Origin of the sequence: Rhodococcus pseudokoreensis (genome assembly GCF_017068395.1) — a bacterium.
Taxonomy (GTDB): Bacteria; Actinomycetota; Actinomycetes; order Mycobacteriales; family Mycobacteriaceae; genus Rhodococcus_F; species Rhodococcus_F pseudokoreensis.
The window spans coordinates 2,464,847-2,522,517 of sequence record NZ_CP070619.1 but is presented as its reverse complement, the minus strand read 5'-3'; the positions used below and the strand labels follow the sequence as shown (position 1 = coordinate 2,522,517).

Genomic DNA, 57,671 nt, shown 5'->3' with positions numbered 1-57,671 from the left:
GGGAATGCCGCGCAGGGCCGACGCGGCGAGCAGCAGCATGCCGATGTTCACGGCACCCGCCACGATCAGCGCACCGACCACGTCCCACTTCGTGACCCGCAGCAGCCGCGCGAGGCGGGGGCCTTCGAGGTCGTTCCCGTGCCGGTCGCGGGCGAGGGCGGAGTGGAGGTAGATCGCGTGCGGCATCACGGTGGCGCCGAGCATGCTCGCGGCGAGCAGCACCGTCTCGGTGCCCTCGAACCGCGGCACGAGGCCGGCGAGTGCGTCCGGGCCCGACACGTCGGTGAAAGCGAGTCCGGTGAGGAACCCGACGGTGATGATCGTGAGGAGGCCGATCACGACGAACTCGAACGTCCGCTGACCGCGGCGGCTCTGGATCGACAGGATGCCCATCGACACGACACCCGTGATGAGGCCGCCGACGAACAGGGGGACGCCGAACAGGAGATTGAGCGCGATCGCGCCGCCGATCACCTCGGCGAGGTCGGTGGCGATCGCCATCGCCTCCGCCTGCAACCAGAACGCGCGACGGTTGCCGGTCCGCAGGCGCGTGCCCAGCATCTCCGGCAGCGATTTTCCGGTGACGAGGCCGAGCTTGGCGGACAGGTATTGCACCAGCACGGCCATGGCATTGGCGAGCACGAGCACCCAGACGAGCAGGTACCCGTACTTCGCGCCCGCGGTGAGGTTGGCGGCCACGTTGCCGGGGTCGACGTACGCGATGGCCGCCACGAAGGCCGGTCCGAGGAGCGCGACCGTTCGGAGACTGCCCTTGCGGGACCGCCTGCGGCGCGGGAGGAGAGGGCTGGGGGCCTCGATGCTCACGGAGCTCCTGATCATGGTCGCGGGATCTACCTGCTGATTCGTATCTCCGCACTATAGATTTAGGTGCTACGAACTTTCAAGTGCGGAGTGTGGATCGGTTCCGAATCGGCACGCCGGGGCTATATTGACTAGAACGTGTTCTACTCACGATGTGTTCGAGTCACGGCGGAAGGGGAGTCTCGATGGGTCAGGTTCTCGACAGAATCGAAGCCGTCGCCGAGGAGATTCGCGGGCAAGCCGTCCGGTCGGAGACGGAGTGCCGGCTCACCGACACCGCCGCCGGCCTCCTGCGCGACTCCGGGGCGATCCGGCTGCTGCAGCCCAAGCTGTACGGCGGCCTCGAGGTGCACCCCCGCGAGTTCGCCGAGACCGTGATGGGGATCGCCGCACTCGACGGCGCGAGCGGGTGGGTCGCCGGGATCGTCGGCGTGCACCCGTGGGAACTGGCGTTCGCCGCCCCGCGGGTGCAGGAGGAGATCTGGGGCGAGGACAACGACACGTGGATGGCGTCGCCGTACGCGCCCATGGGTGTCGCGACACCGGTCGACGGCGGATACGTCCTGAACGGCCGGTGGTCGTTCTCGTCGGGCACCGACCACTGTCAGTGGGCGTTCCTCGGTGCGATGGTCGGCGACGGTGAGGGCGGCATCGCGCTGCCGCCGTCGTCGCTGCACGTGATCCTGCCGCGCAGCGACTACCAGATCGTCGAGGACACGTGGGACGTCATCGGACTGCGCGGAACGGGCAGCAAGGACGTGATCGTCGAAGGGGCGTTCGTCCCCGGTTACCGGACGCTGAGCGCGTCGAAGGTGATGGACGGGCGGGCGCAGAAGGAAGCGGGCAGACCGGAACCGCTGTTCAACATGCCTTACTCGTGCATGTTCCCGCTCGGCATCACCGCCGCCGTCATCGGCATCACCGAGGGCGCGCTGGCCTGCCACATCGCCGTGCAGAAGGACCGTGTCGCGATCACGGGCCAGAAGATCAGGGAGGACCCGTACGTCCTCAGTGCGATCGGGGAATCCGCCGCGGAGATCAAGGCGTCCCGGGTCTCGCTCATCGAGACCGCCGACCGGTTCTACGACAAGGTCGACGCGGGCAAGGAGGTCACGTTCGAGGAGCGTGCGATCGGACGCCGCACCCAGATCGCCGCGGCCTGGCGTGCGGTGCGTGCCGTGGACGAGATCTTCGCGCGCGCCGGCGGTGGCGCGCTGCACTACAAGACTCCGATGCAACGGTTCTGGCGGGACGCGCACGCCGGTCTCGCGCACGCGGTCCACGTGCCAGGGCCTACCAACCACGCGAGCGCACTCACCCAGCTCGGCGGCGAACCGCAGGGAATGATGCGCGCGATGATCTGAACACCGGGAGGCCGAGTCTCGGCCTCCCGGCACCGGATCAGACTGCGGCCGCGGCGAATCCGGTCTCGAGGTCGGCGAGGATGTCGTCGATCCCCTCGATGCCGACGGCGAGGCGGACCAGTCCGGGCGTCACACCGGCAGCGAGTTGCTCCTCCGGGGTGAGCTGCGAGTGCGTCGTCGACGCCGGGTGGATCACCAGCGAGCGCACGTCACCGATGTTCGCGACGTGGCTGTGCAGGGTGAGCGCGTTGACGAACTTCTTGCCGGCGTCGACGCCGCCCGCCAGTTCGAACGTCACGATCGCACCCGGACCCTTCGGGGTGAGCTGCCGTGCGCGCTCGTGCCACTGCGAGGACGCCAGACCCGCGTACGACACGGACGTCACGTCCGCGCGCGCCTCGAGGAACTCGGCGACCTTCTGTGCGTTGGCGACGTGCCGCTCCACCCGCAGGCTGAGGGTCTCGATGCCCTGGGCGATGAGGAACGCGTTGAACGGGGCGACCGCCGAGCCGAGGTCGCGTAGCAACTGCACGCGTGCCTTCAGTGCGTAGGCCGGGGCGCCGAGGTCCGCGAACACGACGCCGTGGTAGCTCGGGTCCGGGGTGGTGAAGTTGCCGTGCCTGCCCTGGGTCCAGTCGAACGTGCCGCCGTCGACGATGACGCCTGCGATGGCCGTGCCGTGGCCGCCGAGGTACTTGGTGGCCGAGTGCACCACGATGTCCGCCCCGTGCTTCAGCGGCTGCAGCAGATACGGTGTGGCCACCGTGTTGTCGACGATCAGCGGGATCCCGTTGTCGTGGCCCACCTTCGAGATTCCCGGGATGTCCAGGATGTGGTTCTTCGGGTTGGCGATCGTCTCACCGTAGAACGCCTTGGTGTTCGGGCGGACGGCGCTGCGCCACTGCTCGAGGTCGTCCGGATCCTCGACGAACGAGACCTCGATGCCGAGCTTGGGCAGCGTGTAGTGGAAGAGGTTGTACGTGCCGCCGTACAGGTACGGGCTGGAGACGATGTGGTCGCCGGCCTCCGCGAGGTTCAGTACCGCAAAGGTTTCCGCGGCCTGCCCGGACGACAGCAGCAGGGCGGCGACGCCGCCTTCGAGAGCGGCGATGCGCTGCTCGACCGCGTCCTGGGTGGGGTTCATGATGCGGGTGTAGATGTTGCCCGGTTCGGCCAGACCGAACAGCGCGGCAGCGTGATCGGTGCTGTCGAACGTGTACGAGGTGGTCTGGTATATCGGCAGCGCCCGCGCCTTGGTGGTCGCGTCGGACGTCTGCCCGGCGTGGATCTGCTTGGTCTCGAACGACCAGTTGGCGGTGGGATCGATGCTCTCGGTCACGAGTGGAGTCCTCCGGATTCGGTGCAGTGGATGTGATGAATCAGTTGTCGCCGGTGAGTGTTTCGACCACGGTGTGGACCGGGGTCGGATTGCGGGTGAGGTCGAGGACGGGGCAGTGCGCGTCGACCGCTTCCTGCAGTTCGAGGTAGCGCTCCCGCGGTTCCGGGCCGGTCAGCGTCACGACGACGCGCACCTCGCCGAATCCGGGGCGGACGGCGTCGTCGAAGCCGAAGAATCCGCGCACGTCGAGGTCGCCCTCCGCGCGCGCCGAGATGTCGTCGACACGGACACCGAGTTTCTCGGCCCAGAAGCGGTACGTCACCACCTGGCAGGAGAGCAGTGAAGCCAGGTAGTACTCCACGGGATTGGCGGCGGAGTGCTCGCCGCCGAGCGCGGGCGGCTCGTCCACCTCGACGCTGTACTTGCCGAGCGAGACGGTGCTCGCGACGGCGTCGTGGGCCTGCGCGGAGGCGGTGAAGACGACGTGGGCGTTCGCGGAATCCTGCGACACGGCGTCGCGGGTGGCACTGATGACGGACGTGAGATGTGAAACGGATGCAGTGGTCACGAGTTACGAATCCTTCGAAAACGTGGGTGTGCAGAGACAACCCGGCGTGGGAGAACATCACGCCGGGACGGGTCCGATCAGGAGATCGGACACCCCGAGGTACACACCAGTGCGAAATCGACGTGGCGGCGCCGCGTCAGCAGCTCGCCTGAGTCGATCACTCCGGATTCGGTCACGGATCAGACTGTAACCGCACGACGCGCATTCCGACCAGTCCCATAGGAAATTCTGCTCACGGAGTGGGCAGCGCGCGGCACAGGGCGTCGAGCGTGGCGGCGAAACGGGCGGACGACGGCGTGCTGTAGCCGACGACGAGCCCGTCCGGCCGGTCCGCGGGACCGTCCGGGTGACGGAACGTGCGCAGGCCCTCCACCGCGAGACCGAGGGCCGCGGCCCGGCCGAGAGTGGGCGCCTCGGTCCCGGCCGGAAGTTCGAGGACGGCGTGCAGACCGGCCGCGATGCCGGTGACGTGCACGTGCGGTGCACGCGCGGCGAGCGTCTCGACGAGGGTGTCGCGCCGGCGGCGGTACAGGGTGCGCATCCTGCGGACGTGCCGGTCGAATGCGCCCCGCTCGATGAAGTCCGCCAGGGTCAGCTGGTCCGTCGCGCTGACCCACCTCTCGTATATACCCTTGACGGCCAGGACGTCGTCGATCAGGCGTTCCGGCAACACCATCCACCCCACCCGGATGGCGGGAGAGAGGGTCTTGCTCACGGTGCCCAGGTACGCCACCTGTTCGGGGGCCAGACCCTGCAGGGCGCCGACGGGCTGGCGGTCGTACCGGAACTCCCCGTCGTAGTCGTCCTCGATCACGATCCCCCCGGTCGTGCGCGCCCATTCCACGAAAGCCGTTCTCCTGCTCGGGTGGAGCGGACCTCCGGTGGGGAACTGGTGGGCCGGGGTGAGCAGTGCCGCGGACAGGCGCGTACCCGTCGCGTCCGGGGGCTGCGCGCCGTGGGCGTCGAGGTGCAGGGGCACGGTGACGGCGCCGGCGTCGCCGAGCAGTTCGCGATGAAAGTGCAGCCCGTACCCTTCGACGGCGACCGGTCCCTGCACGGCGCGGGCGAGCAACCACAGTCCGTGCCCCGAACTCGCACAGACCACGATGCGGTCGGGATCGGTGCGGACCCCTCGAGCGCGGGAGAGGTATTCGGCGACCGCGCGGCGCAATTCGGGGCGGCCCCGCGGATCGCCCGGACCGAACGCGTCGTGGGGTGCCGCGGTGAGTGCCCGGCGCGCGGACGCCATCCAGGCGGCACGTGGAAACTCCGCGACGTCGGGCGAACCGGGCAGCAGACTCCACTCGGGCCGGGGTGCGGCCGCCGAGCGGGTGTGCGAGCGGTTGGCGGGCTCGCCTGCCCGATCGGCGACCCGAGTGCCCGATCCCTGCCGCGCCGTGAGCCACCCCTCCGCGACGAGTTCGGAGTACGCGTCGGCGACGGTGTTGCGGGCGACGCCGAGGTCGAGGGCCAGCGCGCGGGACGGCGGGAGGGTGGTACCCGCGACGAGCCGTCCCGAGCGAATCGACTCACGCAGCGCGGACACCAGCGTGGCGCGCACACCGGAAGACCGTCCACCGGCGGGCAGGTCGAGGTGAAGGTCGCGGCCCAGACCCAAATTGGCCCAAGATTCCATGCCCGAATTGAACCATGGCGATGGGCTATTTCGCGCCTACTGTTCTCCTATGACCACAACAGAGCGCAAGACCCGAGTCGACCTCGCCCGCAAGGCCCCCGCCGTCTACAAGGCGATGATCGCCCTCGACGCCGCCGCCCGGCAGGGCCTCGACCCGGAACTCGTCGAACTGGTGCTCACCCGGTGCTCCCAGATCAACCACTGCGCGTGGTGCATCGACATGCACACCGCCGATGCCCGCAAGATCGGCATCAGCGAACAGAAGCTGTTCCTGCTCGGCGCGTGGGAGGAAATGCACGGCCTGTACACCGACAAGGAGCGCGCCGCGCTCGCCCTCGCCGAGTCGATCACCGTGCTGACCGACGGCTTCGTCCCGGACTCGGTGTACGAGGAGGCGGAGGAGCATTTCGACGAGACCGAACTGGCCCAGCTCATCTCGCTGGTGCTCACGATCAATGCGTGGAATCGCATCGCCGTCAGCACCCGCAAGATCCCGCGAGTGCGCTGAACGCTCAGAAGTTTCCGCGGGCGGCTTGTTCGCGTTCGATGGCTTCGAAGAGGGCTTTGAAGTTGCCGATGCCGAAGCCGAGGGAGCCGTGGCGTTCGATGAGTTCGAAGAACACGGTGGGCCGGTCGACGAGGGGTTTGGTGAAGATCTGCAGCAGGTACCCGTCTTCGTCGCGGTCGACGAGGATGCCGCGTTTCTGCAGTTCCTCGATCGGGGCGCGGACGTTGCCGATCCGGGCCCGCAGTTCGGGGTCCTCGTAGTAGGAGTCGGGGGTGGCCAGGAATTCGACACCCTCGGCGGTGAGCCGGTCCACGGCGGTGAGGATGTCGTTGGTGGCCAGGGCCAGGTGCTGGGCGCCGGGGCCGCCGTAGAAGTCGAGGTATTCGTCGATCTGGGAGCGTTTCTTCGCGACCGCGGGCTCGTTGAGGGGGAACTTGACGCGGTGGTTGCCGTTGGAGACGACCTTCGACATCAGTGCGGAGTAGTCGGTGGCGATGTCCTCGCCGACGAATTCGGCCATGTTGGTGAAGCCCATGACCCGGTTGTAGAAGTCGACCCAGTGGTCCATCCGGCCGAGTTCGACGTTGCCGACGACGTGGTCGAGGGCCTGGAACAGCCGTTTGGGGGCGCCGTCGCGTTTGGTGTGGGTGGAGGTCCGCTCCTGGTAGCCGGGCAGGTAGGGGCCGGTGTAGCGGCTGCGGTCGACGAGGGTGTGGCGGGTGTCGCCGTAGGTGGCGATCGCGGCGAGGCGGACGGTGCCGTGCTCGTCGGTGATCTCGTGGGGTTCGTCGAGGATGGTGGCGCCCTGGGCGCGGGCGTGGGCGATGCACTTGTCGACGTCGGGGACGGCGAGGGCGATGTCGACGACGCCGTCGCCGTGGGTGCGGTGGTGTTCGATCAGCGGGCTCTGCGGGTCGACGGCGCCGTTGATGACGAACCGGACGGCGCCGGATTCGAGGACGAAGCTGTGGTGGTCGCGGTTGCCGGTGGTCGGTCCGGAGTAGGCGACGAGGGTCATCCCGAAGGCGGATTGGAAGTAGTGGGCGGTCTGGGTGGCGTTGCCGACCACCCAGACGACGGCGTCCCAGCCGCTGACCGGGAACGGGTCGCGGGTGCCGTCGTATTCGACGAGCCCGACCAGCTGTTCGAGCTGGCCGAGGTCGAGACCTGCCAGGCGTTCCTTGTCGGTGAGAGTCTGCTCGATCGTCATGATGGTGCCTTTCCTTGCAACGGTTTTCGGATACGGAGAAGGGGAGTGCGACTGCGTACCGGGGAAGCGGCGAATGCCTGACACAGAGGTAACCGGCCGCCGGCCCGGTCGTCAACCGGGACCCGGCCATCTAGCCGTATCGACGGATGAGAGCGGCCCCGCCCCCGCTTTCCTATACAATCTGAATACTTCAATGGGGCAATAGAAATGGACTGCGATGGTTGCGCGGAGTGAGATCGGCGTCGGAGTGCTCGCTCGCGCTGTGGCGATCCTCGATGTCGTGGAGTCGAGCCCGATGGGCGCGAGCGATCTCGCCCGCGAACTGGACCTGTCCCTGTCGACCACGTACCGGCTGGCAACGGACATGGTCAAGCACGGCCTCCTCCGGAAGGATCCGGAAGGCCGTTTCTACCTCGGTCAGCGTTTCGTCACGACGGCGCTGAGTGATCTCGCGGTCCCGGCTCTACGCGAATTAGCGGAGAAGACAGGGGAATCCGCTCAGCTGTGGGTGCGGCGGGGCGAGTCGCGGCTGTGCGCGGCCAGCGTCGACTCGCAGCACGAACTGCGGGTCGCGCTGCCGGTCGGGACGCTCGTGCCGCTACCGCAGGGGTCCAGCGGGCACGTGCTGTCCGGCGACTGGGAGGCCGACCCCGAAGCCGTGAAATCGGGTTGGTGGGTGTCGATTTCGGAACGCACACCGGGATCCGCCTCCATCAGCGCACCGGTTCGCAGGCACGGCGAGATCGTGGCCGCCGTGTGTGTGTCGGGTCCCGACGGGCGCATGGGGGAGAACCTGGGTTCCCGGATGGGCCGCGCAGTCGTCGCTGCTGCGCGGCAGATCGAGAAGTCCGTTCCCGGCGACTGACCCGCTCAGGGCGTGTCGAACGAGGTGACGTCCGCCGATCGATGTTGCTGCGCCAGTTGGCGATAGACGGCCGCGTTGGCGGCATTGTGGGCCACCTCGTCGTCGGTCAGTTCCCGGCGGACCTTCGCCGGCACACCGGCGACGAGTGAGCGCGGCGGAACCCGGGTTCCTTCGAGGACCAGCGCGCCGGCCGCGATCAGCGACTGCGTGCCGATCACCGCGCCGTTGAGAACGGTGGCGCCCATGCCCACCAGGGCGCCGTCCTCCACGGTGCAGCCGTGCAGGACGGCGTTGTGCCCCACGCTGACGTCCCGGCCGACGACCACGGGGAAGCCCGGGTCGACGTGAACGGCCACACCGTCCTGGATGTTGCTGCCCTCGCCGAGGGTGATGGAATCGCAATCGGCCCGCAGCACCGCGCCGTACCAGATGCTGGTCTCCGCGCCGAGCGTCGCCGCGCCGATCACCGCCGCGGTAGGCGCGACCCAGGCGGTCTTCTCCGCGCGCGGCGAACGTCCGTTGATCGCAACGACGTGTGGTTCTCTCACCGTTTCTCCTCCTGTCGAGCAGCGGATTCGTGCTGCATTTCGCAGCGTTCCGTCGTCCATTGTCGGGTGGCGCCGACTCCGGGCATTGCCAATTGTGACTGCTACCACTACCGTAATTCTTATCAGACGGGAAGTCAACTGCCAAATAATGAGAATACGCAGGTAGGGCTCCCGTCGACATCCGGTACAGATCGACGAGGGAGAACTCTCACATGCAGGTCCCAGAGAACGGCCCACTGCACGGCATCCGTGTACTGGAACTCGGCAACTTCATCGCAGCCCCCATGGCGAGCCGCATCTTCGCCGACTTCGGCGCCGAGGTCGTCAAGATCGAGCGGCCGGGCGTCGGCGACGAACTGCGGGGCTGGCGCCGCCGTCGTGGCGCGACGTCGATGATGTTCCGCACCATCGCCCGCAACAAGCGTTCCGTCACCCTCGACCTCCGGACGGACGAGGGCCGCGCGATCATTCTCGACCTCGCCGCCAAGTCGGACGTCGTCATCGAGAACTTCCGGCCGGGTACGCTCGAGCGGTGGGGAATCGGTCCCGACCAGCTCACGGCCGCGAACCCGGACATCGTCCTCGTGCGGATCTCCGGCTACGGGCAGACCGGCCCGTACCGGGAGCGCACGGGATTCGGCGGTGTCGCCGAGGCCTTCGGCGGGTTGCGGCACGTCACCGGCTACCCGGACCGTCAATCCGTCCGGGCGGCAGCCCCCATCGCCGACACCCTCGCCGGGCTGCACGGCGCGATCGGCGCCCTGATCATGTTGCTGGCCAAGGCGAGACAGGGCGATCATTCGGCGCCGCGGGTGGCGGACGTGGCGCTGTACGAATCGGTGTTCATGGCGATGGAATCGCTCGTTCCCGACTACGACGCGTACGGCATGGTCCGCGAGCGGACCGCAGGCAACCTGCCCGGTGTGGTACCGAGCGGGGTCTATCCGTGCGATGGCGGCTCCGTGATGATCGCCGGCAACTCGAGCGGCGTGTTCGGGCGGCTGATGCAGGCCGTGGGACGGGGCGATCTCGCCGACGATCCCGAACTGGCCGACGGGGATCAGCGATTCCGGCGTGAGGCCGAACTCGACGACGCGATCTCCTCGTGGACTTCGCAGCGGCGCCCCCGCGACGTGGTCGCCGAACTCGGCGCCGCCGGCGTGCCCGTCGGCGAGGTGTACGACGCGGTGCAGATCGCGGAGGACGAGCACTACAACGCCCGCGGCATGCTGCAGAGCCTGAAGGTGACCGTCGACGGCGAGCCCGAGGAGGTCCGGTTCCCCGGGGTCGTCCCGCAGCTCGACGGCGAACCCACGCAGATCCGCTGGGCCGGACCGGAGCTGGGTCAGCACACCGACGAGATCCTCGGCGGACTGCTCCAGCTGCCGGGCGACCAGCTCGACGACTACCGCGCCCGCAGCATCATCTGAATCGGAGGAATGAAATGACAGTCACCATAACGGATGTCGTGCTGCGGGACGGACTGCAGGACGAGGACGTGGTCGTCTCCACCGACCGCAAGATCGCCGTCGCGGACGCCCTGGTCGCCGCGGGCGTGAAGCACATCGAGGCGGCATCGTTCGTCTCGCCCACGCGGGTCCCGCAGATGGCGGATGCCGACGACGTCATCGCCCGGCTGCCCCGCACCGATCCGTCGGTCACCTACAGCGCCCTCGCACTCAACCCGCGCGGGGTGCACCGCGCCGTCGCGACCGGCATCGACGAGATCCAGGTCGTGACGTCCGCCAGCGCCGGGCACAGCACGGCGAACACGGGCCGGAATCCGGACGAGGCGCTGACCGGACTCGCCGAGGCATTGCAGAAGTACCCGGACCGGAGTTTCCTCGGAGGTGTGTCGACCGCGTTCGTCTGTCCGTTCGAGGGCATCATCGCCCCCGCCGCGCTGGTGCGGGTGGCGCGCGCGATGGCCGCGATGGGTGTGCGCCGGCTCGGGCTGGCCGACACCCTGGGAACGGCCACCACCGAGCAGGTGCTCGCATCGGCCGGGGCGGTACGCGACGCCCTCCCCGACGTCGAACTGAGCCTGCACCTCCACAACGCGCACGGTCAGGCCCTCGGCTCCGTGATCGCCGCGCACCGGCACCTCGGCATCACACACTTCGACAGCGCCATCGGAGGGTACGGCGGCTGCCCGTTCGCGCCGGGCGCCCACGGCAACCTCGCCACCGAGGAACTGGTCGCGCACCTCCACGCGCACGACATCGACACGGGAATCGATCAGCAGGCCCTCGGCCTCGCCGTCGACACCGTGAAACTTGCTCTGGCCCAAGCTCGGCCCCTCTCCGCAGTGTGACCTGCGCACTCACCCCGAAAGGCCGATCATGGTCTACGCAATCTCCATCGTCGCTCTGATCGCGATCTTCACCGTGGCGACACTCACCCCGATCAACATGGGCATCCTCGCGTTCGCCGGAGCATTCGTCATCGGCGGCTGGGTGTCCGGGATTCCGGTCGAGGACATCATCGACGCCTTCCCCGGCAGCACGTTCATCATCGTCGGCGGCATCACGCTGCTGTTCGCCATCGCGAAGACGAACGGGACCATCGACCTCGTCATCGAGGCCTCACTGCGCCTCGTGCGCGGCAGGCGCTGGGCGATCCTGTGGATGATGTTCCTGCTGTCCGGGCTGCTGATGGCACTCGGGTCCGTGCTCGCGGTCGGGATGCTCGCCCCCATCGCGATGCCCCTCGCGGCCAAGAACAGGATCAACCCGTTCCTGATGGGCATGGTCATCAGCCACGGCGCCCTGGCCTGTGCGTTCTCGCCCATCAACCTCTACGGCGCGTTCATCAACGGACTGATGGACTCCACCGGGGTGGGGGCGAACCCGCTGGTCCTGTTCGCACTGCCGTTCGTCCTCAACCTGGCCATCGCGATCGTGCTGTTCCTGATCTACGGCCGCGACCTGATCGGGCGCCGCACGCCGCGCCCCGCCGGGGTGGCAGACACCGGGGACGCGTCCGACGGGGGAGGGTTCGGTGGGTCCTCGCGCCGGTCGTCCGGTGGCGTCGCCCCGGGCAGTGGTCCGGGCGGGAACACCGCGATGCTCACCGATCGCGAGGTGATCGAGGAAGCGCTGAGTCACGAGGGCATGAAGCCGGTGAAGATGGACAGGTACCGGTTCGCGACACTCGCGGGCATCGGGTTCCTCGTCGTGGGGTCGGTTCTGTTCGGAATCGACGTCGGTGTCAGCTCGATCTGCATCAGCGCGGTACTGCTGTTGATGGCGCCCAAGTCGCACCCCAAGGTCGTCGACAACGTGGCATGGCCTGCCGTGGTGCTCGTGTGCGGAATGCTCACCTACATGGCGGTCATGACGCAGAACGGCACGCTCGACTTCCTCGGCGACGCGGCGTCGGCTCTCGGATCGCCGTTGCTGACCGCATTGATCCTCTGCTACGCGGTCGCGATCATCTCCGCGTTCGGATCGTCGATCGGCACGCTCGGCATCGCGCTGCCCCTCGCCGCGCCGATGCTCGCGATGGGGGAGGTGGGCGCCGTGGGATTCGTCGCCGCCCTGGCGTTCTCCGCGACGGTGGTCGACGTCAGCCCGTTCTCGACGAACGGCGTGATGGTGCTCGCCAACGCGCAGGTCGAGGACAAGGCGCGGTTCCAGCGCAAGATGCTCGCCTACTGCGGCCTGATCGTACTGTCGGCTCCGATGTTCGTCTGGGCGCTGGTCGTCGTGCCGACGTCCGTGTAGGTCTTCCGGGCAGTGCCGGTCACCGTCTTTCCGGGCGGTGACCGGCACTTCTCACAATTTGAGGACACCGACTGTGAACTTTACGTACTTTAATCTTCATGTAATGGACTGTTGTCCAATAGTTTTCGATTCAACTGGGCGAAAAGTACTGCCACAGTGACACATGCCACAGGATCACGTCCGTTTCGGGCGTTTCGTCGGTCTCCGCCCGTAAGGTGTCGACATGTCGTCGATCCTCGAGAACGAGAAAGCACCCCCATCCGGTGCCCCCGCCCCCGGACCGACCCGCGGCGAAAGGTGGCGAGATAACGCGCGATACGACCTACCCGCATCACTCGTCGTCTTCCTCGTCGCCCTGCCGCTGTCGCTCGGCATCGCCATCGCGTCCGACGCCCCGATCATGGCGGGCCTCATCGCCGCGATCGTCGGCGGTGTGGTCGCGGGTTCCGTCGGTGGCTCACCACTCCAGGTCAGCGGCCCCGCCGCTGGATTGACCGTGGTGGTAGCGGAATTGGTCGCCACCTTCGGCTGGAAGGCCACGTGCGCGATCACCGTCGCCGCCGGATTCCTTCAAATCATCCTCGGGCTCAGTAGAATTGCCCGCGCAGCCCTGGCCATCGCACCGGTCGTCGTCCACGCCATGCTGGCCGGCATCGGAATCACGATCGCGCTCCAGCAGATTCACGTCCTCCTCGGCGGCAGCTCGCACAGCTCGACCGTCGAGAACATCACCCAGCTGCCCGGACAGCTGACGTCCGCCCGCTACGCCGACGTCCTCGTGGGAGCGGTGGTCATCGCCGTCCTGCTGTTCTGGAAGAAGATCCCAGGCAAGCTGAAGGTGCTCCCGGGGCCGCTGGTCGCCGTCGTCGCCGCCACCGTTCTGTCCCTCGTCCTCCCGTTCGACCTCGATCGAATCACGTTGGACGGCTCCCTGTTCGACGCCGTGGCGCTGCCCTCGATGCCGGACGGCCCGTGGCTCGCCGTGGCCACCGGCGTGCTCACGGTCGCGCTGATCGCCAGCGTCGAAAGCCTGCTGTCCGCGGTCGCCGTCGACAAGATGCACGGCGGGACCCGGTCGGAGTTCAACCGGGAACTCGTCGGTCAGGGCTCGGCCAACATGATCTCGGGTCTCATCGGCGGCCTGCCGGTCACCGGTGTCATCGTGCGCAGCTCCACCAACGTCGCCGCCGGGGCGAAGACCCGGGCGTCCGCCGTGCTCCACGGCGTGTGGATTCTCGTCTTCGCCGCGCTGCTCACCGCGCTGGTCGAGCAGATTCCGATGGCCGCCCTCGCCGGACTGCTCATCGTGATCGGTATCCAGCTCGTCAAAATGGCGCACTTGCGCACGGCCCGCCGCACCGGCGACCTGTGGGTGTACGGCGTGACCGTGGCCGGTGTGGTGTTCCTGAACCTGCTCGAGGGCGTGATCATCGGTCTCGCACTCGCGGTGGTCCTGCTGCTGTGGCGGGTCATCCACCCCAAGATGCGCGCCGAACCCATCGGCTCCGAGGACTCCGGGCGGTGGCGCGTAACCGTCGAGGGGTCGTGCAGCTTCCTGTCCATGCCCGCACTGACCGGACTGCTCGCGAAGGTGCCCGCAGGAGCACACGTCACCGTGGAACTGGCGGTCGACTTCCTCGACCACGCCATGTTCGAGGCGATCGACGACTGGAAGCGGCACTACGAGAACAACGGCGGAACCGTCGTGATCGACGCGCTCGGTCCCGTCGACATGGCCGCCGTGGGTGCGTCGCCGCCGCGGCGCGGCGTCGGGGTGGCGAGCCCCCGGGGGTTCGCCCCGTGGAAGAGCTGGCAGCCGCGGCACCACGACACGGGGGAGAACGCCACACCGGCGGCGCTGCGACCCGTCCTCGCGGGAGTGTCGGAGTACCACCGGCGCAACGCGGCGCAACTGCAGCCGCACCTCGACGACCTGCACGACGGGCAGCGCCCCGACTCGCTGTTCCTCACCTGCTCCGATTCACGCATCGTGCCGAACGTGATCACCAGCAGCGGTCCCGGCGACCTGTTCACGGTGCGGAACGTGGGCAACCTGGTCCCGACCGGGAAGCAGGACGTGTCCGTCGAAGCGGGCCTGGCCTTCGCCCTCGACGAACTCGAGGTCAGCTCGGTGATCGTGTGCGGCCACTCCGGCTGCGGCGCGATGAAGGCCGTCCTGGCAAGTGCACCGGCTGATTCCGCCGGATCCGAGGGCGCCGTCGAACAGTGGCTGACGTTCGCGCAGCCGAGTCGCAAGGCGTTCCTCAGCGGTCACCCGGTCGCGCGTGCAGCAGCAGAACTGGGATTCGACGAGGTCGACCAGCTGGGCATGGTCAACGTGGCGGTCCAGGTGCAAACCCTCGGGCGTCATCCCCTCGTCGGCGCGGCGGCGGCAGAGGGCCGAGTACGCGTCGCGGGAATGTTCTTCGACATTCCGTCCGCGCGCGTACTCGAGATCACCTCGACCGGTGTGTCCTACCTGGACCACGTCCCCGCATGATTCAGAGGAGATGGACCCTCTTGTAGAGGCGCTTCGACGGGCCGCCGACGAGGCCGACGCCATCGAGGAACTGCATCAACTTGGAACCGGACGTCCGGACGGTGTCCTTGTAGTGCTGGTTGCTCTTGGCCTCGGCGGCGGCCCGCTTCGGGTCGAGGCCGGCGTTCTCGTAGACGTCCTTGCGGATCATGCTCTTCATCACGAAGTACACGACCGCGGCGGTGTTGAGGCGCTCGATCTGGAGGCGGGCCCAGCTGGCGCCCTGGATGCGTCGCCCGACCTCTTCGCGGGCGAAGCGGATGTGGCGGGCCTCTTCGAGGACGTGGATCTTGCTCACCGTGCGGGTGACGGGCTGCACGCGCTCGTCCTTCATGAAGTCGCGCTGCATCATGTCGAGGATCTCCTCGGCGGCCATCACGCTGGCGTACGCGTTGGCTCCCCGGAAGAAGCCGCCCCAGATGCGCCCGAGCTTGTGGATCACCGGGTGGGGGCCGTAGCTCGGCATGTTCAGGCGTTCGCCTGCACGGGCGAACATCACCGAGTGGCGGCACTCGTCCGCGACCTCGGTGAGGGCGAACTGCACGTGGCGTGAGTGCTTGTCGCGGCCGTACACGTCGCGCAGCAGCATCTGCATGAGAAGGATCTCGAACCACAGTCCCACGCTGGAGACGCTGGCGGCCTCGTGCTTGGTGAGTTCGATCTTCTGCTCGTCGGTCATCTCGTCCCAGAGGGCCGTGCCGTACAGCGTGCTCCACTCGGGGGTGAGACCGAACTTGTCGTCGGGGATCGGTGCTTCCCAGTCGACCTCGACCATCGGGTCGTAGGACTTGCGTGCCGACGACGCCAGCAAGCGCTGGGCGGTCTCTTCGCGGTCGGAGACGACGATCGATGCGGTCATCACTACCCCTTGATCTGTGACTAGTCGGTCAACTAACTGTGACATTCAGTTACTGATACTGAACGATACAATGACGGCGGTCACAAGGGCAACGTCCGCTCAGTCGATCTCGGCCAGTTCCTGCGGCGATTCGGCCTTCGGTACGGACCCCTTCCGCCCGGGCGCCCACACCGCGAGCAGCAGCGATGCGCCGAACAGCACACAGGCCAGCACGATGGACGCCTCGTCGAAACCCTTCAGGAACGAATCCCGGGCGAACGTCGCAAGTTGCTCACCCTGCGGCCCCGCGACATCGGCGACCTGCAGTGCCGCAGCCAGCGAACTCGACACCGGCTCCTTCGCGGCCTCCGGAACGGCGTCGACCGCGGGCTGCACATGCCTGCCGTAACCCGCGGCCAGGACGCTGCCCGCGAGCGCGACCCCGATGGCCGAGCCGATCTCGCGCGCCGTGTCGTTGACGGCCGACGCGACACCCTGCTTCTCGTCGGGAGTGTTCTGCACGATGGCCGACGTCGCGGGCGCCGTGCACAGTCCGATACCGAACGCGGCCACGATGAGCGGGGCGCACACCGCCGCGTAACTCGAATGCGCGTCGAGCCGCACCAGCAGGAGAATGCCCAGGCCGAGCAGTGCAGAGCCGGACGCGAGCAGCGGTCGCAGCCCGACGTGCGGGACGAGCATCGGCATGACCGCGGACATCGCCACCACCGGCACGGCGAGGGGAGCGAGCGCGAGCGCCGACTGCAACGGGGAGTAGTCCAGCACCAGTTGCAGGTACTGGACGAGCAGGAAGAACAGGCCCAGTGAGGCGAGGAACTGCAGGAGGAGCGACATCGACCCCGAGCCGAACGCGCGGTTGGCGAACAGCCGGACGTCGAGCAGGGGGTGCTTTCTGCGAAGTTCCACGAGGGCGAACGCGGCGGCGCAGGCGAGTCCGCCGACGAGCAGTCCGAGCACGACGGGATCCAGCCAGCCGCGTTGCGGCGCCTCGATGGTTCCCAGGACGAACAGGCCGACCGCGGCGGCGATCAGCCCGGTGCCGGGAAGGTCCAGCGGTGGGCGCTCCGTCTCGCGGGACGACGAGATGGTGAATCCCGTGACGAAGATCAGCGCGGACACCACGGTGAGGCCGATGAAGATGGCGTGCCACGACCACTTCTCGAGCAGGAATCCGGAGACCAGCAGGCCGGCGATCGCACCGGAACCGGCGACACCCGACCAGATGCCCACGGCCCGGCCCCGGTGTGCCGGGGGGAAACCCGCGGTGAGCAGCGACAGCGTGGCGGGCATGACGAGGGCGGCGCCGACACCGGCCATCGCCCGCGAACCGATGATCCACTCGGGTGCGTCGTTGACGAGGGGGATCGCGGTGGAGGCGCCGAAGATCAGCAGTCCGATCATGAGCAGCCCGCGCCTGCCGTACCGGTCGCCGAGCGCGCCCGCCGGAAGCAGCAGGGCGGCCAGCGTCAGGGTGTAGCCGTCGACGATCCATGTCAGCTGACTCTGCGTCGCACCCGTGTCGCGGGCGAGGTCGGGGAGCGCGGTGTTGAGGGCCGCCATCGCCGCGACGACGAGGGCGACCGCGCAGCACGAGACCGTGAGCATCCATATCTGCCGCAGGCTCCAGCCCGCGTGGTCCGGTTGTTCCTGCTGTGCCTGTGGTGCCTCGTTCCGAGCGTGCACGACACTCCTCCCGATAGAAATAAGACTGTCAGTATCGTTGGTAGACTGACAGTTCACAAGAGGTCGGGCAGTGGCAGGAACGGGCGGTGCAGATGACCGAGCAGGATCCCCGCAGGCAGCGCTCGCGCGCGCGACTTCTCGACGCCGCGACAACTCTCCTCGCGAAGGGCGGCACGGACGCCGTCACCATCGACGCCGTCACCAAACTGGCGAAGGTCGCTCGCGCCACGCTCTACCGGCATTTCGACAACGGCACCGAACTGGTGGCCGCGGCGTTCGGGCGGCTGATTCCGCCCGCCCCGACGGTGCCCGCCGAAGGCGACCTCCGGGACCGGCTGGTCGAGTTGATGGTCAGTCAGGCGAAACTCATCGAGAGTGCCCCCATGAACGTGACGGCGATGTGCTGGCTGGGCATGGGCCCCGCGCTGGACGACTACTCGAGCGCGGACGCCGCCCAATCGGACAAACCGGAACTGCGGACGCTCCGGCAGACGATCGTCGCGCAGTACCGGGCGGCGTTCGACCAGGTCTTCGGCACACCCGAGGCGGCGGAACGCCTCGGGAAATTCGACTACGACCTCGCCCTCGCCCAGCTCCTCGGACCGCTCGTCTTCACCCGGCTCGCCACCCTCACCCCGCTCGGACGCGCCGCGTGTGAGCAGATCGTCGACGACTTCCTCGCGGCACGCGCCGCCCAGGTCGAAGCCGGTGCCCGCCCGCCTGCGCTGCGCGAGATTCCCCCTGCTCAGGCATTATGACGTCGACAGCTCAGGCCGTCGTCATTACCGTGGCAGTGCGCGCGGCACCAGACGCCGCGCCTGTCTGATGAATGGTGTGGGAAGGTTTTTCGATGATCACTGATGCACTCAACTGGCTCCTCGGTGCGTGGGGCGGCGTCGCCGCCGGCAGCAGCGGATACTCCATCCCGCCCGGAACCCTTCCCTTCGGAAGCTGACGCTCGTCAGGCGTCCCGGTTCCGGCGCAGCACGAACTGCTCGAGCCTGCGTATTCCTCGAACGCGTCGTGGGCGTAGCTGTTTGAGGTAGTAATCGGGAGCGCCGTCGAGTTCGTGGGCGAGTTCCTCGTCGATCAGCACCGTGCCGGGACGCGCCGAACCGGTGAGTCTCGCCGCGGTGTTGACGACGGAACCGTAGAGGTCGCCGAACCGGACGAGAACCGGACCCATCGCGAGACCGACCCGCAGTTCGGGGTCCGACTCGTCCGGCAGGACCCGCTCCTGGAGTTGCAGGGCGATCTCCGCCGCATCGGCCGGCGATTCGACGGCGAACATCACCTCGTCGCCGACCGTTTTCACCACCCACCCCTGATGCCCGCCGATCACCGTCGTCGAGGCAGACTCGAAGCGTTCCAGCAGGTCCGCGAGATCCCGGGCACCGAGTTGCCGCGTCAGCGACGTGTACCCGACGATGTCCGCGAACCCGACCACCAGGGTCCGGCTCGCGACCTCCTCACCGGGATTGCCCACGTTGCGGCCCGTGGTCGAGGCGACGTGCCTGCGCCACACGTACGCCTGCAGCGATTCGACCGCCGGAAGGATCTCGGCGGTCAGCCCCCGCACCTGCTCCCGGATCGCCTGCTCGTCGCTGCCCGCCGAATCCGCGAGTTGATCGACGATGTGCGTGCTGATCAGCGACACCTGCCATTCGGCGAGCCGCGACAACGACTGACCCAGAGCGCGGGCCGCCGCCACTTCGCGTTCCGGCGAGATGATCCCCCGGTCGACGAGCGACGCGATGGTCCGCAGCGCGGCGGCGTCCCCCTCGGTGAACATGACGCTGTCGGGGTCGATATCGACCGCGAACCCCATCGACACCCACAGACGGTCCGCCCGCTCGACCGATACGCCCGCGACATCGGCGATCTCGGCCCGCGTGTACCGGCGGGGCCCGCCGAGGAGCGACTCCTCGAGATCGGCCTGAACGTCGCGTAGCAGGGTCGGTGAGATCTCCGTCGGCGTTGCCGTCTGGTCGCCGTTCTCCGGTGCTTCCGAGGTCACGTCGTTCCTCTCGTTACGTTCGATGCGGAACCGTCGGTGGGGTGTGCAAGAGTTGCGGTGCTCACGAGCGTAACCAGGAGACAGACCAGAAAGGACAGCGCATGCCGCCCCGTAGACGTTCCGGCGCCGCCGCACCGGATCACCTGACCGCGGAGAATCTCGAGACCCTCGCTGCCGCGATCGCGGAAGGCAAGCGGGCCACCGTGTATCTGCGCGAGGCCATGCCCAGCCTCGGGCTCGAGGCCGGAGCCTCGGCGAAAGTCATCTCCGTGCAAGGCAATACGGTCCAGATTCGCCCCAAGGGTGTCGACGACGAGCTCCCCTTCGAAGCCGAGGAGCTTCTGATGAGACGAATTCCGGCGGCCAAGTCGGCGCCCGCCGCCGCGTCCGCCCCCGCCGCGCCGGTCGTGCACCAGGAGATCGAACCGGGTCCGCCGCCCGCTCCCAAGGCGTCCGCCGCGAAGACCGTCGCGGTCCCGCAGCCGACCGCCGCCGCGGTCCCGAAACCCGCCGCGGCACCAGCCAAACGCACCGCCAAGAAGGTGCCGGCCGGAGTCAGCGTCACCATCCACGCCGGCGCCGACAACGACTGGAGCGTCACCGTCGCGCACGGCGCCAAGCGTCCCGGCAAGGCTGTCCCGGTGTCGCCGGACGCCGTCGAGCGCGCGGTCCGGGAACTGGGCGAGGAGACGGCGATCGAGGCCGTCGAGTCGATCATCGTGGCGGCGCGCAACCTCGCCGCGGCGCGGGTGGACGAGCTGAGCCGGCAACTCGAGGACGCCCGGAAAGCGCTGGAGGCCCTCGGCGCGGGCGAGTAGTCCCGGAGCGGGCAACGGCCGCGGTCTCTACATCCGCATTCCCCCACGCAGGTCTTGCGCGGGATGGGATTCTTATGGAGAGACACGCGGCCGTCGGGGCTCATTCCGGGAAGGTTCGAAAAATGTTGAAACGATTCGCGGCGGTTGTTGCGGCGACAGCGGGAATTCTGGGATTCGTTGCGGCAGGGACCGCGACAGCAGCTCCGGCCGCCGTCATGGGGGGCGGTTCGGGGATCGTGGTGAACGACGAACTGGTCTGTTCGCTCACCACCATCGGACACGACAATGCGGGCAGGCTCGTCGGCCTGACGGCGGGCCACTGCGGTGAGGTCGGCTCGTACGTGGTGCCCGAGGCCAGTCAGGACAGCGGCATCGTCGGAGAGTTCGTCATCTCCAACCCCGCCCTCGACTACGCGGTGATCCAGTTCGATCCGGCGAAGGTCGTCCCCGTCAACCGGGTCGGCGGCGTCACCATCACCCGGATCGGCGCACCGGCCGGCTTCCCCCAGGTGGCGTGCAAGGAAGGCCGCACCACGGGAAACACGTGCGGCATCGTCTACGGCGACCTCATGCAGACGGGGGAGACGTGGACCCAGGCCTGCGTGATCGAAGGTGACTCGGGCGCACCGATGGTCGTCGGCACCACCCTCGTCGCCATGGTCAACGCCTACCTCGCGGCACCGTGCATCGGCCCGGAGATCGGCACCAACCTCAATTCGATCGTCAACGACATGAACGCGAACGCCGGTCCGGGCGCCGGGTTCCGGCCGATCTAGGCGCCTTCGGCGCCCGTGAGTGGTTAACGAGTCTCTGGACTCGCTGAGCACTCACGGGCGCGGAGCGCCTACCCGCAGACGGCGCCGCCCGAGGCGGAACCGACGAGCTTCGTGTACTTGGCCAGGACTCCGCGGGTGTAGCGCGGGGGCAGCGGTTCCCACCCGTTCCTGCGGTCGGAGAGTTCCTTCTCGTCGACGAGCAGTTCCAGCGTGCCCGTTCCGACGTCCAGGCGGATCTGGTCGCCGTCGCGGACGAACGCGATCGGACCGCCGTCCACGGCCTCCGGTGCCACGTGCCCGACGCACAGGCCGGTGGTGCCGCCGGAGAATCGGCCGTCGGTGAGCAGCAGGACGTCCTTGCCGAGGCCGGCGCCCTTGATGGCGCCGGTGATCGCGAGCATCTCGCGCATGCCGGGACCGCCCTTGGGGCCCTCGTAGCGGATGACGACGACGTCGCCGCCCGTGATGGTGCCGTCCTCCAGGGCGTCCATCGCGGCCCGCTCCCGTTCGAAGACGCGTGCCGTGCCGGTGAACACGTCGGAGTCGAACCCGGCGGACTTCACCACCGCGCCGCCCGGGGCGAGGGACCCCTTCAGGATCGTGATGCCGCCGGTCGGGTGGATGGGCGTACTCATCGCGCGCAGCACCTTGCCGTCCGGGTCGGGCGGCGCGATGTCGGCCAGGTTCTCTGCCATGGTCCGGCCGGTGACGGTCAGGCAGTCGCCGTGCAGCATGCCGGCGTCGAGGAGGGCCTTCATGATGACGGGGACGCCGCCGATGTGGTCGACGTCCTTCATCACGTGCTTGCCGAACGGTTTGACGTCCGCGAGGTGCGGGACGCGGGCGCCGACGCGGGAGAAGTCCTCGAGCGTCAGTTCCACTTCGGCTTCGCTGGCGATGGCCAGCAGATGCAGGACGGCGTTGGTGGACCCGCCGAACGCCATGACCACGGCGATGGCGTTCTCGAACGCCTCCTTGGTGAGGATGTCCCTGGCAGTGATGCCGCGGCGGAGCAGTTCGACGACGGCCTCGCCACTGCGCCGCGCGAATCCGTCGCGACGACGGTCGGTGGCGGGAGGGGACGCGCTGCCGGGCAGCGACATGCCGAGCGCCTCGGCGGCACTGGCCATCGTGTTCGCCGTGTACATGCCGCCGCACGCACCCTCGCCTGGGCAGATGGCGCGTTCGATGGCGTCGACGTCCTCGCGGCTCATCAGTCCGCGCGAACACGCGCCGACCGCCTCGAACGCGTCGATGATGGTGACGTCGAGTTCGGTGCCGTCGGACAGTTTGGCGATGCCCGGCAGGATCGACCCCGCGTAGAGGAACACGCTCGACAGATCGAGGCGGGCGGCGGCCATCAGCATGCCGGGCAGCGACTTGTCGCACCCGGCGAGCAGCACGGACCCGTCGAGGCGTTCGGCCTGCATCACCGTTTCGACACTGTCGGCGATCACCTCACGGGACACGAGGGAGAAGTGCATGCCCTCGTGTCCCATCGAGATGCCGTCGGACACGGAGATGGTGCCGAACTCGAGGGGATACCCGCCCGCGGCGTGGACGCCGTCCTTGACGGCCTTCGCGAGCCGGTCGAGCGACAGGTTGCAGGGGGTGATCTCGTTCCACGACGACGCCACGCCGATCTGGGATTTTCCCCAGTCGTCGTCGCCCATTCCCACCGCACGGAGCATGCCGCGTGCTGCGGTCTTCTCCAGTCCGTCGGTGACGTCGCGGCTGCGGGGTTTCGGATCGGGGGTATTCATGGATCCCAGCGTAGGCGGGACCCTCGGGCGCGGTTGGTTAAATGCGTTGCCGGGGATCGCGACCGGTCAGGGCGATCAGGCGGTCCTGCAGCGGCGCGTCGCCGGGGACGTCGACGGGGTCGGCGAACAGCCCGCTCTCGGACAGCATCTCGCGTTGGCCGTCGAGGTCCGACCAGACGCCGGCGACGAGGTGCGGGTCGAGCGTGTCGTCGGATCCGGTGGCCTTGGCGAGGTCCCAGGCGTGGATGGTGACGTCGGCGATCTGCTGCCGCAGGTACGGCTCGAGCGGCACCGTGCCGTAGGACAGGTGGACGTGCGTCTGCGGGTCGGTCGACGACCATGCGCGGATGGCCGCGTCGGAATACCGCTGCCATTCGGCCCGCATGTCGCCGTGCAGCGGTTCGATGTCCGGGGTCGCCTCGCCGACCGTCTTCCCGGCGAGCAGCGGGGGAACCCACTGCTGTTCCTCGATGACGTGCCGCACCAGGTGGGTGACGTCCCATTCGCGGTCCGGTGTCGGCGCCGACCAGTCGGTGATCGCGGCGACCCGTGCACCGAACTCGCGGTGGGCGATGCGGGCGAGTTCGAACCAGTCGAAGGCCATGCCTTCAGGGTAGAGGCAGCCGGGTCACGATCAGCGCGATTCCAAACGATGCACCTGTCGGGGTGCTCGGGAAGGATGGGGCGCATGACCAACATCCCCACCGTGCAGTTGTCCGAAGGCCTCACCGTCAGCGCGCAGGGCTACGGCGCCATGTCCGTCGCCCCCGTGTACGGGTCCGTCGATCCCGCGGAGGCGCTCGCGACCCTCCACCACGCCATCGACATCGGCGTGACGTTCATCGACACTGCCAACGTGTACGGCGACGGCGCGAGCGAGATCGCGGTGGGCACGGTGCTGAAGGAACGCCGCGACGAGGTGCAGCTGGCCACCAAGTTCGGTCTCGTCGGCAACATCGCGAACGGCCAGCGCAGCATCAACGGCAAACCCGAGTACGTGGGGCAGGCCCTCGACGAATCGCTGAGCCGCCTCGGTGTCGACACCGTCGACCTGTACTACCTGCACCGTGTCGACCCCGAGGTGCCCATCGAGGACACCGTCGGCGCGATCGCGGAACAGGTGAAGGCCGGGAAGGTCCGCCACATCGGACTGTCGGAGGCGACCGGCGACGAACTCCGCCGCGCGTCGCGGGTGCATCCCATCGCCGCGATCCAGAGCGAGTGGAGCATCTGGAGTCGGGACGTCGAGAAGCACGTGGTTCCCGCGGCGGCGGAGCTGGGCATCGGCTTCGTGCCGTACTCGCCCGTGGGCCGGGGCTTCCTCACCGGAACGTACGACCCGGCCGTGCTGGGCGACAGGGATCTGCGTCGCCGGTTCCCGCGTTTCGGGGACGACGCGCTCCCGTCCAACCTGAAGGTGCTCGACGTCGTCCGCGAGGTGGCCGCCGAACTCGGCGCGACGCCCGCGCAGGTGTCGCTGGCGTGGCTGGACGCGAAGGGCCGCGAGTTCGGGTTGCCGTCCGTGTCGATTCCCGGCACCCGGTTCGCGGCCCGTGTGACGGAAAACGCAGGTGCGGTCGCGCTCACCCTGACCGAGGGGCAGATCGCCCGCCTGGACCTGCTCGCGGACCTCACCGTCGGCGAGCGCACGGCCGACCCGACGTGGGTGTCGCTGGGCCGCGAGTGACTTCAACCAGCGGGTAATACCTGCTGGCGGGTAGTTTGATCTGCGATGAGCAGAGTGTGGTTGGTGTGGGGCGTCGGGGTTGTCGCATATATCGTCGCCGTCCTGCATCGAACCTCGTTCGGTGTGTCGGGGCTCGCGGCGTCGGAGCGATTCTCGATCAGTCCGAGTGTGCTGTCGAGTTTCGTCGTACTCCAGATCGTGGTGTACGCGGGGATGCAGATCCCGGCCGGTGTGCTCCTCGACCGGTACGGGTCGCGGGTCATGATCGCCGCCGGCGCGCTCATCATGGCGTCGGCGCAGATGGTGCTTGCGCTCACCGAATCGCTGCCGCTGGCCGTCGCCGCGCGCGTGTTCGTCGGCATCGGCGACGCGATGACGTTCATCTCCGTGCTGCGCCTGGTGCCGCAATGGTTCGCGCCGCGGCGGGTCCCGCTCATGTCTCAGCTGACGGGCATCTTCGGTCAGATCGGTCAGATCCTGTCGGCGCTGCCGTTGATGCTGCTGCTGAACGGGCCGGGCTGGAGTTTCGCGTACGGCAGTGCGGCGTCGCTCGGGTTGCTGTCCTTCGTGCTGGCCGTGTCCGTCATCCGCAACGCCCCGCCCGGTCTCGAGGTGGTGGCCGCACCTGCCGGACTGCGGGAGGTGGGGACGCAGATCCGTGCGGTGTGGCGGCGGCACGGCACCCGGCTGGGCTTCTTCACCCACATGGGCACGCAGTTCTCGATGACGACGTTCGCCCTGCTGTGGGGTGTGCCGTATCTGAGGTCGGCGCAGGGATTGTCGGCGGCCGAGGCCGGTTCGCTGCTCACGCTGTCGGTGATCTCGGCGATCGTGGCCGGGCCGATCATCGGCATCCTCAGCGGCCGGTTCCCGATGCGCCGCTCGTATCTGGTGCTGGCGATCATGATCAGCAACGCGGCGATGTGGACCGTCGTGCTGGCACTGCCCGGTCCGGCGCCGATCTGGTTGCTGGCGCTTCTGGTGATGGTGATCTCGGTGGGCGGCCCCGGTTCGATGATCGGCTTCGACTACGCCCGCATGTTCAACCCCAGCACCAGCATGGGAACCGCGCAGGGAATGGTCAACATCGGCGGCTTCCTGGCGTCGTTGCTGGTCATCCAGGCGATGGGGCTCATCCTCGACGCGATGGGCGGGTACTCGTTCGACAGTTTCCGGGTGGCCTGGCTCGTGCAGTACCCCGTGTGGATCGTGGCGATCACCGGGGTTCTGGTGACGCGGGGGAAGACGCGGAAGCAGATGGGGCTGGTGCTGCGGCCGATCCGGCAAGTGTGGCGGGAGCGGGGCGATCGCCCGAAGGGCTAGTTACACTCTTACATGATGTGTAACACTATAACGCATGAGCAATGAGCGTTCGGAAGATCACGCCGTCCTGACGGCACCCCCGATGCAGTGGGACGCCTGGGGCGCGCCTGAGAAGCACAAGGTCCTCTCGGACGGCATCAAGGGACTGCTGCAGCAGGCACTCGGCGTCACCATCCGGGAACCCTCCGACCGGGCGGCCGACGACGTCGTCCTCGCTCCGAGCGCACTGTCCGGCCAGCACCTCGCCGCGCTCGCGGGCATCGTCGGAGAGCGGTTCGCCAGCACCACGCATGCCGACCGGTTGCTGCGTTCCGGCGGCAAGAGCACGCTCGACCTGCTGCGGCGCCGCAGCACCGCACCGCAGAACGCGCCCGACGCCGTCGTCACCCCCGGCACCGACGCCGAGGTCGCCGACGTGCTCCGGTACTGCGCCGCCAACGGCATCGCCGTGGTCCCGTTCGGCGGCGGCACCAGCGTCGTCGGCGGACTCGACCCGGTTCGCGACCGATTCGACGCCGTCGTCTCGCTGGATCTGCGCCGGTTCGACGCGCTGATCGACCTCGACACCGACTCCGGCATCGCGACGCTCGGAGCGGGCGTGACGGGCCCGCTCGCCGAGGAACTGCTCGGCGCACACGGCTTCTCGCTCGGGCACTTCCCGCAGAGTTTCATGTTCGCGACCATCGGCGGTTTCGCGGCCACCCGGTCGTCGGGGCAGGCGTCCGCGGGGTACGGGCGGTTCGAGGACATGGTGCAGGGACTGCGGGTGGTGACCCCCACCGGGACCCTCGACACGGGGCGTGCCCCGGCGTCCGCGGCCGGCCCGGACCTCGGCGAACTGTTCGTCGGGTCGGAGGGCACGCTCGGCGTCATCACCCGGGTGCGGGTGCGGGTGCACGCGGTCCCGGCCACCACCGTCCGGGAGGGGTGGCGTTTCCCCGACTTCGAGACCGGCGCGGCCGCACTGCGCGCGCTGCGGCAGGAAGGTGCGGTCCCGACCGTGCTGCGGCTGTCCGACGAGGCGGAGACGGCGGTGAACCTGGCGACCACCGACAAGATCGGCGAGGAGACCGTTACCGGCGGCTGCCTGGCGATCACCACGTTCGAGGGCACCGCCGAGCACACCGCGGAACGGACGGCGGAGGCCCGCGCGGTGCTGCAGGCGCACGGCGGCACGTCCCTGGGGGAGGAGCCCGGAAACGGCTGGGAGCACGGCCGTTTCGACGCACCGTACCTGCGCGACTCACTGCTCGACGCGGGCGCGCTGTGCGAGACACTGGAAACCGCGACCACGTGGGGCAACCTCGCCGCACTCCGCACGGCGGTGACCACCGCGCTCACGGAATCGCTGTCGGCGCAGGGCACCCCGCCGCTCGTCCTCTGCCACATCTCGCACACCTACCCGACGGGCGCCTCGCTGTACTTCACCGTCGTGTCCGCGCAGGCGGACGACCCGATCGAGCAGTGGCGGAAGGCCAAGACCGCCGCCGGGGACGCGATCGTCGCCGCCGGCGGAACCATCACCCATCACCACGCGGTCGGCGTCGACCACCGCCCGTGGATGCGGGACGAGATCGGCGACCTGGGCGTCACGATTCTGCGGGCGGTCAAGGACGCCGTCGATCCCGCGGGAATCCTCAACCCCGGCAAGCTGATTCCGTGAGCACGCAGCAGGTGATCGAGAAGGTCACCGTCCTCGTCAACCCGCTCGCCGGGCACGGCCACGCGCCGGTCGCCGGACGCAAGGGGGTCGCGCGCCTGCGGGAACGGGGTGTCGCCGTCACCGAAATCATCGGGACGGACGCCGATCACGCGCGCACGCTGGCCCGGCGGGCGATCGACGACGGCACCGACGCGCTCGTCGTCGTCGGGGGAGACGGCGCCATCAGCATCGGATTGCAGGCGGCGGCGCAGTCCGGGACACCGGTCGGCCTGATCCCGGCGGGCACCGGCAACGACCATGCGCGCGAATTCGGCATCCCCGTCGGCGATCCCGTCGCGGCCGCCGATGTCATCGCCGACGGCGAGGTGCAGGAATCCGACCTCGCCCGGATCACCCTCGACGGCGGCGCGGTCGTGTGGGCGGGCACGATCGTCGCGAGCGGGTTCGATTCACTCGTCACCGACCGCGCCAACCGGATGTCCTGGCCGAAGGGACCGATGCGGTACAACCTGGCGATGCTCGCCGAACTGACGCGACTCCGCCCGCTGCACTACCGCATCGAACTCGACGACCAGACCGTCGAGGTCGACGCGACGCTGGTCGCCGTCGGCAACGGCCGCTCCTACGGCGGCGGGATGCAGATCTGCCCGAACGCGGACAAGACCGACGGACTGCTCGACGTCACCGTCGTCGACTACGGCCGCAGGTCGAGGCTGGTCCGGCTGTTCCCCCGCGTCTACAAGGGCACCCACGTGGAACTCCCCGACGTGCAGACCTACCGCTCGCGGACGGTGCGACTGCAATGCGACGGCATCACGGCGTACGCGGACGGCGACCGCGTCGGCCCGCTGCCGGTCACCATCGAGGCGGTGCCTGCCGCGCTGCGCATCCTCAGCCACACCCCGGCCTGAGCGGTCACAGCCCGCGCAACCGGTCCATGTCGCGGCGTTCGCGTTTGGTGGGCCTGCCCGCGCCGCGGTCGCGCTGCGGGATCGACGCGAGGACCTCGCGCGGTGGGGGTGGTGGTGTGTTGTCGGTGTAGCACTCGACGGCCACCACCGCGCCCACCCGCTTGGTGATCGGCCGGATCACCTCGACGATCCGTTCGACACCCGCCGCGCGGATGCGGACCTCGTCGCCGGCCTTGACCGGCTGTGCGGGTTTTGCGGTGCTGCCGTTGACCCGCACGTGCCCCGACCTGCACGCGGCCGCCGCTGCGGAACGCGTCTTGAACAGCCGGACCGCCCACGTCCAGCTGTCGACGCGGACGCTCGACGGGTCGGTACCGGAAATCGCCACCCGACCAGGATACGAAAGCGTGCCGGCGGGTGCGTCACCCCTCTGTGTGCCTCGGCCGCGCGAGGGCCGGTTGCACCGCGGGACCGGTGACGTCGCAATGCGGCTTGCACGCGATGGACTCCGGTACGGGACCGAGCGGGACGGGGCCGAGTGGCGTGGGCGCCGGCACGGCGGGCGCCCGGATCAGGGCTGCGGCGATGGCCGCCCCGACGAGGAGCAGTGCGATGCAGATGAACATCGCGATGCGGAAGCCGTCCGAGAAACTGTCCGGGTCGAGCATGCTTTCGGCGTCGATGCCGGCGATCCCGGGGAGCGCGGCCACCGCCAGCAACTGGCTGGTGCGTGCGACCGCGTTGTTCACCCCGGACGCGATGCCCGACTGTTCCACCGGGACCGATCCGAGCACGGCCGCGGTCAGCGGCGCGACCATGGCGGACAGTCCGAGACCGAACACGACGACGCCGGGGAGCACGACCGTCCAATAGCTCGCGTCCGGCCCGATCCGCGTCATCAACAGCAGGCCGACCGCGGCGAGGGTGGGACCGACGGTCATCGGCAGTCGCGGGCCGTGGGTCTGGGCGTAGCTGCCTGCGCGGGAGGAGAACGCGAGCATCGCCAGCGTGATCGGGATGGTGGCCAGCCCGGCTTCGAGCGGCGAGTACCCGGCCACCAACTGCAATTGCAGCACCAGCAGGAAGAAGACCCCGCCGAGCGCGGCGTACACGGCGAGCGTCACCAGGTTCGCCGCGACGAACATCCGCGACGAGAACAGGCTCGGCGGCACCAGCGCGTTCGGGGAGCGCACTTCGACGACGACGAACGCGATCAGCACGACGGCGCCCACCACCCCGGCGATCAGGTTCATTTCGATCAGGCCGTAGGTGAGCGCGCCCAGGCCGATCACGGCGCACGCCGAACCGAGGACGTCGAGGTGATCGGGCGGGTGCGGGTCCCGGCTCTCCGGGACGTGCCGCATCGACGCCCACACGACGAGCGCGGCGAGCGGAAGATTGAGCAGGAACACCGACCGCCAGCCGGCCACCTCCACCAGCCAGCCGCCGAGCAGAGGTCCGATAGCCCCCGCCACCCCGCCGAGCCCCGACCACAGTCCGATCGCGGCGCCCCGGTCGTCCTCGTGGATCGACGCCGAGATCAGCGCGAGACTGCCAGGGGTGAGCATCGCGGCCCCGACGCCCTGCAGAATCCGCGCGATCACGAGCAGGGTGATGTCGGGTGCGATGCCGCACAGCAGTGACGCCGCCGCGAACCACACCGTCCCCCAGACGAAGACGCGGCGCCTGCCCCAGCGATCCCCGAGCGCCCCGCCCAGCAGGATCAGCGACGCCAGGGCCAGGGTGTATCCGCTGAGAATCCACTGCAGTCCGGCGACACCCGAGCCGAGGTCCTCGCCGATGTGCGGCAGGGCGATGTTCACCACGGTGCCGTCCAGCAGCGCGAGACTCGAGCCGAGCACGGTGGCGACTACGACCCACCGCCCCCGGCGGGTGCTCAGGCGCAGAACGGTCTCGGTCACCTCCCCATGGTGCGCCGCGATCCGCGCGGTGCGGCGCTCGTTGCGAATTCCGGCGCCGGCTTCGGCATACTCGACGTCGTGTGTGCGACGCCGTGGGACTACGGCAACGATCCGGACAGCATCTTCTCCACACTCGCCCTGTGACGGCCGCGCGCGTGCGACACTGTCCGCCACGAACCTCGACAGACGGAGTACTCATGGACATCAAGCGCAAGGTCGCAGTCGGGGCCGTCGCGGTGGCCGGCCTGTCTCTCGTCGGCGCGGGGACGGCCGCGGCGGATCCGATCCCGGCACCCATGCCCGTCCCGCTCCCGCTGCCCGTGATGCCTGCCGGCACCTATGTGGGGACGACCAACCTTCCCGGTGCCGACCTGATCTGGAAGGGAAAGACGTTCGGGCACGGGTGGGTCATGGACAACTTCGGGGTGTTCTTCCCCTACGTCTTCGGCATGACCACCCCGGAACCGGGCGGCTCCCTCGTCACCGACTACAGCCCGTCCGGGCTGAATTTCCTCACCGACCGGATCACCCCGAAGCCGGACGGGACCTACGAGGGCACCGTCTACGTCAACGGCAACCCCGTGGCCGGGTACGCCCTGCACAAGTAGAGGGGTCGACGGCTACGCCTTCGACGACGCGAGCGGTTCGGTGGGAACTGCGTTCGCCACCGAGGGTGCACGGCGGGTGGGGATCGCCAGGGTGATGGCCGCGGCGACGAGCGCGACACCGCACCCGATCAGCAGACCGGTCCGGAATCCGCCCTCGGTGGGCAGGCTGTGGCCCGCGACCTGCACGCTCATCTGCGCCAGGACCACGCCGACGACGGCCGCGGACACCGACGTGCCCACCGAACGCATCAGCGAGTTGACGCTGTTCGCGGACGCCGTCGCGGACTGCGGCACGGCGCTCATCACGAGTGCGGGCATCGCGCCGTAGGCGAGGCCGACGCCCGCGCCGCAGATGCAGGTCACCACCACCAGACCCCACGTCGAGCCCATCAGGAACATGGACGATCCGTAGCCGAGGGCGATGACGAGGCTGCCGACGAGCAGCGTGACCTTGGGTCCGCGGGTGGACGACAGCTTGGCGCCGAACGGGGACACCGCCATCATCATCAGGCCTGACGGGGCCATCCACAGACCCATTGCCAGCATCGACTGTCCGAGGCCGTATCCCGTCGACGCGGGCAACTGCAGCAGCTGCGGAACGATCAGCGACTGGGCGTACATCGCGAAGCCGACGACGACGGACGCGGCGTTGGTCAGCAGCACCTGACGTCCCGCGATGACCCGCAGGTCGACGAGGGGTTCGGGAGTGCGCAGTTCCCACCAGCCCCACACGATCAGCGCGATGACGGTGGCCGCGAACAGGCCGAGGGTGGTGCCGCTCGTCCAGCCCCAGTCGGCGCCCTTGGACACGGCCAGCAGCAGGCACACCAGTCCGACGCCGAGCCCGACCGCCCCGACGGGATCGAAGCGGCCACGGGTGCCGTGGACCGGGGTGGCGGGCACGAAGTACCAGAGCAGCACGGCGATCACCGCGCTGAGTCCGGCGGCGCCCCAGAACAGCACGCGCCAGCTGGCGTTCTCGGCGACCGTGGCGGCGAGCGGCAGGCCGAGGGCGCCACCGATCCCCATCGACGAGCTCATCAGTGCGATGGAGGAGTGCAGGCGCTCGGGCGGCAGCAGGTCCCGCAGAGCGCTGATGCCCAGCGGGATCAGGCCTACGCCGACGCCCTGCAGTCCCCGGCCGATCACCATCGGGGCCAGGGTCGTCGCGAGTGCGCAGACCACCGAGCCCAGGACAAGCGGCACGGTGCAGATCAGCATCATGCGGCGTTTGCCGTACAGGTCGCCGAGACGTCCGGTGACCGGGGTCGCGACGGCGCCGGCGAGCAGCGTCGCGGTGATCACCCAGGACGCGTTGGAGGCGGTCGTGTCGAGGAGCCGGGGCAGGTCACCGATCAGCGGCACCACGAGGGTCTGCATGAGTGCGGCGACGATGCCGGTGAATGCCAGCACGGCGACGAGGCCGCCCGGGCGGACGACGGGCGTCGGACTGTCCACACGAATCTCCTTGACGTTGCGGAACACAATTTGTGCACCATACACAGCCTATGCATGGTGCACAACGTATGTATCCTGCATATTGGTCAGGTGCGGCGTCTTCCGAGGTAGGCGGCGGTGAGGCCGCACGCGACCACGCCGGCCACGGACACTCCCGTCGATGTCCACGCCCACGAGTCCGGCCACGGCGGGATCTCCGATCCGGTGAGCGGCGTGTACGCCGTCCACCCGTACTCGGCGACCAGGGGGACGGTGAGCGCGGCGGGGATCGCCAGCGACGCCGCGGTGACCGGTCCGCTCGACGGCAGGCTCGACGCGAATGTGTACGTCGCCGCCGGCGGAAGGAGCAGCCACGTCGCGCCGAGGTGCAGGTTGTCCCACGGCGGGTGCTCGAACACTGCCGACGCGGCCACCACCGTGAGCGCCGCGATGCCGAACACCGGCCGCGGGAAACGGCGTCCGAGCGCAGCGCCCGCGAGGATCAGCGCCGCGGGCACCAGCAGCCACGGCCACGAATCCGGGAATGCGGACCTGCCGATGCCGCCCGTGGCGACGAGCGCCATCGCGGCGAGCAACACGATTCCGGTGCGGTCCTCCAGCCACAGCGCGGCGGCGATCACCACCACGACGAGGACGATCCCGTACACCCACCGGCCCCGCATTTCGCCGTCGGAGCCGATGTCCCACGCCTGGTGAACGAACCACCAGCACAGCACCAGCCCGACCAGCGGCACCACGATCCCCACGACGACGGCGCGCCTGCTGACCGCGAGATCCGCCCGCTCGCCGAAGTCGCCGGACCGCAACGCCACGGCCAGAACCACGGCCGTGAGCGCGAGGACGGCCAGCGCCGCCGCATCGACGGTGGGTCCGGGAAGGTAGTCCGCGTAGCGCCGGGGAAAGGATGTCCGGAGGTGCTCGATCGGTCCGTCGAGGAGGATCCCGACGAGGACACCCGTCGCGAGTGCGGTCTGCAACCACGCGAGGTCTGCGGTGGTGCACAGTCCGACGAGACCGCCGAGGAGAAGTCCCGCAGCGACGCCGCCGAGGTACATGTCGACGTCCCACGGCCCGGTCGAACGGGCGACACCCAGCAGTGCCAGGCCGGCGAACGACAGCGCCGACAGGCCCCGGCGGGCGCGAACCAGCACCGTCACCAGGACGGCGACCACCGCGGCGAGGGTGGCGCCTGCGGCGGGATCGAGATACGACACGTCCGGGACCTCGCGGCCCACGACGAACACGAACCCACCGGACCCGGTGGACGTCAACGCAATTCCCGCGACGAACCCACCCAGCAGCAGGCACACGTGCGAGATCCGGAAAGTCATCCTCCGAGCATCGCGTACGGGTGTCGGCCTTGAAGTGACCGACGCGCAGGAGAAGGCTGTCAACTGTTGCCGATATGTCTAACACTAGTTAATAGGCTCTGACATTGTCTGCCTGTGTGAATTGGTGAGGCCGCGGAATGCTTGGGATGTCGGTGGTTGCGGTGTGCAATACGGCGGCGTGGGGCCGGTGGCCTTCTGGGCGTGTCGGTTCGGGTCACCGAATCATTGACCGCGCGGGCCTCGCTCCTTTCTGGGTAGGCCCGGAGGGGAGTGTGCGGGAGCGACGCCGGAGAGGGGGTGGAGGCAGTGTCTTGCCGGGTGTGGGGTTCGAGGGGACAATGGGACGTCGATGGCCGCTCGGGAAAAGATGGTGCGGGACAGCGCTACTGGTGAGGTGCAGTGGGGTAGGCATGGATCGGGGCCCCGAGTCCGCGGGGGCGGCGGGCGGGGTTGGGCCGGATGCTCGGCGGCGCGGCCGAGGGCCGGTTCACGGTGGTGCGGGATCGATTGGGCCGGTTCGTCCGTGGGCTGCTTCGGGCGGTGATTGTCAGAGGTCGGCGTTACAGTCGAGGTCTTACGAGAGGGGGGTGTCACATTTGCTGGTTGGAGGGTTGATGGATGACGTCACGGTGGTGCCGGCATCGTTTTGCGGCTCGTTCTCGGGGCGCTGTGGTCGACACGGCAACAACGACGGGATCTCCACGACGCCGCGGCAGTTCGCGTTCACTACCCGCGCCCATATGGCGGTCGACGACGCGACCGGCGAACCGATCGGACTCGACGACGTCGACATTCGGGTGGGGTGGCTGCTGAACTTGATCGCCGCGGCTGGCACCGAGTTGGTGTCGAGGCTGTGGCAGCCGGCGATGTTCGACGTGCTCGCAGCCGGACGGGACCACCAGGACCGCAGGCTGCCAGTGCAGGGGCATGTCGCCGCGTCCCGCCTCGGCTGGAACCCGATCTATCCGGATGGGGTCTACGTGCCCTCGCGGGTGACCCGGGTGGTGACGGCGCAGGTGATGGCGTCCCTGCGGACCTTGACATACCGTGATGCGGCGATCACGGCGTTGTCTGAGCGGTTCGACCTGGCCACCGGCACTCTGGCGCCGCCGACCGGACCGGGCGAATGGGTGCCGCCCGGTTTCGCTCGGGGCGTGCGGCGCCAGCTCATCGCACGCTCTCGCCGCACCGACGAGGCGCCGTCGGCGCGGTTGCGGATCACCGACGTCCAGGGACCACCGCAGGTCGCGGCGATGGCCCGACTCTCCGCCGCCGATCAACAGCTCGCACAGATCACCGTCACAGGCCGTGAGCTGGTGTTGACGGTGAAGTTGCCGACCTGCCCGGCCCCGGCGGGGCGGGCGCAGTGGCGGCGGGTCCGGCTGACCGCCGCGATCCCCGAGCACCTGCACGGCAGGGTGGTCATCGACTGGCATCTGCCGACCCTCGTCCTCGACCGGAAAGGCCTGTTGTGGCGGTGCGCGGCGACCGAACTCGTCCCCGCCGGTGACCTGGGATCGGCCACCGTCGCGGTCGGAGTGGATTGGTCCCCATCCACGCTGGGTGCCGCCGCCATCACCACCGAGAACTCGAACGGGCTGTCCTCGGATTACCGGGGCTTCACCTACGACGACCGCGGCCTCGGGACCAAACTGGCACGCCTGCAGAGCGAGGGGCAGATGCTGCACCGCAAGGCCGCCCGGTTGGAGAAGCTGGCCGCCAACGCCCCTCCCGAGGTTCGCGCCCGGCTGGAGGCGAAGATCGCCGTCCTGGACGAGCATCGCACCGCGGTGGGCGTCAAGCGGGGGAGGATCAACCGAGAGCTGGGATTCCATTTCGCCCGCCAGGTCACCGACTACGCCGAGGCGGCGGGCGTGCAGGTGATCGCGGTGGAGGATCTCACGACCCTCGAGACCCGCGGGCACGGTCGGGTCAACAACAATCGGGCCGCGCAATCAGCCCGCCGCCAGGCCGTCGCCGCCCTCGCGCACACCGCCGCCGGTGCGGGTATCGCGGTGGTGTCGGTGCCGGCCCGAGGATCGTCCGCATTGTGTCCGGGGTGCGATGAACCGCTTGCCCGTCCCGGCGGCTATCACACCGCGTGGTGTTCGGGCTGCCGGGTCGGCGGCAACCGCGACCAGATTGCCGGGGTGAACCTCGCCAAACGGGCACTGCTCGGCAGAAGCAAGGCCACCCGCCGGCGTGGGCAGTTGCCCGCGATCCGGGTCGCCGAGCACGCACCGGTCCGCAAGTCCCGGGACAAGACCAGCCCGACCCCGAGCAGGCCGCGGCACCGCCGGGTCCGCCACAGCATGCCCACCACGACACCGCGGGTGGGGGTGACTCCGAAACAGCATGTTCCCGCACCTCAAGCGTCGGTGTGGGACACGGTCAAACCCGCACCATCGCACGGTGATGCGGGTAGCCGTGACACACGTACATCTCCCACGCCCGCCACACCAGTGGCAGAGAGTATGAGATCTACGTAGACGCTGGGAGTCGTCGCTGTGCGCTCGGCAGAGAAGGGGTGGTCGGCTTGGTCATCGACAATGACGTCTACAACCGGGTGGGGGAGTCGTGGTGGGAGGAGGACAACCCGCTCAACCTGCTGCACGGAAGCCTGACGCCGGGACGATTCGCCTACTTCCGCACGGTGCTCGGCGCGACGATCGGTCGTGACTATCGCGGCCTGCGTGCCCTCGACGTCGGTTCCGGTGGCGGGTTCCTCGCGGAGGAGTTCACCCGCATCGGGTTCCGCGTGACGGGCATCGATCCGTCCCCGGTGTCGATCGACACCGCGCGCCGTCACGCCGACCGCGCGGAACTGGACATCGAGTACCGCATCGGGTCGGGCGAGCGACTCCCCGTGCCGGACTCCACGTTCGACGTCGTCTACTGCTGCGACGTCCTCGAGCACGTGTCGGATCTCGACCAGGTGATCGCCGAGACGTCCCGCGTACTGAAACCCGGGGGCCTGTACCTGTTCGACACCATCAACCGCACGTTCGTCAGCAAGCTCGTCGCCATCAAGATCATGCAGGAATGGCGGATGACCCGGATGTTCGACACCCCCATCCACGACTGGTCGATGTGCATCCGTCCCGCGGAGCTGACGGCGCTTCTCGAGCGTCGCGACTTGCGGCTCGGCGAGATCGTCGGGCTCGGGCCGCGGTCGAAGAATCCCCTCCGGCTCCTCGACCTCGCGCGGGCGGGCGGGACCCGGCTCAGCTACGGGGAGTTGAGCCGCCGCCTCGACTTCGGGCAGATCCGGAGCACGGCCATCTCCTACATGGGATACGCCGTCGCGAACGGCGAAAGCCCGCCGCGACAACGCGACGGGCTCCCGGACGGACGTGATCAGCTGTAGTCGTAGAAGCCCTTGCCGCTCTTCTTGCCGAGGTGCCCGGCATCCACCTTGCGCTTGAGCAGCGTCGGGGGAGCGTAGTGCGGCTCGGCGAACTCCGCGTACAGCGACTCCGCGGCGGCGAGCGTGATGTCGAGACCGACGGTGTCGATCAGCGTCAGCGGACCCATCGGGTACCCGCAGCCGCCCTTCATGGCCTCGTCGATGTCCTCGGCGGTGGCGTAACCCGACTCGAGCATCCGGACCGCCGACGTGAGGTAAGGGATGAGCAGCGCGTTCACGATGAAGCCCGCACGGTCACCGGCCCGCACCGTCTTCTTGCGCAGCGTGTTCTTCGCGTAGTCGGTGACCGCGGTAACGGTCTCCTCCGACGTGACGAGGCTGACCACGATCTCCACCAGCGGCATCACCGGCACCGGGTTGAAGAAGTGGACACCCACGACCTGCCCGGGACGCTGCGTGGCGTTGGCCATCTTGATCAGCGGAATGGACGACGTGTTGGACGCGAGGATGCCGGACGGCTTCACGACCTTGTCGAGCTTCTGGAAAATGTCGACCTTGAGGGACTCGATCTCCGGCGCCGCCTCGATGACGAGGTCGCGGTCGGCGAAGTCGTCGATGTCCAGGGTTACCCGCACGCGGGCGAGCGCGGCGTCCGCGGCCTCCTGGTCGAGCTTGCCTGCCTTGACCCCGCGGGCGAGGGACTTCTCGATCCGGGCCTGTGCGGCCTCGGCGAACTCCGGCTTCGTCTCGAGGATGAGAACCGAGCTGCCGGCCTTGATGCATACCTCGGCGATGCCGGCACCCATGGTGCCGCCGCCGATCACGCCTACTAGTTCCACAAATTCTCCTCACGTAGCCGTGCGTGGTTAACGAGTCCAGGGACTCGTCAACCACGCACGGGCGGCGTAGCCGCCTACTTCAACAGCGCACGCGACATCACGACGCGCTGGATCTGGTTGGTGCCTTCGTAGATCTGTGTGATCTTCGCATCACGCATCATCCGCTCGACAGGGAAGTCCGTGGTGTAGCCGGCGCCACCGAACAGCTGGACGGCGTCGGTGGTGACCTCCATGGCGACGTCGGAGGCGAAGCACTTGGCTGCCGCGGAGATGAAACCGAGGTTCTTCTCGCCGCGCTCGGCGCGTGCCGCGGAGGTGTAGACCATGAGACGCGCGGCCTCGACCTTCATCGCCATGTCGGCGAGCATGAACTGCACGGCCTGGAAGTCGCTGATCGACTTGCCGAACTGCTTGCGGTCCTTGGTGTAGTCGAGGGCGGCGTCGAGGGCGCCCTGTGCGAGGCCGACTGCCTGCGCGCCGATGGTGGGACGGGTGTGGTCGAGGGTCTGCAGCGCCGTCTTGAAACCGGTGCCGGGCTCGCCGATGATGCGGTCGCCGGGGATCTTGCAGTTCTCGAAGTACAGCTCGGCGGTGGGCGAACCCTTGATGCCGAGCTTCTTCTCCTTCGGTCCGACGACGAATCCTTCGTCGTCCTTGTGGACCATGAACGCGGAGATGCCGTTGGCGCCCTTGTCGGCGTCGGTGACGGCCATGACGGTGTACCAGCTGGACTTGCCGCCGTTGGTGATCCAGCACTTGGACCCGTTGAGGATCCAGTCGTCGCCGTCGGCCTTGGCACGGGTGCGCATGCTCGCGGCGTCGGAACCGGCTTCGCGCTCGGACAGCGCGTACGATGCCATCGCCTCGCCGGACGCGAGCTGCGGCAGGACCTGCTGCTTGAGTTCCTCGGAGCCGTTGAGGATCAGGCCCATGGTGCCGAGCTTGTTGACGGCGGGGATCAGGGAGGAGGAGCCGCAGACGCGGGCGACCTCTTCGATGACGATGCAGGTGGCGACGGAGTCGGCGCCCTGCCCGTCGTACTGCTCGGGGACGTGGATGGCGTTGAAGCCGGAGTTCACGAGGGCCTGCAGCGCCTCTTCGGGGAAGCGTGAATCCTCGTCGACTTCCTTCGCGTAGGGTGCGATCTCCTTCTCGGAGAGCGCGCGGATCGCGGACCGCAGTTCGTCGTGCTCTTCGGCGAGCTTGAACAGATCGAAGTCCGGATTTCCGGCCATGGGGGCGCTCCTTGTTGAGTCTCGACGGCACCGAGTCTGAGCGGCACTCCGTGCCAGGTTCATTTCCGTTCAGGCGGGCCGCAACGTTCTTGGTCGGCAAACTACTGCCACTACCGTGCAGTCAACCACGGCACTGAGTGCCAGTCAAGGGTGGGAGTCGTCACTCTCGGCCGCTCAGCCCCGGCGCCGCGACAACTGCGTCCGGATGCGCCCGGTGATCTCCTCCACGGGAGTCCCCGGCGGATACGAGACCACCAGCACGGCGTCCTCTTCCTGCGTCGATGCCCCCGGGGCCACGCCGAACGTCCGGCGCACGTCGAGCAGGGCCCGCTCCAGTTCCTCCGCGGTGGCGTCCGCGTCGCCCTTGATCATGTTCCGGAGCAGAAAGTTGTGGCACGCGGTGACAGCGGCCGCGAATCCGATCACCTTCAGGACAGGTTGCGTGGGCACGACGTCGCGCAGGTAATCGACGAACAACCGCTCGTAGCGGAAGCCGGTGACGATCTCCCGGTCGCGGAGTGCGGGAGATCGCTGGACCACCTGATACCGGCGAACCGACAGTTCCCGGTTCTCCCGGAACCTGTCGAAGACCAGGCCCGCCGTCCTGCAGACCGCCGCCCACGGGTCGTCGGTTTCCGTGGACAGATAGGCCTCTGCCTGCTGCAACAGTGATTCGTGATCGGCGAAGATCACGTCCTCCTTGGAGCGGAACTGGCGGAAGAACGTCCGCCGGGACACCCCGGCGGCCGACGCGATCTGCTCGACGGTCGTCGCCTCGTACCCGTTCTCGGAGAACAGCCGGATGGCCTGCGCCACCACGTGGACGCGGAAGTCCGCGGGATCGATGCCGGGTGTGTCGACGCGCTCGGTCATGAGGCCCAGTATCCATCGGCGGCATTGGACCCGCAGTGCCCTGGACCCGGAACGCCGCGCGGGCGGATACTCGAAAGAGTGCGTCCGTCCTGGTTGGGCGGGGCGAGGTCGAGTTTCAGTGTGCCCTGGACAAGGTGAAGGACCCGTTCCGGGGGCGGGGGATCCGCGCCGCCCCGCGGACCTGCGCGTCCCGGGACGGCGATCGGACGGTTCCGCCCCGGGCGGCGGCGAACCGATTCCGCTCTCGGCGGCGCAGCGGGCCACGTGGTTCGCGCAGCAACTGGAACCGCGGGTCCCGATCTTCATCGCCCAGTACGTCGAGTTCCACGGTGCGCTGGACATGGACCTGCTGCGGCAGGAGACGGTGGAGGCGGCCCGCGAATTCGAATCGCCGTTCCTCAAGGTCTACGACGTCGACGGCCGCCCGCTGCAGTACGTCGACCATCGGACGGACACGTCGATCGCGTACGTCGACTTCCGCACCGAAGTGGATCCGGTGGCGGCGGCGCACGAATGGATGGAGCGTGACTACGTCACACCGATCGACCTGAGCGTCGACCGGCTGGTGGAGACGTCGATCCTGCAGACCGGTGACGCACACTTCCTGTGGTACAGCAGGATTCACCACGTCGCCCTCGACGGCTACGGGGCCATGACGATGCTGCGCCGCATCGCGCACCGGTACTCCGCGAAAGTCGCGGGCCGCGAACCGGATCCGAACCGGGCCGTCAGCCTGCGGCAGTTGTACGACATCGACAGCCGGTACCGCGCCTCGGACCGGTTCCTGACCGACCGGGAGTACTGGGCGGAGCGGGTCGCCGGGGTGGAGGGCACCACACTGGCGCGGACGGCGGGACACGTGTCCGCCGCCAGCACGGTGGAGAGCGCCGTCCTCTCCGACGACGTGGTGGCCGTTCTCGATTCCCGCGACAGCCCGTCGGCGGCGACGATCATCGCGGCCGCGGCGTGCTACCTGGCGCGGCGCACCGGCAGAACCGATGTGCTGGTGACCATCCCGGTGTCGGCGCGCACGACGGCGGTATTGCGCAATTCCGGCGGCATGCTCGTCAACGTCGCCCCGATGCCCGTCCGCGTCCGCGCCGAGGACACCGTCGCGGACCTGATCGAGCAGGTCCAGCGTGAACTCGTCGCGGCACTGCGGCACCAGCGGTGCAGCCTCGACGACATCCGCCGCGACGCAGGCGACACCGCGTCGACGGCGCTGTACGGGCCGATGGTCAACGTCATGTTGTTCCGCCAGGAGGTGGCGCTGGGTTCGCTGGTCGGCGACTTCCACATCGTCACTTCGGGTCCGGTGGAGGACCTGCTGATCAACGTGTACCAGAGCGGCACGCCCACCAGGATCTTCGTCGACTTCCGCGCGAATCCCAGCCGCTACGAGCGCGGCGAACTGCGGGACCACCATCGGCAGTGCGTCGAACTGCTCGAGGAACTGGCCACCGCCGACCCGGCGTCCCGGGTGGGCGACATCCACGAGGAAAGCGCCCGCATCGGGGAACGGTTGCTGGGCGAGGCCCGGGAAGTCGAGTACTGGCGCCGGCGACTGGACGGGTTGCCCGACCTCCTGCCGTTGCCCACCGACCGGCTCCGGCCCGCCAGGCTGTCGCCGGAGAGCGACCGGGTCACCGTGGTGGTGCCTGCGGAGTTGCACCGCCGGGTGGGCGCGCTGGCGGAAGATGCGGGCACCGCGGGCCGCTCGGTGTTCCTCACCGCTCTGTCGATCCTGCTCGGCCGGGTCACCGGAAGCGGCGACATCGCCGTCGGGACGGCGGTGGACGTGGGCGACCGCACGGACATCGTGGTGGTGCGTTCGCGGTACGCGGGCGAGGTGGCGTGCCGCGACTACCTGGCCCACGTCCGGGACGCAGCCGCGGAGGCGCTGTCGCACAACGGGGTTCCGTTCGACCGTCTGGTGCGGGAACTTGGCGTGTCGGTGTCGGAGGCGTACGCACCGATCGTCCAGGTGCTGCTCGACACCCGGCCCGCCGGCTCCCCGGATGCGGAGTTCCCCGGCCTCGACCTGTGCGTGTCCGTGACGGAGGCGTCCGGCGAGTCGGGGGAACCGGCCGGTGCGACCGTCGAATTCGGCTTCGCCGCAGACCTGTTCGACGCCCGCACCATCCGGGTGGCCGCCGAACGGTACCTGCGCATCCTCGGTGTGATGACGGCCGGTCCGGACGTTCCGGTCGGTGACATCGAGATCCTGTCCGCGGACGAACGTTCCGCGTTGACACCGGTCCGGGGTCTGCCCGCCCGATCCGAGCGCACCCTGCCCGACCTGTTCGCCGACGCCGCGGCACTGGAACCGGCGGCGACGGCCCTGACCCGGCAGGGCGAGGAATTGTCATACCGCGAACTGGACCGGTGGTCGACGCAGGTCGCGCGGATCCTGATCGACCACGGTGTGGGACCGGAATCGTTCGTCGCGCTGGCGTTACCGCGGTCGTTCCGGTCGGTGGCGTCCGTCTGGGCGGTCGCGAAGACGGGGGCGGCGTTCGTTCCGGTGGACCCGAACTACCCGGCGGACCGGGTCGACTACATGCTCGCCGATTCGGGTGTGGTGCTCGGTCTGACCGAGCAGTCGGTGCGCGGCCGCCTGCACGATTCGATTCCGTGGTGCGTACTGGACGATCCGGACTTCCGAGCCGAATGCGCCGCCCGCCCGGACAATCCGCTGACCGACTCCGACCGCACTCGGCCGCTGCACCTCGACAACGCCGCATACCTGATCTACACGTCCGGTTCGACGGGGCAACCGAAGGGCGTCACCGTCACCCACCGCGGGCTGGACAACTTCGCCGCCGATCAGCAGGAGCGGTTCGGCGCCACCAGATCGTCCCGGACGCTGCACTTCTCGACTCCCAGTTTCGACGCGTCCGTGTTCGAGTACCTGCAGGCCTTCGGAGTGGGCGCCACCATGGTGGTGGTGCCGCCGACCGCGTACGGCGGCGCCGAACTGGCCGACCTGCTGCGGTCGGAACGCGTCACACACGGTTTCGTCACCACCGCCGCGCTGGGAACCATCCCGCCCGATTCGCTGGGCGACTTCCTCGACGTGGCCGTCGGCGGCGAGGCCTGCCCACCCGACCTCGTGGCCCGGTGGTCGCCCGACCGCAGGCTGTACAACGCGTACGGCCCCACCGAGACCACGATAATGGCGAACATCAGCGCGCCGATGACCGCGGGTGATCCCATCACACTGGGCGGGCCGATCCGGGGCGCGGAGCAAATGGTGCTCGACGCCCGGCTCCACCCGGTTCCGGTCGGGGTACCGGGTGAGCTGTACATCGCCGGGTGCGGTGTGGCCCGCGGCTATCACCGCCGTCCCGGTCTCACCGCGGCGCGGTTCGTCGCCGACCCGCACGGCCGGGGCCGGATGTACCGCACCGGCGACGTGGTGCGGTGGCGGCCCGACCACACGCTCGAGTACCTGCGGCGCAGCGACTTCCAGGTGAAGGTGCGCGGATTCCGCATCGAGCTCGGCGAGATCGACGCGATGCTGCAGACACACCCGGACGTGCGACTGGCCGTCACCATCGGCAGGCCGGGCCCGTCCGGGGACACGGTTCTGGTCTCGTACGTCGTCCCCGCGGCGGGCAGGCCGATCGAGACGTCGGAACTGCTGCGGCAGGTGCGGAACCGGTTGCCGGCGTACATGGTTCCCTCGGTGGTCGTGGTGCTGGACGAGATCCCGCTGAACCCCGTCGGGAAGCTGGACCGTGCGGCGCTGCCGGAGCCGCGGTTCCTGTCCGCAGCGGCCGAGTTCAAGGCGCCCGCCGACCCGGTCGAGGAGGCGATTGCCGAGGTGTTCACCGAGGTCCTCGGCGTCGAGCGGATCAGTGTCGACGACAGCTTCTTCGACCTCGGCGGCAACTCTCTCGTCGCGACGCGGGTGATCGCCCGGGTCAACGCGGCCCTCGGTTCGGACGTGGGGGTGCGCGCGCTGTTCGAGGCTCCCACCGTCGAACTGCTGGCCGCGCACGTCCGCCGGGCGGGCACGGAACTCGTGGACCGGCCACCCCTGACCGTCGGGGAGCGGCCCGAGCGCGTCCCGCTGTCACTGGCGCAGCAGCGGATGTGGTTCATCAACCAGTTCGACACGTCGTCGGTGGCGTACAACATCCCGATGGCCGTGCGGCTCATCGGACCCCTGGACGCGGACACGCTGCGGGCCGCGGTGGGGGACGTGATCGAGCGGCACGAGTCGCTGCGCACCAAGTACCCTGCGTCGGAGGACGGGCCGTACCAGGTGATCGTCGACACCGAGGACGTCGTTCCCGACCTCACCCCGCAGGTCGACGGCGACGAGTCGCTGCACGACCGGATCGCGGCCCTCCTCGAGGGCGGGTTCGACGTGAGCGCGAAGGTCCCGCTGCGCGCGGCCCTGTTGTGGACCGGTCCGGACGAACACGTGCTCGTGATCGTGGTGCACCACATCGCCGCCGACGGGGCGTCGCTCGCGCCGCTGGCCCGCGACCTGATCGTCGCCTACTCGGCGCGCCGGTCCGGGTCCCTGCCGAGCTGGGAGCCGCTGCCCGTGCAGTACGCCGACTTCAGCGTGTGGCAGCGTCGCCTGCTCGGCAGTGCCGAGGACCCGGACAGCCTCATGTCCCGGCAACTGCAGTACTGGCGCGAGGTGCTGGCCGACCTCCCGGAGGTCAGCGCGCTCCCGCTCGACCGGAACCGGCCGGTCACCCGCTCGCTCGCGGGGGCGACCGCGGCGTTCCCGATCGATGCCGGCTTGCACCGGAAACTGCTCCTCCTCGCACGCGAGCACAACGCGACGCTGTTCATGGTGATGCACGCGGCGCTCGCCGTGCTGCTGTCGCGGATGACCGGTTCGGGGGACGTCGCCATCGGCACCCCGATCGCGGGTCGCGGTGAGGCGGCGCTGGACGACCTGGTGGGGATGTTCGTCAACACACTGGTGCTGCGGACTCCGGTGGAATCGGCCGACGTGTTCACCGACGTGCTGGCCCGGGCCCGCGACACGGATCTGGGTGCGTTCGGGCACACCGACGTTCCCTTCGAGAGCGTCGTCGACGAGCTGGCCCCCGGCCGGTCGACGTCGCACTCGCCGCTGTTCCAGGTGCTGCTCGAATTCCAGAACACGGTACGCGCCCACCTCGAACTGCCGGGCCTGACCGTCGAAGCCGTCGACGTCGACCCGGGGGTGGCCAAATTCGACCTGCAGTTGGCGCTCGCCGAGCACCACGACGAAAACGGCGGCGCCGCAGGAATGTCCGCGGCCTTCCTGTATGCGACGGACGTGTTCGACCGGACGTCGGTGGACGGGTTCGGGGAACGCTTCGTCCGGGTTTTGCGGGCGGTGGTGGACGACCCGGTTGCGGTGGTGGGGGACATCGCGGTTCTCGGCGGCGCCGAGCGCGACCTGGTATTGGACCGGTGGAACCGCGAGGGCGTCACCGCGAAGGCGCAGACGGTGGTCGAGTTGTTCGCTCGGGTGGCCGCGGACAGCCCGGACGCCACCGCGGTGGTGTGCGGCGAGGAGACACTGACCTACGGCCAACTGGACGAGCAGGCGAACCGGTTGGCGCGGTTGCTGATCGCCGAGGGGGTAGGTGCCGAGTCGCTGGTCGCGGTGATGGTGGATCGCACACCGGCCCTCGTGGTGACGTTGCTGGCGGTGCTCGCGGCCGGCGGCGGGTACGTCCCCGTCGACACCAGCTATCCCGCCGAGCGGGTGGCGGCGATGTTCGAGGACGCGCAGCCCGTCTGCGCCGTGGTGAGCGCGGAATTCGCCTCGTCGGCCCCGGCCGGACTGCCGGTGGTGGTGATCGACGATCCGGCGACGGTCCGTGCGGTGGCGGAACTGCCCGGGTTGCCGGTCACCGACTCGGACCGGCTGCGGCCGCTGTGGGGCGACGCCGTCGCGTACGTCATCTTCACGTCGGGATCGACGGGGCGGCCGAAGGGCGTCCAGGTGTCGCATCGGTGCGTCGTCGCGCTGCTGGCCAACACCCGGGACCTGTTCGGGTTCGATTCGTCCGACGTGTGGACGCTGTTCCACTCGTACGCCTTCGACTTCTCCGTCTGGGAACTGTGGGGTGCGCTCGTCCACGGCGGCCGGCTGGTGCTGGTCGACTATTTCACCGCACGCTCGCCGGACACGTTCCTCGAACTGCTCCGCCGGGAACGGGTGACGGTGCTGAACCAGACGCCGACGGCGTTCTACCAGCTGACGGAGGCGGATCGCGCGGCGAGCGCCGTCGAGGACGGCGACGCAACGCCACTGTCGTTGCGGCACGTGATCTTCGGCGGCGAGGCCCTCGACGTCGGGCAACTCGAGAAGTGGTACACCCGGCACGACGACCGTGCCCCCGTGCTGGTGAACATGTACGGGATCACCGAGACCACGGTGCACGTCAGCTTCCTCACCCTCGACCGGGCGCTGGCGGCGTCCGTGCCCGGCTCGGTCATCGGCAGTGGGCTCCCCGGACTGCGCGTCTACGTCCTCGACGACCGGCTGCATCCGGTGCCGCCCGGGGTGGTGGGGGAGCTGTACGTGTCCGGCGACCAGGTGACCCGCGGCTACATCGGACGGCAGGGTCTGACCGCGACGCGGTTCGTCGCCGACCCGTTCGACCACGGCCGGGCCGGGGCGCGCATGTACCGGTCGGGCGATGTCGTCAAGTGGGGTGCGGGCGGGCGGCTCGAGTACGTGGGGCGCAGCGATTTCCAGGTGCAGCTGCGCGGATTCCGGGTGGAACTCGGCGAGGTGGAGGCGGCCCTCGCCGCGTGCGCCGGGGTGGCGCAGTCGGTGGTCGTGGTGCGCGGCGACGAGCGGGACGGCGACCGGCTGGTGGGCTACGTGGTCCCGGAGGCGGGCGCCGCCGTCGACGCGGCGGCGGTCCTCGCCGCGGTCGGGGCGAGCGTGCCGTCGTACATGGTGCCCGCCGCGGTGGTGGTGATCGACGCCCTGCCCCTCACCGTCAACGGCAAGCTCGACCGGAAGTCGCTGCCGGACGCCGACTTCGGCACGGCGACGGTGGGGTTCGTGGCCCCGCGCAATCCGGTGGAGGAGATCGTCGCCGCCGTGTTCGCCGACCTCCTCGGCATCGTCCGGGTGGGGGCGAACGACAGCTTCTTCGCGCTCGGCGGGAACTCGCTGACCGCGACCCGGCTCGTCGCCCGCATCAACGCGGCGGTCGGCGACCGCCTGGGCGTGCGGGACGTGTTCGACGCCCCGACCGTCGCCGGGCTCGCCGCCCGCGCCGAGGCCGGCGAATCCCGGGCGGACTCCCGGCCTGCGCCCGCCCCACGGGATCCGTCGCGGGAGGTCCCCGTCTCGCTTGCGCAGCAGCGGATGTGGTTCGCCAACCAATTCGACACGGCCAGTGCGGCATACAACGTCGCGATCGCGCTCCGCCTCACCGGAACACTCGACGTGGCTGCGTTGCAGGCGGCCGTCACCGACGTCGTCGAACGCCACGAATCCCTCCGCACCGTCTTCCCGCTCACCGACAGCGGCCCACGGCAGGTGATCCTGCCGCCGGAGTCCGTGGCGCCCGATCTCACACCGCACGCCGTCGCGACGTCGGACGTCGACGCGGAACTCCACCGCCTGCTCTCCGCGGGATTCGACGTGACGACGGAGGCGCCGCTGCGGGCCCGGCTGTTCGCGGCCGGCGAGCACGAGCACGTGCTGGCGGTGGTGGTGCATCACATCGCGGCGGACGGCTTCTCGATGGTTCCGCTCGCCCGCGACGTCCTGTCGGCGTACACGGCCCGCGCGCACGGCGTGGCACCCGACTGGACTCCGCTGCCCGTCCAGTACGCCGATTACACACTCTGGCAACGGGATCGGCTCGGCGACGAGCACGACGAGGAGTCGCCGCTCGCCCGCCAACTCACGTACTGGACCGCGACGCTCGCCGACCTCCCCGACGTGCTGGAACTGCCCACGGACCGGCCCCGCCCGGCCGCCCGCACCCTCGGCGCGGGCCGCGTCGAGTTCGGGATCGGGCCGGACCTCCACCACGGTGTCGTGCAGGTGGCGCGCAGGCGCGGGTCGACCGTGTTCATGGCGCTGCACGCGGCACTGGCGGTCCTGCTGTCGCGGCTGAGCGCGTCGGACGACGTCGCCGTGGGCACACCGATCGCGGGCCGCGGGGAGGCCGAACTCGACGACCTGGTCGGGATGTTCGTGAACACCCTCGTGCTCCGCACTCATGTCGACGGCACAAGCACATTCACCGAACTGCTCGCGCAGGTCCGCGACACCGACCTCGGGGCGTTCACGCACGCGGACGTCCCGTTCGAACGCGTCGTGGAGAGCCTGCGCCCCTCCCGTTCGACGGAGTACTCACCGCTGTTCCAGGTGATGCTCGAATTCCAGAACACCGAGCGCCCCGAGCTGGAGCTGCCCGGCCTCCACGTCGAACCCCTCGACCTAGCGTTCGACACGATCAACTTCGACCTCCAGCTGACCCTGCGGGAAACCGTCGACGCCGACGGTCGCCCCGCCGGGATCAGCGCGGCGCTGGGATACGCCACCGACATCTTCGACGAGGACACGGTGGCCGCGTTCGCCGAGCGCCTGGTCCGGATCCTGGGCGCCGTCACCGATACGCCGGACGTCCCGGTCGGCGACGTCGACGTCCTCGGCGCCGGCGAGCGGGCCGCACTGACACCGGTGAGCGGGGGACCCGGCGTGCCGGCGCGGACGCTGCCGCAGTTGCTGACGGCCGCCGCCGCCGCGGACCCGGATGCCGCGGCACTGGTCTTCGACGGACACCGGGTGTCGTACCGGGACCTCGACGAACGGTCGGACCGGCTCGCCCGGCTCCTGATCGGACGGGGTATCGGCCCGGAACAGGTGGTGGCGCTGGCCTTGCCGCGGTCGATCGAATCCGTGGTCGCCGTCTGGTCGGTGGCCAAGGCCGGGGCCGCGTTCCTGCCGGTCGACCCGAACCATCCCGCCGAGCGCATCGAGTACATGCTGGGCGATTCGGGCGCCGTCGCCGGTCTCACCACGTCCGCGGTGCGGTCCGCCCTGCCCGCGTCGATCCCGTGGCTGGATCTCGGTGACCCCGGCACCGACGCCGAACTGTCACTGTTCCCGGCGACGCCGGTGACCGACACCGACCGCGCGTCGGCCCTGCACGTCGACCACCCCGCGTACGTGATCTACACGTCGGGATCGACCGGCAGGCCGAAGGGCGTCGTGACCACACACCGCGGTCTGGCGAATTTCGCTGCGGCGGAGCAGGACACGTTCGGCACCACGGCGGCGTCCCGGACCCTGCACTTCGCGTCGCCGAGCTTCGACGCCTCGGTGCTCGAACTGATGCTGGCGACCGGGCCGGGCGCGACGATGGTGATCGCATCCCCGTCCGTCTACGGCGGCGAGGATTTGGCGGACCTGCTGCGGCGCGAGCGGGTCACGCACTGCTTCGTCACTCCGGCGGCGCTCGCCTCCGTCGATCCCGCCGGCCTCGAGAGCGTGCGGTGCGTGGTGACCGGAGGCGAGGCCTGCCCGCCGGAACTCATGGCACGCTGGGCGCCGGGCCGGACCATGTTCGACGCCTACGGTCCGACCGAGTCGACGGTCGTGTCGAGCATCAGCACCCCGCTGGCGCCGGGCGAACCGGTCACGATCGGCGCCCCGACACTCGGGTTCACCGAGACCGTCCTCGACGCGCGACTGCACCCGGTACCGGCAGGGGTGGCCGGGGAGCTGTATCTCGCGGGCCCCGCGCTCGCGCGCGGCTATCACGGCAGGCACGCCCTCACCGCGGAACGCTTCGTGGCCAACCCGTTCGGGCCGCCGGGCAGCCGGATGTACCGGACCGGCGACCTCGTGCGCTGGACGGCGGACGGGCAACTCGACTACCTCGGGCGCACCGATTTCCAGGTGAAGATCCGCGGATTCCGCATCGAACTCGGCGAGGTGGAGTCGGCGCTGCTCGCCCACGAGAACGTGGCGGCGGCGGTCGCGGACGTGCGCCGCGACGGACACTCCGGCCCGCGGCTGATCGGGTACGTCGTCCCCGAACCCGGTGCGGCCGTCGATCCGGGCGAGATCCTGCAGTTCGCGGGCACCCGGCTCGCGTCGTACATGGTGCCCGCCGCCGTTCTGGTGATCGCGGCGCTCCCGGTGACGGTGCACGGCAAGATCGATCGGAAGGCGCTGCCGGAACCGGACTTCGGGGTCACCGTCACCGACAGCCGGCCGCCGCGCACCGAGACCGAGGCGCTGCTCGCCGGTCTGTTCCGGGATGTGCTGGGCCTCGCCTCGGTAGGCGTCGACGATTCGTTCTTCGCGCTGGGCGGCGACAGCATCATGTCGATCCAACTGGTGGCCCGCGCGAAGGCCGCCGGACTGATCCTCTCCCCGCGGGACGTGTTCGAGCGCCGGACCGTCGCCGGTCTCGCCGAGGTGGCCCACCACGAACGCGCCGATGCCGTGGTGCTGGAGGAACTGCCCGGCGGCGGAGTCGGCCCGGTGCCGCTGACCCCCGTCGTCTCGTGGATGCTCGACCGCAGCGGCGACAGGCTGGAGCGGTTCTCCCAGTCGGTGCCGGTCACCGCACCACGCGGCCTCACCCGCGAGGATCTCGCCGCCGCCGTCGACGCCGTGCTGGATCGTCACGACATGCTCCGCGCGCGACTCGCCACCGACGACGCGGGACGGTGGGCGATGACGGTGCTGCCGACCGGATCGGTGCGGGCCGACGCGCTGATCCACCACGTGCCCGTGACGTCGTTCGACGCCGGCGACTTCGCGGCGGTGGCGAGAGTGGAACTGAACGCGGCGGCGGACCGGCTGGACCCGGCCGCGGCCAGCATGATGCAGGTGCTCTGGTTCGACGGCCCGGACGGGCAGGGGCGTCTGCTGCTGGTCGCGCATCATCTCGTCGTCGACGGCGTGTCCTGGCGGATCCTGATCGCGGATCTCGCGGCCGCCCACACCCGCGTCGCCGAGGGTCTGCCCGCCGCACTGCCCGCGGTCGGGACGTCGATGCGGCGATGGTCGCACGGGCTCACCGATGCCGCCGGGTCCCGGCACGCCGAAGGCGCACTGTGGCAGTCGATCCTGGACGGACCCGATCCGCTTCTCGGCTCCCGGCCGCTGGATCCGGCCGTCGACGTCGACGCCACGACGGGCCGCGTCGTCGTTGACGTGCCCACCGGCGTCACCGATGCGCTCCTCACCACCCTGCCCGCCGCGTTCCACGGCGCCGTCGGCGACGGCCTGCTCACCGCGCTCACGCTGGCGATGATCCGGTGGCGGCGGCACCGCGGGGTCGACACGACCGACGTGCTGATCAACCTCGAGGGCCACGGCCGCGAGGACCACGTCGTGCCCGGCGCCGACCTGTCCCGCACCGTCGGATGGTTCACTACCCTCTTCCCGGCACGACTCGACCTCACCGGCATCGACGTCGACGCCGCACTCGCCGCCGACGACGCGGCCGGGGCCGCGATCAACAGCGACGACGCGGCCGGGGCCGCGATCAAGGCGATCAAGGAACAACTCCTCGCCATCCCCGATCACGGCATCGGGTACGGCATGCTCCGGTATCTGGACCCCGGCGACTCCGCGGGACTGCGCCGAATCCGGCCGCCGCAACTGAGTTTCAACTACCTCGGCCGGGTGGCGACGAGCGCCGGCGACGTGCCCTGGCTGCCGATCGCGGACAGCGGGGACCTCGGCGGAACCCAGAACCACGACATGCCCGCCGCCTGGGTCGTGGACGTCAACGCCGCGACCACGGTCCGGGACGGGGCACCGGTGCTGACGGCGACGTGGTCGTACCCCACCGGTGTACTGGCAGCCGGGGACGTGGACGAGCTTGCCGCACTGTGGGTGCGGGCGCTCACGGCACTCGCCGAGCACGCGGGCAGGCCGGGCGCGGGCGGGCTGACCCCGTGGGACCTCGACCTGGTGTCCGTCGGGCAGGCCGACATCGACCGACTGGAGCGCACGTACCCGGACCTCGCCGACATCTGGCCGCTGTCCCCGCTGCAGGCGGGTCTGCTGTTCCACGCGCAACTGTCCGAGCATCGCCTCGACGCCTATCAGGTGCAGTTGGTCCTCGACCTGCGCGGCACCGTCGACCCGGCGAGGCTGCGCCGCGCCGCGCAGGGTCTGCTGGACCGGCACGCGAATCTCCGCGTGGCGTTCACCGACACCGGTAACGGACCGGTGCAGGTGGTACTCGATACGGCGATCGCGCCGTGGACTTTCGTCGATCTCTCAGACCTCGACGACAGAGTGTTCCTCGACGACACCGCGTTCCTGGCCGCCGACCGCGCCGTCCCGTTCGAGATGTCCGACGCGCCGCTGCTCCGATTCACGTTGCTGCGCACCGCACCCGACCGGCACCGGCTGGTCCTCACCCACCACCACATCCTCCTCGACGGCTGGTCGACGCCGCTGGTGATCAAGGACCTGCTCGTCCTGTACGCCACGGACGGCGACCCGACCGCCCTGCCCCGCGTCACGCCCTACCGCGACTACCTGCAGTGGATCGGCAGGCAGGACCACGCACGGTCCACGGCCGCCTGGGTGTCCGCCCTCGCCGGCGCGGACGAGCCGACGTTCGTGGCACCCGCGGCGCACGGCGAACAGTCCTTCGCCGAACCCGAGGACGTCCGCCTCGAGGTGGGCGAGGACAAGACCCGCGCGCTCGAGGCCCTCGCACGCGAGCGCGGACTGACGATGAACACCCTCGTCCAGGTGGCGTGGGGGCTGGTGCTGACCACGCTCGGAACCCGGGAGGACGTGACGTTCGGCGCCACCGTGTCCGGCCGCCCACCGGCGGTCCCGGGCATCGAGTCGATGGTCGGGCTGTTCATCAACACGGTGCCCGTCCGGTTGCGCCTGCGCCGGGAGGAAACGCTCGCCGAACTGCTGCAGCGCTTCCAGCGCGAACAATCGGCCCTGCTCGATCACCACTACCTGGGACTCACCGAAATCCAGCGCGCCGTCGGGGAGGGGGCCGCGTTCGACACGCTGACCGTGTTCGAGTCGTATCCGGTGGACAGGATGGGGCTGTCGGAAGACACCGACATCGGCGGCATGCACGTCGCCGGGATCGAGGGGATCGACTCCACCCACTATCCGTTCACCCTGATGGCGCACGTCGACACGGCACTGCACCTGCGACTGCGATACCAGCCGAACGTCTTCGGCAGCGAGTTCGCGGAGTCGGTGGCCGCCCGCGTCGCCCGTGTCGTGCAGATCCTGCTGTCCGACATCGACACCCCGCTCGCGCACCTGCCCCTGCTGTCGGAGGCCGAACTGCAGGAGTACACCGCGGTGTGCGGCGCACCCGCCGGGCCGCCGAGGACGCTGCCCGAGATCCTCACCACCTCGGCCGGGAACCGGCCGGACGCGTCCGCGTTCGTCTTCGACGGGCACGAGACGAGCTACCGGGAACTCGACGAGCGGTCGAGCGCGCTGGCCCGCGTGCTGATCGAACGGGGTGCCGGGCCGGAGACGTTCGTGGCGCTCGGGCTGCCCCGATCACGGGAATCGGTGCCCGCGGTGTGGGCGGTCGCCAAGACCGGCGCCGCGTTCGTGCCCGTCGACCCGACCTATCCCGCCGACCGCATCGAGAACATGCTGGCTGATTCCGGTGCGGCACTGGGGGTCACGACGTCGGCGCACCGGCACCGGATGCCCGATACCGTGCCGTGGCTGGTGCTGGACGATCCGGCCTTCGAGCGCACCTGGTCCGGCGCCTCCTCCGCCCGCATCACCGACCTGGACCGCCGGTCGGTGCTCGACGTCGACCACGCCGCCTACGCGATCTACACGTCCGGGTCCACCGGCAGGCCGAAGGGCGTCGTCGTCACGCACCGCGGTCTGGCGAACCTGCTCACCGAGCAGACCGAGCACTACACCGTGTCGCCCGACTCCCGCTGCCTGCACATCTGCTCGCCCAGCTTCGACGTGGCGATCCTCGAACTCGTCCAGTCGTGCGCGGCGGGGGCGACGCTCGTGATCGCGCCCCCCGACGTGTACGGCGGCGCGGAACTCGCGGACCTGCTGCGCCGCGAACGGGTCACCCACGCCTGCATCACCCCGGCCGTCCTGGCCACCGTGGAGCGCGACGGCATCGAGCACCTCGAGGCGCTCGTCGTGGCCGGCGACGCCGTCGGCGACGAACTGGTGGCCACGTGGGGCGCAGACCGCGCGATGTTCAACGGTTACGGCCCCACCGAGGCGACCGTCCTCACCACGTTCAGCACACCGATGACACCGGGCGAACCGGTCACGATCGGGAGCCCCGTCCGCGGCATCGCACTGTCCGTCCTCGATGCCCGGCTGCAGCCCGTCCCGGCCGGGGTGCCCGGCGAGTTGTACATCGCGGGAACGGCTCTGGCCCGCGGGTACCACCGGCGCCCGGCGCTCACCGCGGACCGTTTCGTCGCCAACCCCTACGGCCGCGGCCGGATGTACCGCACGGGCGACGTCGTGCGGTGGCGCCGCGACCACACCCTCGAGTACCTCGGGCGCAGCGACTTCCAGGTGAAGATCCGCGGTCAGCGCGTGGAACTGGGGGAGATCGATTCCGTTCTCACCACCCACCCGCACCTCGACTTCGCCGCGACCCTCGGCAGGCCGGGCCCGCTGGGGGACACGGCGCTCGTGTCGTACGTCCTGCCGCACGACGGCGAGGAGGTGGCGGCGCCGGACGTGCTCGCGTTCGCGGGCCGCATCCTGCCGAAGTACATGGTGCCCGCGGCCGTGGTGGTTCTCGACGAGATCCCGCTGACCCCCGTCGGCAAACTGGACCGGAAGGCGCTGCCGGCACCGGAATTCGTCACGGCGACGCTCGGTTACCGGGCGCCCACCACGCCGGTCGAGGAGGCCGTCGCGGACGTGTTCGCCGAGGTGCTCGGCGCCCGGCGCGTCGGTGCGGACGACAGCTTCTTCGACCTCGGCGGCGACTCGCTCAGCGCCACGCGGGCCGTCGCGCGCATCAACTCCGCCCTCGACGCCGGGATCGGGGTGGCCGCACTGTTCGACGCGCCCGTGGTGGCGGATCTGGCGGTGCGGATCGATTCAGCCGCGTCGGCAAGGACGCCGTCGGTGGCGCTCGCCGCCGGGCCGAGACCCGACCGGATACCGCTGTCGCTGGCGCAGCAACGGATGTGGTTCGTCAACCAGTTCGACACGTCCTCGCCCGCCTACAACATCCCGATCGCCCTGCGGCTGACCGGCGCCCTCGACCGCGCCGCCCTGCACGCGGCGGTCGGCGACGTCGTGGAGCGGCAGGAATCGCTGCGCACCGTGTTCCCCGGGTCGGTCGACGGACCGCACCAGGTGATCGTCGATCCCGGGCGGGCGACCCCCGGACTCGACCCGGTGCCCGTGTCCGGTGACCGTGCACTGCGGGACGCCGTCGCGGCACTGGTCGGGACGGGTTTCGACGTGAGCGACGAGATCCCGTTCCGTGCCCGGCTGTTCGCACTGGACCCCGAGCAGCACGTCCTCGCCATCGTCGTGCACCACATCGCCGCCGACGGGTTCTCGATGCTGCCGCTGGCCCGCGACGTCATGCTCGCGTACACCGCCCGGACCGTGGGGGAGACACCCGGCTGGACCCCGCTGGCGGTGCAGTACGCCGACTACAGCGTGTGGCAGCGGGACGTTCTCGGAGTGGTGGACGATCCGGACTCGGTGATGTCGAGGCAACTGGGCTACTGGACGGACACGCTGTCCGGTGCGCCCGAGGTGCTGCAGATCCCGGTCGACCGGCCGCGTCCCGCCCAGCGGTCGTACCGCGGGGACGTCGTCGAGTTCGACGTACCGGCGCGACTGCACCGGGCGCTGAACACGATCGCGGCCCAGCACAATTCGACCCTGTTCATGGCGGTGCACGCGGCGTTCGCCGTGCTGCTGTCGCGGTTGTCGGGCACCGGCGACGTCACGATGGGGACGCCGGTCGCCGGTCGCGGGCAGGCGGTCCTCGATGACGTGGTGGGCATGTTCGTCAACACCCTCGTCCTGCGGACGGTGGTGGACCCGCGGGCGTCGTTCGGTGAGGTCCTGACCGCGGTCCGGGCCGCGGATCTCGGCGCGTTCGAGCACGCGGACATCCCGTTCGAGCGGCTCGTCGACCACCTCGCCCCCGAGCGGTCCACGTCGCACACCCCGCTGTTCCAGGTGCTCATCGAATTCCGGAACGCGGAAGGCACCCACCTCGAACTGCCGGGACTCACCGTCGACTCGCTCGACGTGGATCTCGAGGTCGCGAAGTTCGACCTGGAACTGAGCGTCGCCGAACAGGTCGACGAGGACGGTGCACCCGCCGGACTCGCCGCCGGGTTGCGGTTCGCGACGGACGTGCTCGACCGCGACACGGTGACCCGGTTCGCGGAACGGTTCCTGCGGGTGCTCGACGCGATCGCCGCGGCCGGGGCGCTCCCGGTGGGGGACATCGACATCCTGGACCCGGCGGAGCGGGAGTCGGTGCTGCCCGCGTTCGCCGAACCGGTCGGAGCGCACGCGACGCTGGTGGAACTCTTCGAGCGGGCGGCGGAGCGGTCCTACGACGCGACGGCCGTCGTCTGCGAAGGTGCGTCGCTCACGTACGAAGAACTGGACACCCGGGCGAATCGTCTGGCGCGGTTGCTGATCGCGCGCGGCGCGGGCCCGGAGACCCTGGTGGCCGTCGCCGCCGCGCGGTCGGTGGACCTGGTGGTGGCGCTGCTCGCGGTGGTGAAGTCGGGGGCCGGCTATGTGCCCGTCGACGTCACGTACCCGGAAGAGCGGCTCGCGTACGTGTTCGCCGACGCCCGGCCGGTTTGTGTGCTGACCACCGAGGCCGAATCCGGCGCGGTCCGGGCGAGCGGCGTCCCGGCCGTCCTCGTCGACGGCCCGGAGACGGTGGCCGAACTGGACCGCATGTCGCCGCTGCCGGTGACCGACCAGGACCGGAGCGGACCCCTGCACCCCGACTCGGTGGCGTACGTCATCTACACCTCCGGCTCGACGGGACAGCCGAAAGGCGTTCAGGTGTCGCACCGCAACGTCGCCGGCCTGTTCGCGCACACGCAACCGCTGTTCGGCTTCGACGCCTCCGACGTGTGGACGATGTTCCATTCGGCGGCCTTCGACTTCTCCGTCTGGGAGTTGTGGGGTGCGCTGCTCCACGGCGGCAGGCTGGTGGTGGTCGACTACTTCACTACCCGCTCACCCGACGCGTTCCTGCGACTGCTGCGCAACGAGAACGTCACCGTCCTGAATCAGACCCCCACCGCGTTCTACCAACTCGCCGAGGCGGACCGGGTGTCCGGCGGCACCGAACTCGCTCTCCGCGTCGTGGTGTTCGGCGGCGAGGCCCTGGACCTGGGGCAGCTCACCCGCTGGTACACACGACACGGAGACACCGTCCCGGCGCTGGTGAACATGT

The 57,671-nt window shown here is 69.5% G+C and carries 37 protein-coding genes (2 of these 37 running past the window's edge); 19 read left to right on the top strand and 18 right to left on the bottom strand.

The features are described from left to right. On the bottom strand, window positions 1–840 hold the 5' portion of the coding sequence (locus tag JWS13_RS16690; RefSeq protein WP_206006633.1) for an Nramp family divalent metal transporter. 435 nt of this gene lie to the left of the window's left edge; only the first 840 of its 1,275 coding nucleotides appear in the window; its start codon is at window positions 838–840; the stop codon falls past the left edge of the window. 167 nt (window positions 841–1,007) lie between these two features. Between JWS13_RS16690 and JWS13_RS16685 the strand changes: the two genes are divergently transcribed. Next, a complete protein-coding gene (locus JWS13_RS16685) occupies window positions 1,008–2,186 on the top strand; it encodes an acyl-CoA dehydrogenase family protein (RefSeq protein ID WP_206006632.1) in 1,179 nt (392 codons plus the stop codon). Window positions 2,187–2,223: 37 nt separating this feature from the next. On the opposite strand, the gene JWS13_RS16680 is transcribed toward JWS13_RS16685, so the two are convergent. The 3 genes from JWS13_RS16680 to pdxR form a co-directional block, all read right to left on the bottom strand. After that, window positions 2,224–3,525, bottom strand: a complete 1,302-nt coding sequence (locus JWS13_RS16680) for a bifunctional o-acetylhomoserine/o-acetylserine sulfhydrylase (protein WP_206006631.1) — start codon at window positions 3,523–3,525, stop codon at window positions 2,224–2,226. Window positions 3,526–3,565: 40 nt separating this feature from the next. Then, window positions 3,566–4,093 carry an OsmC family protein gene (locus tag JWS13_RS16675; protein ID WP_087556852.1) on the bottom strand — a complete coding sequence of 176 codons (528 nt, stop codon included), beginning with the start codon at window positions 4,091–4,093 and terminating at the stop codon, window positions 3,566–3,568. Between the two features lie 232 nt (window positions 4,094–4,325). After that, window positions 4,326–5,729, bottom strand: coding sequence for a MocR-like pyridoxine biosynthesis transcription factor PdxR (pdxR, locus tag JWS13_RS16670; protein WP_206006630.1), 1,404 nt, complete (start codon window positions 5,727–5,729; stop codon window positions 4,326–4,328). Between the two features lie 49 nt (window positions 5,730–5,778). Here pdxR and JWS13_RS16665 point away from each other — a divergent pair, with 49 nt between their 5' ends. Continuing rightward, window positions 5,779–6,237 carry a carboxymuconolactone decarboxylase family protein gene (locus JWS13_RS16665; protein WP_206006629.1) on the top strand — a complete coding sequence of 153 codons (459 nt, stop codon included), beginning with the start codon at window positions 5,779–5,781 and terminating at the stop codon, window positions 6,235–6,237. A 4-nt stretch (window positions 6,238–6,241) separates the two neighbouring features. Here JWS13_RS16665 and hppD read toward each other — a convergent pair whose 3' ends face one another. Continuing rightward, window positions 6,242–7,447, bottom strand: coding sequence for a 4-hydroxyphenylpyruvate dioxygenase (gene hppD, locus JWS13_RS16660; RefSeq protein ID WP_206006628.1), 1,206 nt, complete (start codon window positions 7,445–7,447; stop codon window positions 6,242–6,244). A 217-nt stretch (window positions 7,448–7,664) separates the two neighbouring features. Between hppD and JWS13_RS16655 the strand changes: the two genes are divergently transcribed. Beyond that, window positions 7,665–8,312 carry an IclR family transcriptional regulator gene (locus JWS13_RS16655; protein WP_124395033.1) on the top strand — a complete coding sequence of 216 codons (648 nt, stop codon included), beginning with the start codon at window positions 7,665–7,667 and terminating at the stop codon, window positions 8,310–8,312. 5 nt (window positions 8,313–8,317) lie between these two features. Here the strand turns inward: JWS13_RS16655 and JWS13_RS16650 are convergent, their stop codons facing one another. Beyond that, complete coding sequence (locus tag JWS13_RS16650; protein WP_206006627.1) at window positions 8,318–8,860, bottom strand: gamma carbonic anhydrase family protein; 543 nt, start codon at window positions 8,858–8,860, stop codon at window positions 8,318–8,320. A 212-nt stretch (window positions 8,861–9,072) separates the two neighbouring features. Here JWS13_RS16650 and JWS13_RS16645 point away from each other — a divergent pair, with 212 nt between their 5' ends. From JWS13_RS16645 to JWS13_RS16630, 4 genes are all read left to right on the top strand, one after another. Further along, window positions 9,073–10,290 carry a CaiB/BaiF CoA transferase family protein gene (locus JWS13_RS16645; protein WP_206006626.1) on the top strand — a complete coding sequence of 406 codons (1,218 nt, stop codon included), beginning with the start codon at window positions 9,073–9,075 and terminating at the stop codon, window positions 10,288–10,290. A gap of 14 nt (window positions 10,291–10,304) precedes the next feature. After that, entirely contained in the window at window positions 10,305–11,174 is an 870-nt protein-coding gene (locus JWS13_RS16640; RefSeq protein ID WP_206006625.1) for a hydroxymethylglutaryl-CoA lyase, read from the top strand. A 28-nt stretch (window positions 11,175–11,202) separates the two neighbouring features. Then, on the top strand, window positions 11,203–12,585 hold the full coding sequence (locus JWS13_RS16635; protein ID WP_206006624.1) for an SLC13 family permease: 1,383 nt from the start codon (window positions 11,203–11,205) through the stop codon (window positions 12,583–12,585). Window positions 12,586–12,808: 223 nt separating this feature from the next. Continuing rightward, window positions 12,809–15,085 (top strand): SulP family inorganic anion transporter, encoded by a 2,277-nt coding sequence (locus tag JWS13_RS16630; RefSeq protein ID WP_206006623.1) that lies wholly within the window; start codon window positions 12,809–12,811, stop codon window positions 15,083–15,085. A 1-nt stretch (window position 15,086) separates the two neighbouring features. Here the strand turns inward: JWS13_RS16630 and JWS13_RS16625 are convergent, their stop codons facing one another. Then, window positions 15,087–15,983 carry an AurF N-oxygenase family protein gene (locus tag JWS13_RS16625; RefSeq protein WP_124395039.1) on the bottom strand — a complete coding sequence of 299 codons (897 nt, stop codon included), beginning with the start codon at window positions 15,981–15,983 and terminating at the stop codon, window positions 15,087–15,089. Window positions 15,984–16,082: 99 nt separating this feature from the next. After that, complete coding sequence (locus JWS13_RS16620) at window positions 16,083–17,588, bottom strand: MFS transporter (RefSeq protein ID WP_241032587.1); 1,506 nt, start codon at window positions 17,586–17,588, stop codon at window positions 16,083–16,085. 164 nt (window positions 17,589–17,752) lie between these two features. Between JWS13_RS16620 and JWS13_RS16615 the strand changes: the two genes are divergently transcribed. Beyond that, window positions 17,753–18,424, top strand: a complete 672-nt coding sequence (locus JWS13_RS16615; protein WP_206006621.1) for a TetR/AcrR family transcriptional regulator — start codon at window positions 17,753–17,755, stop codon at window positions 18,422–18,424. A gap of 203 nt (window positions 18,425–18,627) precedes the next feature. Here the strand turns inward: JWS13_RS16615 and JWS13_RS16610 are convergent, their stop codons facing one another. Then, entirely contained in the window at window positions 18,628–19,683 is a 1,056-nt protein-coding gene (locus JWS13_RS16610) for an adenylate/guanylate cyclase domain-containing protein (protein WP_206006620.1), read from the bottom strand. A 101-nt stretch (window positions 19,684–19,784) separates the two neighbouring features. Here JWS13_RS16610 and JWS13_RS16605 point away from each other — a divergent pair, with 101 nt between their 5' ends. Further along, window positions 19,785–20,501, top strand: a complete 717-nt coding sequence (locus tag JWS13_RS16605; RefSeq protein WP_206006619.1) for a DUF6319 family protein — start codon at window positions 19,785–19,787, stop codon at window positions 20,499–20,501. A gap of 122 nt (window positions 20,502–20,623) precedes the next feature. Next, window positions 20,624–21,277, top strand: a complete 654-nt coding sequence (locus tag JWS13_RS16600; protein WP_124395044.1) for a S1 family peptidase — start codon at window positions 20,624–20,626, stop codon at window positions 21,275–21,277. A gap of 68 nt (window positions 21,278–21,345) precedes the next feature. Here JWS13_RS16600 and ilvD read toward each other — a convergent pair whose 3' ends face one another. Both ilvD and JWS13_RS16590 read right to left on the bottom strand, forming a co-directional pair. Then, entirely contained in the window at window positions 21,346–23,040 is a 1,695-nt protein-coding gene (gene ilvD, locus JWS13_RS16595; protein ID WP_206006618.1) for a dihydroxy-acid dehydratase, read from the bottom strand. Between the two features lie 37 nt (window positions 23,041–23,077). Further along, window positions 23,078–23,644 carry a TIGR03086 family metal-binding protein gene (locus tag JWS13_RS16590; protein WP_124395046.1) on the bottom strand — a complete coding sequence of 189 codons (567 nt, stop codon included), beginning with the start codon at window positions 23,642–23,644 and terminating at the stop codon, window positions 23,078–23,080. 84 nt (window positions 23,645–23,728) lie between these two features. Here JWS13_RS16590 and JWS13_RS16585 point away from each other — a divergent pair, with 84 nt between their 5' ends. From JWS13_RS16585 to JWS13_RS16570, 4 genes are all read left to right on the top strand, one after another. Further along, the gene (locus tag JWS13_RS16585) at window positions 23,729–24,727 is read left to right on the top strand and encodes an aldo/keto reductase (protein WP_206006617.1); all 999 of its coding nucleotides are present in this window, start codon (window positions 23,729–23,731) and stop codon (window positions 24,725–24,727) included. Window positions 24,728–24,772: 45 nt separating this feature from the next. Beyond that, window positions 24,773–26,050, top strand: a complete 1,278-nt coding sequence (locus tag JWS13_RS16580; protein WP_124395048.1) for an MFS transporter — start codon at window positions 24,773–24,775, stop codon at window positions 26,048–26,050. Window positions 26,051–26,132: 82 nt separating this feature from the next. Then, window positions 26,133–27,713: an FAD-binding oxidoreductase gene (locus JWS13_RS16575; protein WP_206011631.1), complete on the top strand. Its 1,581-nt coding sequence runs from the start codon at window positions 26,133–26,135 to the stop codon at window positions 27,711–27,713. Continuing rightward, on the top strand, window positions 27,710–28,624 hold the full coding sequence (locus tag JWS13_RS16570) for a diacylglycerol kinase (RefSeq protein WP_206006616.1): 915 nt from the start codon (window positions 27,710–27,712) through the stop codon (window positions 28,622–28,624). The genes JWS13_RS16575 and JWS13_RS16570 overlap by 4 nt, the downstream gene beginning before the upstream one ends. A 4-nt stretch (window positions 28,625–28,628) precedes the next feature. Here JWS13_RS16570 and JWS13_RS16565 read toward each other — a convergent pair whose 3' ends face one another. Both JWS13_RS16565 and JWS13_RS16560 read right to left on the bottom strand, forming a co-directional pair. After that, window positions 28,629–29,012: an RNA-binding S4 domain-containing protein gene (locus tag JWS13_RS16565; protein WP_087556835.1), complete on the bottom strand. Its 384-nt coding sequence runs from the start codon at window positions 29,010–29,012 to the stop codon at window positions 28,629–28,631. Between the two features lie 34 nt (window positions 29,013–29,046). Next, window positions 29,047–30,546, bottom strand: a complete 1,500-nt coding sequence (locus JWS13_RS16560) for an MFS transporter (protein ID WP_206006615.1) — start codon at window positions 30,544–30,546, stop codon at window positions 29,047–29,049. A gap of 6 nt (window positions 30,547–30,552) precedes the next feature. Here JWS13_RS16560 and JWS13_RS16555 point away from each other — a divergent pair, with 6 nt between their 5' ends. Beyond that, a complete protein-coding gene (locus JWS13_RS16555; protein WP_206006614.1) occupies window positions 30,553–30,690 on the top strand; it encodes a hypothetical protein in 138 nt (45 codons plus the stop codon). Between the two features lie 53 nt (window positions 30,691–30,743). After that, window positions 30,744–31,154: a hypothetical protein gene (locus JWS13_RS16550; RefSeq protein WP_124395052.1), complete on the top strand. Its 411-nt coding sequence runs from the start codon at window positions 30,744–30,746 to the stop codon at window positions 31,152–31,154. A gap of 12 nt (window positions 31,155–31,166) precedes the next feature. On the opposite strand, the gene JWS13_RS16545 is transcribed toward JWS13_RS16550, so the two are convergent. Beyond that, window positions 31,167–32,612 (bottom strand): MFS transporter, encoded by a 1,446-nt coding sequence (locus tag JWS13_RS16545; RefSeq protein WP_206006613.1) that lies wholly within the window; start codon window positions 32,610–32,612, stop codon window positions 31,167–31,169. An 86-nt stretch (window positions 32,613–32,698) separates the two neighbouring features. Beyond that, complete coding sequence (locus tag JWS13_RS16540; RefSeq protein WP_206006612.1) at window positions 32,699–33,943, bottom strand: hypothetical protein; 1,245 nt, start codon at window positions 33,941–33,943, stop codon at window positions 32,699–32,701. A 740-nt stretch (window positions 33,944–34,683) separates the two neighbouring features. On the opposite strand from JWS13_RS16540, the gene JWS13_RS16535 reads away from it, so the two are divergent. Beyond that, the gene (locus tag JWS13_RS16535; RefSeq protein ID WP_206011630.1) at window positions 34,684–36,432 is read left to right on the top strand and encodes a zinc ribbon domain-containing protein; all 1,749 of its coding nucleotides are present in this window, start codon (window positions 34,684–34,686) and stop codon (window positions 36,430–36,432) included. 38 nt (window positions 36,433–36,470) lie between these two features. Beyond that, window positions 36,471–37,310 carry a bifunctional 2-polyprenyl-6-hydroxyphenol methylase/3-demethylubiquinol 3-O-methyltransferase UbiG gene (gene ubiG, locus JWS13_RS16530; RefSeq protein ID WP_206006611.1) on the top strand — a complete coding sequence of 280 codons (840 nt, stop codon included), beginning with the start codon at window positions 36,471–36,473 and terminating at the stop codon, window positions 37,308–37,310. Here ubiG and JWS13_RS16525 read toward each other — a convergent pair. The 3 genes from JWS13_RS16525 to JWS13_RS16515 form a co-directional block, all read right to left on the bottom strand. Continuing rightward, window positions 37,301–38,149, bottom strand: coding sequence for a 3-hydroxybutyryl-CoA dehydrogenase (locus JWS13_RS16525; RefSeq protein ID WP_072944635.1), 849 nt, complete (start codon window positions 38,147–38,149; stop codon window positions 37,301–37,303). The genes ubiG and JWS13_RS16525 overlap by 10 nt on opposite strands. A gap of 74 nt (window positions 38,150–38,223) precedes the next feature. Continuing rightward, on the bottom strand, window positions 38,224–39,384 hold the full coding sequence (locus JWS13_RS16520; protein WP_206006610.1) for an acyl-CoA dehydrogenase: 1,161 nt from the start codon (window positions 39,382–39,384) through the stop codon (window positions 38,224–38,226). Between the two features lie 174 nt (window positions 39,385–39,558). Continuing rightward, a complete protein-coding gene (locus tag JWS13_RS16515) occupies window positions 39,559–40,257 on the bottom strand; it encodes a TetR family transcriptional regulator (protein ID WP_206006609.1) in 699 nt (232 codons plus the stop codon). A gap of 118 nt (window positions 40,258–40,375) precedes the next feature. Between JWS13_RS16515 and JWS13_RS16510 the strand changes: the two genes are divergently transcribed. Beyond that, window positions 40,376–57,671: the 5' portion of a non-ribosomal peptide synthase/polyketide synthase gene (locus JWS13_RS16510; protein ID WP_206006608.1), read on the top strand. It continues 9,443 nt past the right edge of the window; 17,296 of the gene's 26,739 nt are visible here — the first part of the coding sequence; the start codon lies at window positions 40,376–40,378; its stop codon lies beyond the right edge, outside the window.

Excerpts from the sequence above, each read along its gene's own strand:
- JWS13_RS16685 (WP_206006632.1), top strand. The coding sequence starts at position 1,008 with ATGGGTCAGGTTCTCGACAGAATCGAAGCCGTCGCCGAGGAGATTCGC.
- pdxR (WP_206006630.1), bottom strand. The coding sequence starts at position 5,729 with ATGGAATCTTGGGCCAATTTGGGTCTGGGCCGCGACCTTCACCTCGAC.
- JWS13_RS16665 (WP_206006629.1), top strand. The coding sequence starts at position 5,779 with ATGACCACAACAGAGCGCAAGACCCGAGTCGACCTCGCCCGCAAGGCC.
- hppD (WP_206006628.1), bottom strand. The coding sequence starts at position 7,447 with ATGACGATCGAGCAGACTCTCACCGACAAGGAACGCCTGGCAGGTCTC.
- JWS13_RS16655 (WP_124395033.1), top strand. The coding sequence starts at position 7,665 with ATGGTTGCGCGGAGTGAGATCGGCGTCGGAGTGCTCGCTCGCGCTGTG.
- JWS13_RS16645 (WP_206006626.1), top strand. The coding sequence starts at position 9,073 with ATGCAGGTCCCAGAGAACGGCCCACTGCACGGCATCCGTGTACTGGAA.
- JWS13_RS16640 (WP_206006625.1), top strand. The coding sequence starts at position 10,305 with ATGACAGTCACCATAACGGATGTCGTGCTGCGGGACGGACTGCAGGAC.
- JWS13_RS16635 (WP_206006624.1), top strand. The coding sequence starts at position 11,203 with ATGGTCTACGCAATCTCCATCGTCGCTCTGATCGCGATCTTCACCGTG.
- JWS13_RS16630 (WP_206006623.1), top strand. The coding sequence starts at position 12,809 with ATGTCGTCGATCCTCGAGAACGAGAAAGCACCCCCATCCGGTGCCCCC.
- JWS13_RS16625 (WP_124395039.1), bottom strand. The coding sequence starts at position 15,983 with ATGACCGCATCGATCGTCGTCTCCGACCGCGAAGAGACCGCCCAGCGC.
- JWS13_RS16620 (WP_241032587.1), bottom strand. The coding sequence starts at position 17,588 with ATGCTCACGGTCTCGTGCTGCGCGGTCGCCCTCGTCGTCGCGGCGATG.
- JWS13_RS16605 (WP_206006619.1), top strand. The coding sequence starts at position 19,785 with ATGCCGCCCCGTAGACGTTCCGGCGCCGCCGCACCGGATCACCTGACC.
- JWS13_RS16600 (WP_124395044.1), top strand. The coding sequence starts at position 20,624 with ATGTTGAAACGATTCGCGGCGGTTGTTGCGGCGACAGCGGGAATTCTG.
- ilvD (WP_206006618.1), bottom strand. The coding sequence starts at position 23,040 with ATGAATACCCCCGATCCGAAACCCCGCAGCCGCGACGTCACCGACGGA.
- JWS13_RS16590 (WP_124395046.1), bottom strand. The coding sequence starts at position 23,644 with ATGGCCTTCGACTGGTTCGAACTCGCCCGCATCGCCCACCGCGAGTTC.
- JWS13_RS16585 (WP_206006617.1), top strand. The coding sequence starts at position 23,729 with ATGACCAACATCCCCACCGTGCAGTTGTCCGAAGGCCTCACCGTCAGC.
- JWS13_RS16580 (WP_124395048.1), top strand. The coding sequence starts at position 24,773 with ATGAGCAGAGTGTGGTTGGTGTGGGGCGTCGGGGTTGTCGCATATATC.
- JWS13_RS16575 (WP_206011631.1), top strand. The coding sequence starts at position 26,133 with ATGCAGTGGGACGCCTGGGGCGCGCCTGAGAAGCACAAGGTCCTCTCG.
- JWS13_RS16555 (WP_206006614.1), top strand. The coding sequence starts at position 30,553 with ATGGTGCGCCGCGATCCGCGCGGTGCGGCGCTCGTTGCGAATTCCGGC.
- JWS13_RS16550 (WP_124395052.1), top strand. The coding sequence starts at position 30,744 with ATGGACATCAAGCGCAAGGTCGCAGTCGGGGCCGTCGCGGTGGCCGGC.
- JWS13_RS16540 (WP_206006612.1), bottom strand. The coding sequence starts at position 33,943 with ATGACTTTCCGGATCTCGCACGTGTGCCTGCTGCTGGGTGGGTTCGTC.
- JWS13_RS16535 (WP_206011630.1), top strand. The coding sequence starts at position 34,684 with ATGGCGGTCGACGACGCGACCGGCGAACCGATCGGACTCGACGACGTC.
- JWS13_RS16520 (WP_206006610.1), bottom strand. The coding sequence starts at position 39,384 with ATGGCCGGAAATCCGGACTTCGATCTGTTCAAGCTCGCCGAAGAGCAC.
- JWS13_RS16515 (WP_206006609.1), bottom strand. The coding sequence starts at position 40,257 with ATGACCGAGCGCGTCGACACACCCGGCATCGATCCCGCGGACTTCCGC.